61 protein-coding genes, 1 pseudogene and 1 other annotated feature (2 of these 63 only partly in view) are annotated in these 57128 nt (G+C 53.8%); of the genes and pseudogenes, 7 read left to right on the forward strand and 55 right to left on the reverse strand.

Annotated features, from left to right (window positions below; all coding sequences use genetic code 11):
* From NST29_RS12155 to ileS, 7 genes and pseudogenes are all read right to left on the reverse strand, one after another.
* On the reverse strand, positions 1-799 hold the 5' portion of the coding sequence (locus NST29_RS12155) for an ATP-binding cassette domain-containing protein (RefSeq protein ID WP_033022257.1). 68 nt of this gene lie to the left of the window's left edge; 799 of the gene's 867 nt are visible here — the first part of the coding sequence; it begins with the start codon at positions 797-799; its stop codon lies off the left edge, out of view.
* Positions 783-2801, reverse strand: coding sequence for an ABC transporter permease (locus tag NST29_RS12160; RefSeq protein ID WP_033022255.1), 2019 nt, complete (start codon positions 2799-2801; stop codon positions 783-785). Before NST29_RS12160 ends, NST29_RS12155 begins: the two co-directional genes overlap by 17 nt.
* A 338-nt stretch (positions 2802-3139) precedes the next feature.
* A complete protein-coding gene (locus tag NST29_RS12165) occupies positions 3140-3799 on the reverse strand; it encodes a hypothetical protein (RefSeq protein ID WP_033022252.1) in 660 nt (219 codons plus the stop codon).
* The gene (locus NST29_RS12170) at positions 3796-4665 is read right to left on the reverse strand and encodes an ABC transporter ATP-binding protein (RefSeq protein ID WP_033022250.1); all 870 of its coding nucleotides are present in this window, start codon (positions 4663-4665) and stop codon (positions 3796-3798) included. The genes NST29_RS12165 and NST29_RS12170 overlap by 4 nt, the downstream gene beginning before the upstream one ends.
* Positions 4662-6713: an ABC transporter permease gene (locus NST29_RS12175; protein WP_339232196.1), complete on the reverse strand. Its 2052-nt coding sequence runs from the start codon at positions 6711-6713 to the stop codon at positions 4662-4664. Before NST29_RS12175 ends, NST29_RS12170 begins: the two co-directional genes overlap by 4 nt.
* Before the next feature lie 389 nt (positions 6714-7102).
* Positions 7103-7994: pseudogene (locus tag NST29_RS12180) on the reverse strand (hypothetical protein); the annotation flags it as partial.
* A gap of 385 nt (positions 7995-8379) precedes the next feature.
* Positions 8380-11154, reverse strand: coding sequence for an isoleucine--tRNA ligase (ileS, locus tag NST29_RS12185; RefSeq protein ID WP_061912695.1), 2775 nt, complete (start codon positions 11152-11154; stop codon positions 8380-8382).
* A 48-nt stretch (positions 11155-11202) separates the two neighbouring features.
* Positions 11203-11422: a binding site (T-box leader), on the reverse strand.
* 162 nt (positions 11423-11584) lie between these two features.
* On the opposite strand from ileS, the gene NST29_RS12190 reads away from it, so the two are divergent.
* Positions 11585-11884: a hypothetical protein gene (locus tag NST29_RS12190; protein ID WP_339232198.1), complete on the forward strand. Its 300-nt coding sequence runs from the start codon at positions 11585-11587 to the stop codon at positions 11882-11884.
* Positions 11885-12234: 350 nt separating this feature from the next.
* Here NST29_RS12190 and NST29_RS12195 read toward each other — a convergent pair whose 3' ends face one another.
* The 10 genes from NST29_RS12195 to spoIIGA all read right to left on the reverse strand — a co-directional run bounded on the left by NST29_RS12195 (position 12235) and on the right by spoIIGA (position 19193).
* Positions 12235-12747, reverse strand: coding sequence for a DivIVA domain-containing protein (locus tag NST29_RS12195; protein WP_131385764.1), 513 nt, complete (start codon positions 12745-12747; stop codon positions 12235-12237).
* Between the two features lie 75 nt (positions 12748-12822).
* Entirely contained in the window at positions 12823-13596 is a 774-nt protein-coding gene (locus tag NST29_RS12200) for an RNA-binding protein (RefSeq protein ID WP_061912694.1), read from the reverse strand.
* A 140-nt stretch (positions 13597-13736) separates the two neighbouring features.
* Complete coding sequence (locus NST29_RS12205; protein WP_033022236.1) at positions 13737-14009, reverse strand: YggT family protein; 273 nt, start codon at positions 14007-14009, stop codon at positions 13737-13739.
* A 3-nt stretch (positions 14010-14012) separates the two neighbouring features.
* Positions 14013-14444 (reverse strand): cell division protein SepF, encoded by a 432-nt coding sequence (locus NST29_RS12210; protein ID WP_061912693.1) that lies wholly within the window; start codon positions 14442-14444, stop codon positions 14013-14015.
* A gap of 12 nt (positions 14445-14456) precedes the next feature.
* On the reverse strand, positions 14457-15131 hold the full coding sequence (locus tag NST29_RS12215; RefSeq protein WP_061912692.1) for a YggS family pyridoxal phosphate-dependent enzyme: 675 nt from the start codon (positions 15129-15131) through the stop codon (positions 14457-14459).
* 2 nt (positions 15132-15133) lie between these two features.
* Positions 15134-15988 (reverse strand): peptidoglycan editing factor PgeF, encoded by an 855-nt coding sequence (gene pgeF / locus NST29_RS12220; RefSeq protein ID WP_235598033.1) that lies wholly within the window; start codon positions 15986-15988, stop codon positions 15134-15136.
* Between the two features lie 214 nt (positions 15989-16202).
* Positions 16203-16451, reverse strand: a complete 249-nt coding sequence (locus tag NST29_RS12225; protein ID WP_033022226.1) for a YlmC/YmxH family sporulation protein — start codon at positions 16449-16451, stop codon at positions 16203-16205.
* 95 nt (positions 16452-16546) lie between these two features.
* Positions 16547-17326, reverse strand: coding sequence for an RNA polymerase sporulation sigma factor SigG (sigG, locus tag NST29_RS12230; RefSeq protein ID WP_033022326.1), 780 nt, complete (start codon positions 17324-17326; stop codon positions 16547-16549).
* A 119-nt stretch (positions 17327-17445) separates the two neighbouring features.
* Positions 17446-18165, reverse strand: coding sequence for an RNA polymerase sporulation sigma factor SigE (sigE, locus tag NST29_RS12235; protein WP_033022225.1), 720 nt, complete (start codon positions 18163-18165; stop codon positions 17446-17448).
* 113 nt (positions 18166-18278) lie between these two features.
* Entirely contained in the window at positions 18279-19193 is a 915-nt protein-coding gene (gene spoIIGA, locus NST29_RS12240; RefSeq protein ID WP_033022224.1) for a sigma-E processing peptidase SpoIIGA, read from the reverse strand.
* Between the two features lie 79 nt (positions 19194-19272).
* On the opposite strand from spoIIGA, the gene NST29_RS12245 reads away from it, so the two are divergent.
* On the forward strand, positions 19273-19533 hold the full coding sequence (locus tag NST29_RS12245; protein ID WP_033022222.1) for a hypothetical protein: 261 nt from the start codon (positions 19273-19275) through the stop codon (positions 19531-19533).
* Positions 19534-19731: 198 nt separating this feature from the next.
* Here the strand turns inward: NST29_RS12245 and ftsZ are convergent, their stop codons facing one another.
* The 24 genes from ftsZ to NST29_RS12365 all read right to left on the reverse strand — a co-directional run bounded on the left by ftsZ (position 19732) and on the right by NST29_RS12365 (position 44298).
* Positions 19732-20859: a cell division protein FtsZ gene (ftsZ, locus tag NST29_RS12250; RefSeq protein WP_033022220.1), complete on the reverse strand. Its 1128-nt coding sequence runs from the start codon at positions 20857-20859 to the stop codon at positions 19732-19734.
* Positions 20860-20885: 26 nt separating this feature from the next.
* Complete coding sequence (gene ftsA / locus NST29_RS12255) at positions 20886-22154, reverse strand: cell division protein FtsA (protein ID WP_033022325.1); 1269 nt, start codon at positions 22152-22154, stop codon at positions 20886-20888.
* Between the two features lie 46 nt (positions 22155-22200).
* Positions 22201-22344, reverse strand: a complete 144-nt coding sequence (locus NST29_RS12260) for a hypothetical protein (RefSeq protein ID WP_156102707.1) — start codon at positions 22342-22344, stop codon at positions 22201-22203.
* Complete coding sequence (locus NST29_RS12265) at positions 22331-22693, reverse strand: small basic family protein (RefSeq protein ID WP_033022217.1); 363 nt, start codon at positions 22691-22693, stop codon at positions 22331-22333. The genes NST29_RS12260 and NST29_RS12265 overlap by 14 nt, the downstream gene beginning before the upstream one ends.
* A 1-nt stretch (position 22694) precedes the next feature.
* Entirely contained in the window at positions 22695-23354 is a 660-nt protein-coding gene (locus NST29_RS12270; protein ID WP_051962810.1) for a DUF881 domain-containing protein, read from the reverse strand.
* A gap of 70 nt (positions 23355-23424) precedes the next feature.
* Positions 23425-24129, reverse strand: a complete 705-nt coding sequence (locus NST29_RS12275; protein WP_033843487.1) for a DUF881 domain-containing protein — start codon at positions 24127-24129, stop codon at positions 23425-23427.
* Positions 24110-24895: a cell division protein DivIB gene (divIB, locus tag NST29_RS12280; RefSeq protein ID WP_033843486.1), complete on the reverse strand. Its 786-nt coding sequence runs from the start codon at positions 24893-24895 to the stop codon at positions 24110-24112. Before divIB ends, NST29_RS12275 begins: the two co-directional genes overlap by 20 nt.
* A gap of 201 nt (positions 24896-25096) precedes the next feature.
* Positions 25097-26197: a stage V sporulation protein E gene (gene spoVE / locus NST29_RS12285; RefSeq protein WP_033843484.1), complete on the reverse strand. Its 1101-nt coding sequence runs from the start codon at positions 26195-26197 to the stop codon at positions 25097-25099.
* Positions 26198-26250: 53 nt separating this feature from the next.
* Positions 26251-27606 carry a UDP-N-acetylmuramoyl-L-alanine--D-glutamate ligase gene (gene murD / locus NST29_RS12290; RefSeq protein ID WP_339232202.1) on the reverse strand — a complete coding sequence of 452 codons (1356 nt, stop codon included), beginning with the start codon at positions 27604-27606 and terminating at the stop codon, positions 26251-26253.
* Positions 27607-28581 (reverse strand): phospho-N-acetylmuramoyl-pentapeptide-transferase, encoded by a 975-nt coding sequence (gene mraY / locus NST29_RS12295; protein WP_033022205.1) that lies wholly within the window; start codon positions 28579-28581, stop codon positions 27607-27609. It lies immediately after the preceding gene.
* On the reverse strand, positions 28566-29021 hold the full coding sequence (locus tag NST29_RS12300) for a hypothetical protein (RefSeq protein WP_033022203.1): 456 nt from the start codon (positions 29019-29021) through the stop codon (positions 28566-28568). Before NST29_RS12300 ends, mraY begins: the two co-directional genes overlap by 16 nt.
* Positions 29018-30487: a UDP-N-acetylmuramoyl-L-alanyl-D-glutamate--2,6-diaminopimelate ligase gene (locus NST29_RS12305; protein ID WP_033022322.1), complete on the reverse strand. Its 1470-nt coding sequence runs from the start codon at positions 30485-30487 to the stop codon at positions 29018-29020. The genes NST29_RS12300 and NST29_RS12305 overlap by 4 nt, the downstream gene beginning before the upstream one ends.
* A gap of 112 nt (positions 30488-30599) precedes the next feature.
* Complete coding sequence (locus tag NST29_RS12310) at positions 30600-32519, reverse strand: stage V sporulation protein D (protein WP_033022201.1); 1920 nt, start codon at positions 32517-32519, stop codon at positions 30600-30602.
* Positions 32520-32591: 72 nt separating this feature from the next.
* Positions 32592-34799 (reverse strand): penicillin-binding protein, encoded by a 2208-nt coding sequence (locus NST29_RS12315; protein ID WP_033022199.1) that lies wholly within the window; start codon positions 34797-34799, stop codon positions 32592-32594.
* 6 nt (positions 34800-34805) lie between these two features.
* Entirely contained in the window at positions 34806-35162 is a 357-nt protein-coding gene (gene ftsL, locus NST29_RS12320) for a cell division protein FtsL (protein WP_033022319.1), read from the reverse strand.
* Positions 35163-35298: 136 nt separating this feature from the next.
* The gene (rsmH, locus tag NST29_RS12325) at positions 35299-36231 is read right to left on the reverse strand and encodes a 16S rRNA (cytosine(1402)-N(4))-methyltransferase RsmH (protein ID WP_033022197.1); all 933 of its coding nucleotides are present in this window, start codon (positions 36229-36231) and stop codon (positions 35299-35301) included.
* A gap of 278 nt (positions 36232-36509) precedes the next feature.
* Complete coding sequence (gene bshC, locus NST29_RS12330; protein ID WP_033022195.1) at positions 36510-38138, reverse strand: bacillithiol biosynthesis cysteine-adding enzyme BshC; 1629 nt, start codon at positions 38136-38138, stop codon at positions 36510-36512.
* 583 nt (positions 38139-38721) lie between these two features.
* Entirely contained in the window at positions 38722-39108 is a 387-nt protein-coding gene (locus NST29_RS12335) for a DUF3397 domain-containing protein (protein ID WP_033022194.1), read from the reverse strand.
* Positions 39101-39994 (reverse strand): 2-dehydropantoate 2-reductase, encoded by an 894-nt coding sequence (locus NST29_RS12340; protein WP_033022193.1) that lies wholly within the window; start codon positions 39992-39994, stop codon positions 39101-39103. The genes NST29_RS12335 and NST29_RS12340 overlap by 8 nt, the downstream gene beginning before the upstream one ends.
* Before the next feature lie 100 nt (positions 39995-40094).
* Positions 40095-40670: an RsfA family transcriptional regulator gene (locus NST29_RS12345; RefSeq protein WP_033022192.1), complete on the reverse strand. Its 576-nt coding sequence runs from the start codon at positions 40668-40670 to the stop codon at positions 40095-40097.
* 73 nt (positions 40671-40743) lie between these two features.
* Complete coding sequence (locus NST29_RS12350; RefSeq protein WP_339232997.1) at positions 40744-41499, reverse strand: enoyl-CoA hydratase/isomerase family protein; 756 nt, start codon at positions 41497-41499, stop codon at positions 40744-40746.
* A 211-nt stretch (positions 41500-41710) separates the two neighbouring features.
* On the reverse strand, positions 41711-43279 hold the full coding sequence (locus NST29_RS12355) for an IS1182 family transposase (protein ID WP_033018017.1): 1569 nt from the start codon (positions 43277-43279) through the stop codon (positions 41711-41713).
* Positions 43280-43436: 157 nt separating this feature from the next.
* Positions 43437-43610 (reverse strand): 50S ribosomal protein L32, encoded by a 174-nt coding sequence (gene rpmF / locus NST29_RS12360; protein WP_011230605.1) that lies wholly within the window; start codon positions 43608-43610, stop codon positions 43437-43439.
* 145 nt (positions 43611-43755) lie between these two features.
* Positions 43756-44298: a YceD family protein gene (locus tag NST29_RS12365; protein WP_033022186.1), complete on the reverse strand. Its 543-nt coding sequence runs from the start codon at positions 44296-44298 to the stop codon at positions 43756-43758.
* 585 nt (positions 44299-44883) lie between these two features.
* Between NST29_RS12365 and NST29_RS12370 the strand changes: the two genes are divergently transcribed.
* Positions 44884-46104, forward strand: coding sequence for a nucleotidyltransferase (locus NST29_RS12370; RefSeq protein ID WP_033022185.1), 1221 nt, complete (start codon positions 44884-44886; stop codon positions 46102-46104).
* Here NST29_RS12370 and NST29_RS12375 read toward each other — a convergent pair.
* Positions 46077-47096, reverse strand: a complete 1020-nt coding sequence (locus tag NST29_RS12375; RefSeq protein ID WP_033022183.1) for a SepM family pheromone-processing serine protease — start codon at positions 47094-47096, stop codon at positions 46077-46079. The two genes, NST29_RS12370 and NST29_RS12375, sit on opposite strands and share 28 nt — an antisense overlap.
* A complete protein-coding gene (locus tag NST29_RS12380) occupies positions 47093-47881 on the reverse strand; it encodes a patatin-like phospholipase family protein (RefSeq protein ID WP_033022181.1) in 789 nt (262 codons plus the stop codon). The genes NST29_RS12375 and NST29_RS12380 overlap by 4 nt, the downstream gene beginning before the upstream one ends.
* A 133-nt stretch (positions 47882-48014) precedes the next feature.
* Here NST29_RS12380 and ylbJ point away from each other — a divergent pair, with 133 nt between their 5' ends.
* Positions 48015-49247 (forward strand): sporulation integral membrane protein YlbJ, encoded by a 1233-nt coding sequence (ylbJ, locus tag NST29_RS12385; protein WP_033022176.1) that lies wholly within the window; start codon positions 48015-48017, stop codon positions 49245-49247.
* A 275-nt stretch (positions 49248-49522) separates the two neighbouring features.
* Here ylbJ and coaD read toward each other — a convergent pair whose 3' ends face one another.
* The 3 genes from coaD to NST29_RS12400 are packed head-to-tail and all read right to left on the reverse strand — an operon-like array spanning position 49523 to position 50779.
* The gene (gene coaD, locus NST29_RS12390) at positions 49523-50023 is read right to left on the reverse strand and encodes a pantetheine-phosphate adenylyltransferase (RefSeq protein ID WP_033022175.1); all 501 of its coding nucleotides are present in this window, start codon (positions 50021-50023) and stop codon (positions 49523-49525) included.
* Positions 49989-50585 (reverse strand): 16S rRNA (guanine(966)-N(2))-methyltransferase RsmD, encoded by a 597-nt coding sequence (gene rsmD, locus NST29_RS12395; protein ID WP_033022174.1) that lies wholly within the window; start codon positions 50583-50585, stop codon positions 49989-49991. Before rsmD ends, coaD begins: the two co-directional genes overlap by 35 nt.
* Positions 50586-50590: 5 nt before the next feature.
* Positions 50591-50779, reverse strand: coding sequence for a hypothetical protein (locus NST29_RS12400; protein WP_033022173.1), 189 nt, complete (start codon positions 50777-50779; stop codon positions 50591-50593).
* Between the two features lie 184 nt (positions 50780-50963).
* On the opposite strand from NST29_RS12400, the gene NST29_RS12405 reads away from it, so the two are divergent.
* A complete protein-coding gene (locus NST29_RS12405) occupies positions 50964-51353 on the forward strand; it encodes a hypothetical protein (RefSeq protein ID WP_033022170.1) in 390 nt (129 codons plus the stop codon).
* A gap of 396 nt (positions 51354-51749) precedes the next feature.
* On the opposite strand, the gene NST29_RS12410 is transcribed toward NST29_RS12405, so the two are convergent.
* The 7 genes from NST29_RS12410 to NST29_RS12440 all read right to left on the reverse strand — a co-directional run bounded on the left by NST29_RS12410 (position 51750) and on the right by NST29_RS12440 (position 55539).
* A complete protein-coding gene (locus tag NST29_RS12410; RefSeq protein ID WP_033022165.1) occupies positions 51750-52019 on the reverse strand; it encodes a YlbG family protein in 270 nt (89 codons plus the stop codon).
* 18 nt (positions 52020-52037) lie between these two features.
* Positions 52038-52484 carry a YlbF family regulator gene (locus NST29_RS12415; protein WP_033022313.1) on the reverse strand — a complete coding sequence of 149 codons (447 nt, stop codon included), beginning with the start codon at positions 52482-52484 and terminating at the stop codon, positions 52038-52040.
* A 323-nt stretch (positions 52485-52807) separates the two neighbouring features.
* Complete coding sequence (locus NST29_RS12420) at positions 52808-53161, reverse strand: hypothetical protein (protein WP_235207633.1); 354 nt, start codon at positions 53159-53161, stop codon at positions 52808-52810.
* A gap of 109 nt (positions 53162-53270) precedes the next feature.
* Positions 53271-53504, reverse strand: coding sequence for a YlbE-like family protein (locus NST29_RS12425; RefSeq protein ID WP_033022311.1), 234 nt, complete (start codon positions 53502-53504; stop codon positions 53271-53273).
* Positions 53505-53516: 12 nt separating this feature from the next.
* The gene (locus NST29_RS12430; protein WP_033022163.1) at positions 53517-53900 is read right to left on the reverse strand and encodes a YlbD family protein; all 384 of its coding nucleotides are present in this window, start codon (positions 53898-53900) and stop codon (positions 53517-53519) included.
* 80 nt (positions 53901-53980) lie between these two features.
* Entirely contained in the window at positions 53981-54988 is a 1008-nt protein-coding gene (locus tag NST29_RS12435) for a CAP domain-containing protein (protein WP_033022161.1), read from the reverse strand.
* A 125-nt stretch (positions 54989-55113) separates the two neighbouring features.
* Positions 55114-55539, reverse strand: a complete 426-nt coding sequence (locus NST29_RS12440; protein ID WP_033022159.1) for a CBS domain-containing protein — start codon at positions 55537-55539, stop codon at positions 55114-55116.
* Between the two features lie 272 nt (positions 55540-55811).
* Here NST29_RS12440 and NST29_RS12445 point away from each other — a divergent pair, with 272 nt between their 5' ends.
* Together NST29_RS12445 and NST29_RS12450 are read left to right on the forward strand one after the other, a co-directional pair.
* Entirely contained in the window at positions 55812-55934 is a 123-nt protein-coding gene (locus tag NST29_RS12445) for a hypothetical protein (protein WP_268746099.1), read from the forward strand.
* A 53-nt stretch (positions 55935-55987) separates the two neighbouring features.
* On the forward strand, positions 55988-56347 hold the full coding sequence (locus NST29_RS12450; RefSeq protein ID WP_033022157.1) for a YugN family protein: 360 nt from the start codon (positions 55988-55990) through the stop codon (positions 56345-56347).
* Between the two features lie 38 nt (positions 56348-56385).
* Here the strand turns inward: NST29_RS12450 and NST29_RS12455 are convergent, their stop codons facing one another.
* A complete protein-coding gene (locus NST29_RS12455) occupies positions 56386-56679 on the reverse strand; it encodes an Asp23/Gls24 family envelope stress response protein (RefSeq protein ID WP_033022155.1) in 294 nt (97 codons plus the stop codon).
* A gap of 73 nt (positions 56680-56752) precedes the next feature.
* On the reverse strand, positions 56753-57128 hold the 3' portion of the coding sequence (locus tag NST29_RS12460) for a DUF420 domain-containing protein (RefSeq protein ID WP_033022152.1). 80 nt of this gene lie beyond the right edge of the window; the window shows 376 of its 456 coding nt (coding positions 81-456); its start codon lies beyond the right edge, outside the window — the gene reads right to left on this strand; it ends in the stop codon at positions 56753-56755.

Raw genomic sequence — 57128 nt, forward strand, 5'->3', positions numbered from 1 at the left:
GACCGATCGGCTCTTCGGACAAGACGCGCACGACGACGTGGGAAGGCTCTTCGCTCATTTGCACGACTTCGTTGGTGGCCATGACCGAGTCAAGCTCCGCAAATGGCACGTCCAACTCATACGTATAAGGAGCGGCTTTTTGCTTGAGCTCGTCCGGGCTGCCTTCAAACAGCACCGTGCCGCGGTCCAAAACTCCGATTTTGGTGCACAGAAATTCAATGTCCTCGACAAGATGCGAAGAGATGACGATCGTATGGTCATGGCCCAGCCGCTTCAACAAATTGCGAAACCGCACGCGCTCGCGGATGTCAAGCCCGGCCGTCGGCTCGTCAAACAGCAGGATGGACGGTTCCCGAAGCAACAGCATGGCGATGCCCACTCGCCGCCGCATGCCGCCGGACAGCTCGCGCATTTTTTTGTTGATGTGCGAAGACAAGTTGACTTGTTCGATGACCTTCTCGATTTTAGGTCGGCAGGCGACGGGATGTTCACCTTGCAAGACAGCGAGATGCTCAAGCACTTCATACATCGTCAGCTCCGGGTACATCATAAACTCTTGCGGCAAATAGCCGATCTCGTTCACCCGCTTCACCCTCGTGCCGGTGCTGATCGGCTCGTCTCCGAGCGACACCCGTCCGGCATTGAACTCCAACAGGCCGGCCACAATGCGCATCAACGTCGTCTTGCCGGCGCCGTTTGGTCCCAGCAAGCCGTACACGCCGGAGAGGGTGAGGGAGACATCCGATAAAATCGCCTTTTTTTTCACGATTTTCGTCAATCCTTCAATGACGACCGCCAACGCCTTTCACCTCCTGCATTATCTCGATGACGCGATCCCATGTCCAAGCATCGTCCATGTTCTCATACCATGTCCGTAATAATTGCTGTTTTTGGTCTACGTCAAGCGACTGAAACTCGCTATACACTGATTCAATCTGCTTCTGCACGGATTGAGGTTGCGACTCGAACCACTCACTTTTGGAGCTCCAGTCGATCACCGGCAGGTCATTTTTTTGCATCAACCAGCGGGTGGCCAGCGAAATCCACTCGTTGTACATGATCCGCGATCCTTTCGGCGGTACGGAAAGCCGAAGTATTTTTTCGTAAAAATTTTGTTCCATAATATATTGATCGATCCCATATAAGTCATCTGTGTTATATACAAGATGATCGTGTGCGAGAAACGAGGACAGTCCGAAACTAGAGAAGACAATCTTGTTCGGCAACGATGAAACCGCCGTTGATGCGATTTGTTGTACATGACGGAATGTTTTTTCCATCTGGCGGATGACCGTCGGCGCCCGTTCCGCCATGTGCGGCCAATCGGCCGGGTAGATGATCTCATATCCTTGATCGACGAGTTGATGCCCTTGCCCTTTGATCAAGGTGACCGCTTGCGCCTTCCCTCGGTAAACCGTCCCCCGCTTTGGCACATTGCAAAACAGCACATCGCCGTCTACGTTTAAGGTAAACGTATATGTTTCGTCCGGAAAGAATTGATCGGTGAACGCCCCATCCCAAACTGTCATCCCCGCCATCCGATATTCATAAGTCCGATACATGTGCGAAGCCCTCCTTTTCGGATACCACGCTCGATCCGCCAACAGGACGATGCGGCCGTTGGTGTACGGGATGAGCGCCGTATCGACGATCTCATACGAAAACGTGAGCGTCGAGGTGCGTTTCGGCAGCCACACGGTCACGAGATCGCCGTTTCTTGTAAACTTGACGGGCTGATGGTCCGCTTCAATCGAGTGGAGCGGATACAAATGGTACAGTTGAAACGTGGGCCGGTTCGTTTCCAACTGGGACAAGGCCACGCGCACGACCGCACGCGATCCATGCAAGGAAAGGTCATACGACTGGATACGGTAGCGCAAATCGGCGTTCGTCTCTTGTTTCATCTGGCGGTATTCCTCGAGTTCGGTCGTCTGATCGGCCCGAGTGAACGCCTTGGTGTTCGTTTGCAAGGAATGGTAGGCAGTTAGGACGATCAGAAACGGGAAGACGAGAAATGCTTTCAAGACGGCGTTTCGCTCCTTTCTCGTCTGCGTAAAGCGGATCGACGACAACAACGCCAACCCGACAAGGGAAAGAAACCATGCGGCCCATTTCCATTCCCCGCCGCGGTCGACCTCAAACCCGATGTAGGAATCATATGCTCGTTGAATCGCGTGTTTTCCGATAAACAGCAACGACGCCCAGTCGCGGGCATGAACAGTTTTGGATAGATCGATGAACAGCTCCGTCGTCATCGGTCCGGTCAGGATCCACACAAGCAAAATAGCGAAAAAACTGACCTTTTTCGTTTCCAACAGCAGTGCGATGATGACGCCGTACAGGACGGTGAGCACGAGCGGTCCAAACTGATAGACGGCGAGAAACCGAAGCAACGACAAATACAGATCCGAAGGCTCCACCCCAACGAAGAGATACACGATTGAAAAAACGCCGCAGCTCATCATCAGCATGATCCCTTGGTACAGCGCATGAACCGCAAGCAAGGCGCTCATTTTCTCCAGCAAAATTCGGTAGCCATCGGCGAACCATGACGAAACGCCGTAACGAAGTTCGTTGGAATAGAGAAGGTAGAACCACACGATGTAAAAGAGCGAAACGATTTGAACAAGCATGAACACTTCATGAGGGATATCCCCATAACTCTCCATATTGTACGGATCGGTAAAAAATAGTGTAAACCGTACGGCCAGCAAAAGAAAAAACGAGAAACTAGCACCAATGTATAACTTGCTTTTCAACAATCGTTTCCAATAAAAAACAAACAGCCATTTCCATCTCATCGCCGATCAACCGCTTTCTTTCCAAGAAGTTGACAAAAGAAGAATGCGGTCAGGGACCGCTTTATTTTTTACGCGTATCCCTGACTCCTTTATCATCCGGATTCGGCATCGTTATTTGACCGTAATGGTCACGTATCCGCTTGAACCAACCGTTTGGCCCACAATTTGGCCATAATATTTATCGCCTTTTCGTTGTGTAAAATTGCGCGTTTCTTCTTGCCTAGGATTGAGCCAGTTGGTGGAGGCGACGACGCTATCGGGCCACCAATTAATCGATTTGTAAGCATAGCCTCTCGCTTTTAGGGGAGAAGAGGTTATTTGCGGCCAAACGTTAGCCTTTATTGGGGTTTCCGATCTCCCTTACTGATCCATACAATGGTGATGAATGCTGCTAGAAAGATGGACAGCGTTAGCATGATGAATTTGCTGATGAGCATCGGTTCCCAAACCGGTGGTTCGAACAAAAAGATATGCGGCCAAGGCATGAACGTTCCTAATGTGGCCACTTCAAGCACCGTATAAAGAAAAATGATTGTCAATGCGATATTCGTGTTTTTTGTAAGAACAAGGGAGGCAGTGCTGAAAAATAGGTAAAAGAAAGTCAATAGAATGAAATGAATGAGATTCAAAAAAGACAAAGAAGTAATGCCATATCTCCACATGAATGCCCCGCTTAGCATGGCGACCCCTAACAAATGGATGAAAGAATAACGTACGATATCAATCCCAAACCATTGCCTATAATAAGGGATAAGCGTCTCTTGCGCCCCGTCTTCATACAGTTCACCGAATCGATAAATCAAGTGCCAGCCGGAAAACGGGATGAACAGCCCTTGGATGATTATCACATTGTCGTAAATACTTGACGGTTTGCGGGCGACAAGCAAAATAAGCAACAGTGATAGGATGAACATCACTGGTGGAACAAAACAGGCTCCGCCCATTGTTTTTCGGTCAAACACAAAAGCGGCTCTTATCCATTCGATGTAAGCTCTCATCTTGATCCCCCTCTTCTGACAACAGCCAAATAGCCATCGATCAATCGTGGTTTGACCCGTCTCCCCCCTGTTTCCTCATTTTGCGAGAACACTCGTGCGTGAATACCATCTTCTTCTTCGAGAAGCTGTACCACTTCTCTCGCTGCGATCAAGTCATCCAATTCTTCGGGATGTATGCAATATTCCCACACGAAGCCTTCTGCGCAGGACTTCAGCTCAGACGGCGTGCCTTCAAACAACACTTGCCCTTGTTTTAAAATTCCGATTTTGGTGCATAAAAACTCAATATCTTCCACAATATGGGAAGAAATAACAATCGTATGTTCGGAACCAAGCTGTTTGAGCAGATGGCGAAACCGGATTCGTTCTTCAATATCTAAGCCGGCGGTCGGCTCATCAAACAGCAAGATGGATGGCTTTCGCGTCAATAAATGAGCAATTCCCACTCGTCGCCGCATTCCGCCGGACAGCTCAGACATCTTTTTTGTCTCGTGTCCGTTCAAGTTCACTTTTTGAATGGCTTCAGCAACGGCTGCGTGCCGTTTGTGTTTGTCCATCATTCCTTGCAATAAGGCGAGATGGTCAAGCGCTTCTTCGACCGTAATGTTAGGATAGACCATGAAATCTTGCGGCAAATAACCGATCCGTTCAGGGGCTTTCACATATTTTCCTTTGGTACAGCTTTGTCCATCAATCGCCACCTGTCCATCATTCATGGGTGTCAAGCCAGCCAAGATTTTCATCAATGTTGTCTTGCCAGCTCCGTTCGGTCCAACTAACCCGTAAATCCCTTCCATACAAAGCGATACATTGGATAAAATGATTTGTTTTTTGATTCGTTTTGTGACGCTGGATATATGGATCATGTCTGTCCCTCCCGAACCATGCGGATAAGTTGGATGGTTTTCTCCCAGCTATCGTCTGCTCCTTCCTTGATTTGTTTGTACCATAAAGCCAAAAATTTTTGTTTTTTTCTATCGGATAAGCGTTCATATTCCCCAAACAGCTGCCTGAGCTCTTCCTCCGTTTTCCCATCAGGAGAGTCCACTGACAAAGCTACATCAAACGTCAAATCTCCTCCGGAATAGGGAAGGGACAATTGTTGCTGGAACCATCTTGTCAGCAATGCTTGAAACACTTCTTTTTGTCTCGATGAATGCGTTTCCTTCCAAAGAAGTCCTTCCGTTAAAATTTCCGGCAAATACATCAATGTTCCTTCTTGGGAGCGAAGGGAATATGGCGTATCAATTTGAAGAAGCAAATGATCGCTGCTATATACGCTCCGTTGTTCACCATGGGGAGCGAGCAACACGATATTTGTCGGCAACTTTACCCCTTTTAAGCCGAATATCTGCACGGTGTCGTGGTGAATGCGTCTTACGTGTAGTTCGAAGACGGGCCAATCCCGCTCAAGGTTTGACCAATCGGCGGGGTACACGATCTGCCATGGCCCGATCTTTTCTTTCAAAAACATTCCCGCTACGGCTATAATGCCGCCGGACATAACTCCTTCGTACGTTCCATCGCTCCGGAGCGGCAAATTCGTATAAAACGGCACCGTTCCATGAAATGACAACGTATAGTGGATCGGATGGCTCGGTTGCATCGATACAGGCGCCGGACTGGAATGAACGTTCACAAAGGCAAACGGTGCATGGTCGGCTTTTGTCGGCAACCAGCTGAAATCGCTCGGCAAAAACAAATAGCGCGGTGAAACGGGAATTTGTGCCGAATCGTTCATTTGATACTCAAATGTCCATTCATCGGTCAAGCGATTTGATGATCGTTTGACCGTGATGACATCCCCTTGTTGAATAAACGGCAACTGTTTTCCGGTTTGATCAGTGATTTGTTTCAGAGAAAAATGATGGTAAAGCACAAACGACAGTGTGTTGCCCTGAATTTGTCGCAAGGTCGCTTTCACTTTGGCATGTACACTATTTTTGGCCTCCAGCTGAATGTCGTACCGTTCAATCGAATAGCGCAATGTGCTCGGTGAAATGGTTGGGTTATGAGTTCGATAGAAATCGTTTTCTTGATCCAAATCAGCATAACTAAACACCAGTTTGCTTCCTGTGCAAATATGCGGAAACACCCAAGCATCACCCGCCAAAAGCAAAGTAACGCCTATGATAATGGCCGCTTTCTCCTTTGTAGTGCGGGCTGTTTTCCAAAGAATGGCCCATACCGCCATCATCGAGGTTAGAATCCAAAACAATAGTTTCATATACGTCGGAAGGCTGACGTTGTATCCAATAACATCACGAAATACATCGTCCATATTCAACGGACCGATGTAGAACAAACTACGGACGTCGGAAAAGGGGAGGCGCTGGAAATAACGAGAAAACAATTGGGTATTCACCGGGCCGATTGCCAGCCAAATGATCACCATCCAAGCAAAGCTTAATCGGCTTTTCCCGAACAATAGAGCAGTGAAAATACCAAGAAAAAAGGCAAATACGAGTGGCAATAACCAATATGCGACGATATACGATATCGTTTCGGTATACAACGAAGAAAAGGGAAGGCTCCATGTCCGATAAAACTGCCATACGAGTACAACTTGCAGACTAGTGAAGAATGCAAGAAACAACAGGTGATTGGCCAACAAGGCTGCGATTTTCAACGCTGTGATACGCAATGAACCGGCAAATAAAAGATTGGCGCCAAATCGATATTCATCAGAGAACAACTTGTAAAAAAACACCATAAACAGCAGCATGGCCGCTTGAACGATTAGCGTCATTTCCCCGACAAAATTTCCATAATCCGTCTTACCAAACGAATCGTACTGGCGAATGAGAAAACGCATCATCAACATGATGAACCAAAAAGTGTATGTTCCCACATAGAGAATGCTTTTTCCCATATGTTTGGCATAAAACCATGATAGGCGAGCAAACAAAGTCATAAGCTGTCACTCCATTTTCGAGCATGGTCGTATCGATGAACGATAAAAGGGAGCAAGCGAATGTCGGCGAACCGTTTTGACCATTCGCTTGCTTGTTAAATGAAGAGTCTAATTTTAATTCACAGTTACTTTTGCTTCACCATAAATAGAGGTCGTGTTGGCTTGTGTATATGCTTCAGCATAGTAGAAAGCCCCATTTTCAGCTGTAAAAGATTTTTTACTGTTTGTGATGGATAGGCTATTGCCGAAGCAACTATTGAATCAGGCCACCAGTTGATTTGTTTTTTAGCATATCCTTGTACATAAAATGCAGGACCTGATGAAGAGACTGCTAATGTTCCAGAAGTCCCGGTAGCCTTCACTGGTGCTCCTTTGGCAGAACTATTCCCTAATTCCATATAATTTCTTCTTGTAGTGAGAAATGGTTTATAAACAAGGAAACGAGTATGTTGCACTTGAATTTGTTTGTAAGGACCATTGATCAAGGAGAGACAAGGGAGATGGCTCCCATGCCAACGGTACTTTTCCTTTCCGACAATCATGTTGACTCGTGTACATGTTTTCGTTTCCACATTGGAATGAAGCGTTCCGGATGAGTCGATATCGTAAAGCGTTGAATCCATGGACTGTGGATACCAGTTGGCTTCAAATGGCAACAACGTGACGCCCGATATCAACGGATAAAAGGTTGAGCCGAACGTATGCCGATAATAGATCGTCATGGATGGGGCGCCGTTGGTCTGCACCTGAACAACGTTTCCTTGTTGTTGAAAGGGGAAACGCTTCCCTCCGCCTTGGATGTGATCGATTTGAAATTGCTCGTTGATCGAAAAACGAACGGTGTGTTCTTTCGGATGCAGAGAGAGTGTGGCTTTGATCGGATACGTGGATTTCGGATTCACCTCGATCTCCTTGATTTTCCAATATCCATGCAACGGGATGTTCTTGGGCTGAGCCTGATGTTTAATTTGTTGATAGAGTTTGACGTCGTTTGCCAACAGTTTGGCAGAAGACGATCTTTTGCGGGGTTGGCATGATGTCATTCATCGCGATCCAGTGAATTGGAGTCGAGGTGAACAACGAAACATGCAAACGGAAGCTGAAGAGCAGCCAGACGGCCATTCCAATCGGAACCAAATATTTCGTATATAAGATCCATTCCGCTGGATTGATGGTATGGGGATTGAGGCAAACAAACATCAAAACCCCAGAAAATACGAATATGAAACTAGCTTCTGCTTTTAAGCGGGACGCCATTCTTGAAATGAACACCCATTTCATATGGAATGCCCTCTCTAATCATGAATTTGAAATGTTTGTAAAATTCAATGGCATTATAAAAAAAGAAGAAGAAAATGTCAACCTTTTACATGGGAATTCACAATATATTCACAAATAATAGGAAAATTGAGCTATAAACCTTATAATTTTAAGCAAACGTGTGGTCGAAGATGATGGAGTAAATGCGACGGAGGCTCATGCGACACGGAGTTTGACAGCATTGGTTCAACTACAGAATTGAATTTATACACTGCAACATTCTGCACTTTTTCTTGACAAAAACAACCCCCCTGATCCCTTTGCGTTTTTTACACCATCGTTTTGGTTTTTTTCCTCCACCAAAAGCAAGCGGCAAGGCCGCCCCAAGGCAACCTGCCGCTTTTCGCTACGCGGAATAATGTTCGTTCACAATGTGCGCACAACGCGGGCAAAGCGTTGGATGCGATGGATCGGCGCCGACTTCTTTCGTCACCGTCCAGCACCGCTCGCACGTCTCGCCTTCGGCCGGGCGAACGAGGACCGCCACATGGGTAAGCCGTTCGGCTTCGGCCGGTGCGGCGTCGTACGGCTCATCGGCGATCGAAAAGGCCGAGACGATGAGGAGCTGGCGCAAATCAGCGTCGAGCGACGCCAACAGCTTGCGCGCCTCGTCTTTCGGATAGATCGTGACGCTGGCGGTCAGCGATTTGCCGATCACTTTTTCATTGCGGGCGTTCTCGAGCGCTTTGAAAATATCATCGCGCACATCCATAAACGCATCCCATTTCGCCAACAGCGCTTCTTCGCCATCGATGGCGATCGGCTCCGGCATGTCGGTGAGCTGGACGCTTTCGACGTTTTCTCTCCGGTTCGGGATATGCTCCCACACTTCATCGGCCGTGTGCGGCAAAATCGGGGCGATGAGCTTCGCCAACGCGACAACCGTCTCGTACAGCACCGTCTGCACGGCGCGGCGGGCGCGCGAATCAGCCGCTTCAATGTACAAAATGTCTTTTGCCATATCCAAATAGAACGCGCTCAACTCAACCGTGCAAAAATGGTTCATCTCATGATAGACGGCGGCGAAATCGTAGCTGTCATACGCTTTTTTCACTTTGGCGATCAGCTTGTTCAGCTTTGCCAGCATATAGCGGTCGACTTCGCCAAGCTCCCCAACCGGAACGGCGTTTTGGTTCGGATCGAAGTCGAACAAATTGCCGAGCATAAACCGGAACGTGTTGCGGATTTTCCGGTACACTTCCGACACTTGTTTCAAAATATGATCAGAAATGCGCACGTCGGCCTGATAGTCAACGGAGGCAACCCAAAGACGCAAAATGTCGGCGCCAAATTGTTCCATCACTTTCGCCGGCACGACGACGTTGCCGAGCGATTTGCTCATTTTCCGCCCCTCGCCGTCTAAAACGAAGCCGTGGCTCAACACCTCTTTATACGGTGCTTTGCCGGTGACGGCGACCGCCGTCGACAACGACGAGTTAAACCAGCCGCGATATTGGTCAGACCCTTCCAAGTACAAATCAGCCGGACGCGCGAGATCATCGCGCTCGACGAGCACCGCTTGATGCGACGAGCCGGAGTCAAACCAGACGTCCATAATGTCCGTTTCTTTCGTAAAGATGCCGTTCGGGCTTGACGGATGGGTGAATCCTTCCGGCAATAAGTCTTTCGCCTCGCGCTCAAACCAAACGTTCGAACCGTATTGGCGGAACAAGTTCGACACATGCTCGATCGTCTCATCGGTGATAATCGGCTCGCCGTTTTCGCCGTAAAAGACCGGAATCGGCACACCCCAGGCGCGCTGGCGGGAAATGCACCAGTCGCCGCGGTCGCGCACCATGTTATGGATGCGGATTTCGCCCCATTCCGGCACCCATTTCGTTTCCTTAATGGCGTCAAGGAGCTGGCCGCGAATTTTATCAATCGAGGCAAACCATTGCGTCGTCGCCCGGAAGATCGTCGGCTGCTTCGTCCGCCAGTCGTGCGGATACGAGTGGGTGATGAAACCGAGCTTCAGGAGCGCTCCAACTTCTTCGAGCTTTTGCGTAATCGCTTTGTTCGCCTCATCGTAAAACATTCCTGCAAACCCGGGTGCTTCCTCGGTCATGTAGCCGCGTTCATCGACCGGGCAGAGAACCGGAAGCCCGTATTTTTGCCCGACGACAAAGTCGTCTTCCCCGTGGCCTGGCGCCGTATGGACGCAGCCGGTGCCGGCGTCGGTCGTGACGTGCTCGCCGCAGACGACCAACGAATCGCGCTCGTAGAACGGATGTTTCGCGACGACGTACTCAAGTTCTTTTCCTTTTACGGTTTTAACGACGGACCACGACGCCCAGCCGACTTCGTTCGCCACCGATTCGGCCAAGGCGGCGGCGACAACGTATTTCTGCCCGTTGGCGTCGATGACATGGTAGTCCAGGTCCGGGTGAACAGCAATCGCCAAGTTCGCCGGAATCGTCCACGGCGTCGTCGTCCAAATGACGATCCGCACGTCGCCGTCCAGCACACCTTTGCCGTCTTTGACCGGAAACGCGACATAAATTGACGGTGAGCGTTTGTCTTTGTATTCGATTTCCGCTTCGGCGAGCGCCGATTCGCTCGACGGCGACCAATAGACCGGCTTCAGTCCTTTGTAGATGAGCCCTTTTTTCGCCATTTCACCGAACACTTTCATTTGCTGGGCTTCGTATTCCGGCTTGAGGGTGATATACGGGTTGTCCCAATCGCCGCGCACCCCGAGCCGTTTAAACTGCCGGCGCTGGTTGTCGATTTGTTCATACGCGTACTGCTCACACCGCTTGCGAAACTCGGCGACGCTCATCGATTTGCGGTCGACGCCTTGTTTCGTAAGCGCCGTTTCAATCGGCAAGCCGTGCGTATCCCAGCCGGGCACGTACGGCGCACAAAAACCGTTCATCGATTTATAGCGGACAATGATATCTTTTAAAATTTTGTTTAGCGCATGCCCCATATGAATATCGCCGTTGGCGTACGGCGGGCCGTCGTGCAGGACAAACAGCGGCCGGCCTTTCGTCCGCTCCTGCACTTTCCGGTAAATGTCCATGTCCTCCCATTTTTTTTGCATTTCCGGTTCCCGCTTCGGCAAATTGCCGCGCATCGGAAACTCGGTTTTCGGCATGAGCAATGTGTCTTTGTAATCCATCGCTGCTCCTCCTTTGAACAATATAAAATAAAAAACCGTTCTCTCCCGGCAAGGGACGAGAACGGTCTCGCGGTACCACCCTTTTTGGCCATGCAAAGGCACAGGCCCACTTTTCATTCGTAACGGGAATGACGCGCCATGGCCTACTCGTTGTTTCGGCATGGAACTCCAGGGTGATGTTCACTCTTGCGCCGGTGCCGGGCTTCCACCATCCCCGGCTCGCTGCGACCGGTCGTGCAAGAGCTACTGTCCCTTTCATCGTTGATGGTTATTCGCAATTCATAACGGAAAAAAGCCGACCGCCTCCCACGGCGGCTGAGGCGGAGATTTTGCCAATCACTTAGAACGGAACCGTTCCATGGGCAATGGTTTGCCCTCCATCCGGAGATAAAAATCCCGTGTCCGTGCGGCATTTTCACGGAAAAGGTCCATGGACAGCGCGATCTGTCCTCCACCCGGGGATGAAAATCCGCGTCAGGCCTGCATTTTCACGGAAAAGTTCCATGGGCAGCGATCTGCCCTCCACCCGGGGATGAAAATCCGCGTCAGTTCAGCATTTTCACAGAAAAGGTCCATGGACAGCGCGATCTGTCCTCCACCCGGGGATGAAAATCCGCGTCAGGCCTGCATTTTCACGGAAAAGTTCCATGGGCAACGTTTTGCCCTCCACCCGGGGATGAAAATCTCGCGTCAGGCGGGCATTTTCACAGAAAAGATCCATGGGCAGTGATCTGCCCTCCACCCGGGGATGAAAATCCGCGTCAGTCCTGCATTTTCACAGAAAAGTTCCATGGGCAGTGATCTGCCCTCCACCCGGGGATGAAAATCCGCGTCAGGCCTGCATTTTCACAGAAAAGTTCCATGGGCAATGGTTTGCCCTCCACCCGGGGATGAAAATCTCGCGTCAGGCGGGCATTTTCACGGAAAAGATCCATGGGCAGTGATCTGCCCTCCACCCAGGGATGAAAATCCGCGTCAGGCCTGCATTTTCACAGAAACGTGAAGAGCTGTGCCTCAACGGCGATCAAACGAGCCGCGAGATTTTTTGCCAATTATTATAGCGGAAATGCCTTCCGTTCGTCAAGGCTGTGACAGCGGTTCTTTCGCCCCTTCTTCCCAATCCGGCGCTTCATACTCCATCAGCTCGTCCCAATCGCGGCTGTTGATCATATCGAGCTGGGCCTCGACCAACATGCGGAAACGGGCGCGGAACACTTTCGACTGCCGCTTCAGCTCCTCGATCTCGAGGGCGATTTTCCGCGATTTCGCCAATGCATCGCTGATGATGCGCTCGGCGTTTTTTTCCGCCTCTTTAATGATCAGCTTCGCCTCTTTTTGCGCGTTTCGCTTGACTTCCTCAGCCGCTTCTTGGGCGACGAGAATCGACTTGTTTAGCGTTTCCTCAATATTGGAAAAATAGTTCAGCTTCTCTGTCAGCTCCGCTACTTTATCTTCGAGCTGCTTTTTCTCGCGAATGAGCATTTCGTAATCTTTAATGATTTGATCCAAAAACTCGTTGACTTCATCCTCATCATATCCGCGAAATCCACGGCTGAATTCCTTGTTGTGAATATCCAATGGCGTTAACGGCACAGCGGCCACCTCCGTCTTCATCGTTCCTTTTCTTCTTTGTTCGACAAGGTTTGCCGATTTCCTGCTGCCATTTGATTATTTTTGCCAACCGATGCGCACGAGCCAGCGCTCTTTCTTTGTCGGCCCTTCCACAGCCATTAGCTTGCAGCGGCCAAACCCGCGCGCCGACAATACATCGCCTGGGCCGCAGAGAAAATCGGGCTTGTCCACCACTTTCCAGTTGACTTTGACAAGCCCGTTTTCCACCAGCGCCCGCGCTTTCTCGCGCGCGAGACGGAACGCCTGGGCAAGCAGCGCATCCAGTCGAAGCGAAGAGACGGTCACCGTCCCTTCTTGCCATCGTTCTTCAACCGGCAAGACAGCGGAAAGCGGCAGCGGCTCCAACGCCACCGGAGCTTTGCCGATCGCTTCGATGTGCAGACGGACGTAGTCGGCGACTTCGGCAGCGGCAAAAAATTGAATGTCCGAACCTTGAACAAGGACGTCGCCAAATTTGCCCCGCCGCAATCCGAGCGACATGAGCGCGCCGAGAACATCGCGATGCCCGAGGGAGACGAATTTCACCGGATAACGAACGGCAAAAAGCGCGATCTCATAATCGTTTTCCTCCGGGGCAAAATAGGGCGGATAAAGCAGCCCACGCTTGCGTTCGGCAAACGAAGCCCCGCCAAAAAACGAAACGCGCACGTCCCCGCCGCTGCCGATGAGGCTTTGCACGATCTGCTGCTCGCGCGGATCGAGAAAATCGGTGAGCTTCGGAGCGTATTGGCGGCTCACCATCTCCTTCCACTCGAGCACTTGATCGATGAACGGGCGCTCCTCTTGGCGAAAATGCTGATACCATTCCATCAAAATTCACCTTGCTTTCCTCAACGAAAGACAGACATATTGTCCGTTCCGCTTCCAACACCGGCGCAAGACCGGCCCGGGCAACGAGCGGGCGATGCCCTTCCCCGCCAACCCGATCGGTTCAGCCGCCAACGCCGCCCCTAAATTTGCGCTTGCAGAATGTCAAACAAGGCATAAAGCCCCCTCGTGGCGAACTCAAGGACAAGAAAGGCGATGATCGGTGAAATGTCGATGATGCCAAGCGGCGGAATGACGCGTCGAAACGGCTCTAAATACGGCTCGCAAATAGTAGCGAGCAGCTGACCGAACCGCGAGTCGCGCGCATTCGGAAACCACGACATCAAAATGTAAATGATCAAGGCGTACGAATACACTTGAATCAACGTCGTCAAAAATGTAAGCACATAATCCAAGCGCTACCACCTCTTCATCGGTCTGTCATCCTCGCTGTCAAGCGAAATCGAACCGCTGACATCGACATTTTCCGGCGTGCATAAAAAAATTTTCGCGCCGACTTGCTGAATGTCGCCGCCAATGGCGTACACGGTGCCGCTTAAAAAGTCGACGATCCGCTTCGCCTGTTCGTGCTGAATGCGCTGCAAATTCACGATGACGGCGCGCCGGCTTTTCAAATGGTCGGCAATCTCCTGCGCCTCGGCATACACGCGCGGCTCGACAAGCACGACTTTCGCCGATTTTTGCACGCTTTGCAAGCTGACAACGTTCGATTTGCTCGCCGTTTTCGGCGCCGGCGCTTCCTCTTCCGGCTGCGACGCTTCGTACTCTTCTTCATAGTCTTCGTAATCTTCTTCTAAAAAATAATCACGAAATTTTTTCATCAATCCCACCGAATCCACCTCCTACAGTGATCCAACTAGTGCGCTGCCGATGCGGATCCATGTCGCTCCTTCCTCAACCGCGATCACGTAATCGTTCGACATGCCCATCGACAGCTCGGTGCATGGCGCATGAGCCCAGCCGAACTCCTGAACGCGCTCCTTCAGCACCCGCAAACGGCGGAAGCAGGAGCGCAGCACCGCCTCGTCATCCGTGTGCGGCGCCATCGTCATCAATCCGACTACCTCGATGCGGGAAAACGAGCGAAGCTGCTCGATAAACGGGATCGTCTCCTCGGGAGCGAGTCCGTGTTTCGTCGCCTCGCCGGATACGTTCACCTGCACAAAACATTTCACCGGCCGCGCCGCCCGCTTCTCGATCTCTTTGGCGAGCGACAGGCGATCGAGCGAATGAATGTAATCGACTTTGTCGATGACCTCTTTCACCTTGCGCGATTGAAGCGTTCCGATAAAATGCCATGTCGCTCGATTGCCGAGCGCTTCGTATTTCTCGAGCAGCTGCTCGGAACGGTTTTCACCCAAGTCGCCGATGCCAGCATGGAGCACTTCTTGCGCCCTTGCCGCATCCACATATTTCGTGACGGCGATGATGCGTACGTCGGCCGGGTTGCGGCCAACGCGCGCGCAAGCCGCTTCCACTTGTCGGCGGATGAGAGCCAAGTTGTCGCGCACCGTCATGATCATTCCTCCCTTCGGCCGATGAACGCCACCATTCTTCCGGTCGTCCCGCGGTCGCGGCGGTGGGAAAAAAACAGCGTTTCCTCACAGCTTGTACAGCGCTCGGACACCCAAATTTGGCTGTTCGGAACACCGGCGGCGAGCAACTGAAGCCGATTGGCTTCCTTGAGATCGAGGGCATATTGCCCACGGCTTGTTTCCCGCCATGGCAGCGGGCAATCCTTCGGAAGAGTCGCGCGCAAACCGGCGATCACCCGATCATCGACCGTGTAGCAGCACGGACCGATAGCGGGGCCAATGGCGACATAGATGGCGTCTGGCTCCACCCGTTCTTGGTACCGCCAATGCTGCACCATCTTTGGGGCAATCCCGCGCGCCGTTCCCCGCCAGCCGGCATGAACAAGGCCGAACAGTCCCGCCGACGGCGCCGCCAAGTAAACGGGCACGCAATCAGCGAAACAAAGAGCCAACAACACCCCCGACTCCGCTGTGTACAACCCGTCAACGCCCGGGATGGCGGTGCCCCAATCATCGGTCCCTTTTCCGCGGTCGTGTTTGGTCACTTTCTGAATCTCGGCACCGTGCACCTGCTCGCCACACACCCAATGCTCAAGCGGAAAAGCGAGCCATTCTCCGAGGCGGCGGCGATTGTTGACGACAGCCGCGCGCTCGTCGCCGACATGCAGCCCCATATTGAGCGAGGCAAACGCCCCTTTGCTTTCTCCTCCTTGTTTTGTCGTCATCCCAACGACCGCCCCAGCAAACGGGGGTGCCGTACAGCGGAGCCAGCCGTGGGAGTCGTGTTGAAACACATCCGGCATTCGCGTCAACTCCACGCCTGTTTGTCGTTTTTTCATCACTTTTTTTCCTATTTTATCATAGTTTGTTGACGGATGATAACCTTTATTTGTGATTTTGTCGAAATCTTGCCGGTGATGTCGCGAAACGTAGCGCTGCGGCAGCCGAGTGCCGATCCCTCCGCCCTATCAACATTGCACCCCAAAACGCCGGGCGAAGCGGGGACAACGGGCCGGCACGCGGACGCGTCCCCCATGCCTGCGGGCGTGTTGTTCATCCCCCATCGGCATCGTGAAGGCGAACTAAAATGACATCAGCACCAATTTTGACAATGTTTTGCCACGGAATGACGATCGCTTCCTCGCGCCCGAACAGCCCAAGCATTTTTCCGGCGCCTAGAATGATGAGCGAACGAATTTTGCCCGTATCTAAATCGATGTCAATATCGCCAATATTGCCAAGCTTTTTTCCGTTGGCCACATTGACGACATCTTTCGTCTGAAACTCGGAAATTCTCATCATCGATTCTTCCCCGCCTTTCCTCTTCCCTCTCTTTCATCTATATGACGGGCGCGGAACGGTTATGTACCAAAGAAAAAAGGCTGCCTAGGCAGCCGTTACACTTGAATGTTTTTGTTCATTTGCCGGATCGCCGCTTTTTCTAGCCTTGACACTTGCGCTTGGGAAATACCGATTTCCTCGGCTACTTCCATTTGCGTTTTTCCTTGGAAAAACCGTTTCCGAATGATCATTTTTTCCCGCTCATTCAGCCGCCGCAACCCTTCCTTGAGGGCGATCTCTTCAATCCATTGGCTGTCACGGTGGCGCTCGTCGCTCAGCTGATCCATCACGTAAATCGGGTCGCCGCCATCATTGTAAATCGGCTCAAACAATGAAACCGGATCTTGAATGGCATCAAGGGCGAAAACGACTTCTTCATGGGCAACGCCAAGCTCTTTCGCGATCTCTTCTGTCGAAGGCTCTTTCGCCGTCTCGCTCATGAGCCGCTCCCGCACTTGCAACGCTTTGTAGGCGATGTCGCGCAGCGAGCGGGAGACGCGGATCGGGTTGTTGTCGCGCAAATAGCGGCGAATCTCGCCAATAATCATGGGAACCGCATAGGTGGAAAATTTCACGTTTTGATTGAGGTCAAAATTATCGATCGATTTCATAAGTCCGATGCAGCCGACTTGGAATAAATCATCTACAAACTCGCCGCGGTTGTTGAAGCGCTGAATGACGCTCAACACGAGGCGTAAATTGCCGTTGACTAGTTTTTCCCTCGCTTCTAAATCCCCTTCGTGCATCCGCCGAAACAGTTCACGCATTTCCTCGTTTTTGAGGACGGGAAGCTTCGAAGTATCTACGCCGCAAATCTCGACTTTGTTCCTTGTCAAGTTGTTCCCTCCCATCAGGAGATGCTAAGTCGTCAGTTTTCAGTATCTCCTCGGGAGGGAAAAATATGCACAGCCTGTCCAACATGGAAAAAGCGGCGAAGCCTCGCCCCGCCGCCTGTCTACATCATTTTATTAAATTCTTTGCGCAACCGCTTAATGATCCGCTTCTCCAACCGCGATATGTACGATTGCGAGATGCCGAGCAAATCAGCGACATCTTTTTGCGTTTTTTCTTCACCGCCTGACAGGCCAAAACGCAGCTCCATAATTTGCTTCTCACGATCGCTCAGCTGGCGCAAGGCGTTGAGCAGCAGGCGCCGGTCGACGTCCGCTTCCAAGTCTTTCGTAATGACGTCGTCTTCTGTGCCAAGCACATCGGACAGCAGCAGTTCATTGCCGTCCCAATCGATATTCAACGGCTCATCAAACGATACTTCGGCCCGCACTTTATTGTTGCGGCGCAAATACATTAAAATTTCGTTTTCAATGCAGCGGGAGGCGTATGTGGCCAGCTTGATCTTTTTCTCCGGGTTGAACGTGTTGACCGCTTTGATGAGGCCGATCGTTCCGATGCTGATCAAATCTTCAATGTGAATGCCGGTGTTCTCAAACTTGCGCGCGATGTAAACGACGAGGCGCAAGTTGCGCTCAATAAGCAGCGATCTGGCCGTCTCATCGCCAGCGGCAAGCCGCGCGATCAGCTGCTCTTCCTCCTCTTTTGTCAGCGGCGGGGGAAGCGCCTCACTGCCGCCGATATAATAAATTTCATCCGCCTTCAGGCCGATTTTCGCCAGCAGCTTATACAGCCAGTACATGAAACGAAATTTCCATCTTTTCATGAAAATCCCCCTTCTAAACGCATCAAAAGCGAGTATGATATAGTAACGAGCTACGAAACCGACTGTTTTTTCCCATTAAGCACGGCCTACCGCTCCGGCAGGCCAAGAAGCGCCTACGAAGCCGTTACGTTCCTTCCCGTCTGCACCATTTTCGGATGGACGATGCAGTCATACTCCCCATCGGCTGACAACGGTTCCGTGCTGAGCGCGACGAGCCCGTGCGCCACCTCCAGCCACTCGTTTTCATACCGCAGCATTACGCCATCCGGCTTAATGGCCATCATCCATTGCGGGCCGCTGCCAACGGAGCGATACGGGATGAGGCGAAGACGGTCCATCCATCGTTCTGGAAGAGCGTCTAAGGACGCATGGCTGCCGAGGCAAACGAGCAAGTCTTCCGGCAGCACCCCTTTCGCTTTTTCCCGCTCCACCACCATCACCGGCGTTTTCGTCAGGGGATCGACGAGCTGATTTCCGCTGTCGATCAAGCCGCGGAGCGCGAGCGTTCGCCCGTCCCAGATGACGGTGACGTCGATGATATGCTCAAACCGAAGTTTTTTTTCGCGAATCGCTTCCACACGGCGGCGCGAAAACAGCCATAAAACTGGAAACCCGACGATCACAAACAGCCAGCTGATCGGGTCGCCCGCTCCGGGCTGGCGCATGAAAAGAAGCCCTTGCCGAACCGACCAATGCTGGGCGAAAAAGTAATGGACCGCCAGCATGCCGCCGCCGACAGCGAAGGTAGCAAAATAAAACGCTAGCATGTTTTCAAGCAAATAACGCGGCCGCTTAAAACCGAAAGCGGCGAGCACAATCAGCACCGACACGCCGATTTTGCTCAGCGGATGTTGGGCGATGGCGGCAGCAGGGGTGAATAACAGCACCACGAGCATGGAGCCGATGAGCGCTCCGGCCAACAATCGCCACCAGACGATCGGCCGCTTGAGCATAAGCGCCGTCAGCCACAGAAGCAGCGCGTCAAAGCAAACGTTTAGCAGCCAAATGACATCGAGATAGACGACCAAAACAAAAGCCCTCCCCCGCCCCCAGCGGCTTTGTCTGAAACAAGTATATAGCACCTGCCAGCAGGAAGTCTGTCAATCGGTGGCCGTGAAAAAAAGGATGTTTTGTCAAAGCGAAGGGAATCGCGGCAGATCAACGGCAAGCGCCAAGGAGCCGTTTCGTTTCGTGTCGCATCATGCCAAGGGGAACGAAAAGAGAAGCCGAAAAACCCAAGAGCGCGGCCGCCTGACCGTGTTTGCTAAAACAAGCGGCAGCCAAATGAAAAGAAGCGCCCGCCGCACGCCCCCTTGCGGTCCGTTCCCCACCGATGCCAAGAGGCGGCAAGCACACGTCAACACCTAAGCAAAAAAAACGAGGGTGTCCCGAAAGGATCGAGACACCCTCTTTCGTTGCTATATATACGGGCTGACTGCTTCTGCCGCACGATACGTTGCGCCAATCTTGAAGAGAGATAACCTTTTGGGTCAGCCTCTCTTTCATCGCTATAGGCGGTTGCTGTCGTCCGTTGCCGTCCGCAGCTGCTACTATCTGCGGCCGCTGCTAGCGGCGACGGTTGCGGTTTCGCAAGAAGGCGGGAATATCGAGCGGGTCTTCCGCTTGCCCCGAACGGAGCGCCGCGTAATCTTGCGCCGGTTCGTCGCGCTTTTCCCGTTTCGGTGCTGGCGCGGCCTTCGTTGCCGTGCCGATGCGCGGCGGACGCGACTGCGAAGCGACGTTTTCGTTGAATCCGGTCGCGATGACCGTCACGATGATTTCATCCTTTAAGTTCTCGTTAATCACGGAACCGAAGATCATGTTCACTTCCTGATCGGCCGCCGAAGCGACGATATCGGCCGCTTCCTGCACCTCATACAAACTCAAGTTCATCCCGCCGGTGATGTTCATGAGCACCCCTTGCGCGCCATCGATGGACGTTTCGAGCAACGGGCTGGAGATGGCCTTTTTCGCCGCCTCCGCCGCCCGGTTTTCCCCGCTGGCGATGCCAATCCCCATCAATGCCGAGCCTTTATTGGACATGATCGTTTTCACATCGGCGAAGTCAAGGTTGATGAGCCCCGGCACGGCGATCAAGTCGGATATGCCTTGCACCCCTTGGCGCAATACGTTGTCCGCTTCGCGGAACGCCTCGAGCATCGGCGTGTTTTTGTCCACAATTTCGAGCAGCCGATCGTTAGGGATGACGATGAGCGTGTCGACCGCTTCCTTCATGGCGGCGATGCCGCTGGCCGCTTGAGTTGCGCGTTTCCGCCCTTCAAAGGTGAACGGACGGGTCACGACACCGACCGTCAGCGCCCCTAATTCACGGGCGATTTGGGCGATGACCGGCGCTGCTCCCGTTCCCGTGCCGCCGCCCATGCCGGCGGTGACAAACACCATGTCGGCGCCGCGCAGCGCCTCTTCGATTTGCTCCTTGCTCTCCTCAGCCGCTTTTTTTCCCACTTCCGGGTTCGCCCCCGCACCTAAGCCGCGTGTCAGCTTTGCCCCGATTTGCAGCTTGATCGGCGCTTTTGACAAGTTGAGCGCCTGCGCATCGGTATTGACTGCGATAAATTCGACACCTTGCACCCCGTGCTCAATCATTCGATTCACGGCGTTGTTGCCGCCGCCCCCGACCCCAATCACCTTGATCGTTGCCAACTGATCAACCGTTGTCTCAAACTCCAACATTGCCGAATCCTCCTACATTTCAATCTCTATTCGAAGAAAGAACCGAAAAATCGTTTGACTTTCCTTCCGAAATGGTCCTCTTTCTTTTTGGGCTTCATCTGCTGTTTCGGCGCGGGGCGGTCCGCCGGCTCCGCGGCAGCAGCGGCCGGGACCGCTTTCCCTTGCAGCTGCGCCTGCCGATAGGCGAACTTGAGCAGCCCGACGCCAACCGTATATTGCGGGTCACGCACGCCGATATAGTCTGGCATGGCAACGCGAACGCTTGTCCCGAGCACCATATGGGCCAATTCAAGCAGCCCCGGCAGATTGGCCACGCCGCCGGTCAGCACATAGCCGCCGGGAAGATCGCGAAACCCGAGCCGGCGCACTTCCTGCTGGACCATTTGCAGCATTTCTTCCGCTCGCGCTTCAATAATGTCAGCAATCTCGAGCTGACTGAACTGTTGGTGCTGATCCGTGCCCATGATCGGGACGCTGAACACTTCCTCTTCAGAAGCGTAATCGTAGCACGCATGCCCGTGCTTCAGTTTGATTTTTTCCGCGTCATCCGTTGTCGTTCGCAACCCGATCGCCAAATCTTTCGTAATATGCTCGCCGCCGACCGGCAGCGAGGAAACGGCTTGAAGCGCCCCTTGTTCAAAGACGGCTACCGTTGTCGAGCCGCCCCCAAGATCGACCAACGCCGCTCCCAAATGCCGCTCGTCATCGGACAGCGCAAGCGAGCCGGCGGCTAGCGGCTGAAGGCAAATGTCGCTGATCTCCAAGCCGGCTCGCTCCACGCAGCGAAGAAGATTATGTAACACGGTCTTCGCGCCAGTGATCATAGTCCCTTCCATTTCCAGACGGACGCCGAGCATGCCGCGCGGGTCATGAATACCGTCCAGTCCATCGACGATAAACTGGCGCGGAACGACGCCAATAATCTCCCGATCGGGGGGAATCGAGACGACTTGAGCCGCATCGATGACGCGCGCGACATCTTCATCGCTGATTTCACGGTTTTCGCTTGCCACCGCCACGATGCCATGGCAATCATGAAGCTGAATATGGCTTCCTGCCACCCCGACGATAACGCGGCGAATCGACAATCCGACCATCCGTTCCGCTTGTTCGACCGCGCGCTTGATGGAATGCACCGTTTTATCTATATCAACAATCGCACCTTTTTTCAGCCCTTCTGATTTGACATTGCCAATTCCCATAATATTGATGGAGCTTCCTAGCATTTCTCCGATGATGACTTTGACGCTCGATGTTCCCACATCTAAGCTCACGACGATCTCATTGCTGCTCATCTTTTGGCATCTGCCTACTAAAAACGCGCCGGTGCCGGCCGGCGTTTCAGTAAGCAGCGACACCTCCTTTTTCGGCTGAAATTTCCCCACTCTTTTCATCTATGAACGGTTGTTTCGTTTGCTCGTTTTCTTTCATAAATAATTCAACACGCGAAAAGACTTTCCCTGTCGTTCGCTTAACTTTTTTCACGATTTTGCCGCCGCTTCGCCCACTCGGCAAGCCAAAGGCGGCGGATGATGGCCATGTTCTGAAAAAGGCGAACGCCGAAAGCAAACACGGCTGCTAAGTACAAGTCTACACCAAGATGCACCCCAAGAAAAGTTAAAGTTGCAGCAAGAACAATGTTGAAAAAAAATCCCGTTATAAATACCATTTCGTCATACGTTTGCTGCAAATGGGCGCGCCACCCTCCTATTAATGTATCAAAGGCAGCCAAAATGGCAATCGATAAATAACTGGAATAGGCATCGGGAACTTCCCAGCCGGCAAGAACGCCGATGGCAAACCCAAGCAGCAAGCCAAGAAGCGGCAGCCACATCCTATTTCCCCTCCTTGCCGGCGTTGACCGTTTCCATATACTTGACATTTGGCCGCGCGGAAGCAGGCGGAAGGACAACGGTTGGTTGAGGGGGAGAGATCGCCAAGTCCAGATTTTCAACGGCAAAGTCATCGCGAATCGGGGAAACAGACAATCCGCTGTACAGCTTATCGACATCATCGGCCATCACTTTGACGGTGGTGGGCAGCCCCACGGGGCGGAGCCCGACTTTGGTGATGCCGTTGACGTCGCGAATCGCCGTCCCATTCGTCAGCCGCTCCCCACCGATTTCGATTTCTTTCGCTCCGTACTTATTCAACTCGTTGACCAGCCGTTGCAGCAGCTCCGGCGACACGGTTGCCGCGACCGGCCCAACATAGCCGGCAAGCGGCGCGATCGTCAGCACAACACCGGGGCCTTTTGCTTCCGTCAGCCCGGCCGCTTCGCGAAGTTCGGCGACGGTCGTCTCGAGCGCCTCTGCCCCGCCTGTCGCTTCTTTTTGTCGATAGTAGCGCAGCCGCTCCTCATACTTTTCAAGCTCGTCAAGCAGCTGCTGTTCTAGTTTCTGCTCTTTCGTCAAATCAGCGCGCAGCTGCCAAATGTCGCGCGTGTCGCGTCCTTCTGCAGGCAGCGTCGTGCGCAGCCCCACCGCGATCATCATGCCAAACACGGCGGCGACTCCGGCAAAATACAGCTGTCTTTTTGGGTGCAATGCGCTTCACCACCCTTCCTTATGGCTTGGGCGCAAAAATCGGATCAAGAACGATCGCCTCTTGCTTTTCCACCTTCACATCGACATGGTCTTCAACGAGCTGATCGACAACGCCGCCAGGGAGTCCGAGCGCGGAGGCGAGCACATCCGGATTGCCGATCGCCGAAATGACAAACGGGGCCGCATGCGGCGTCCCATCCACTTCAATGACGGGGCCGTTGCAAACGATGTACGAACGATGGGAAATGCGCTGCCCGTTAATGGCAACGGCTTCAGCGCCGGAGATGAGCAGCTCATGAACAACGCTCCAGACGTGCTGTTCGTGAACGATGTAATCGGTAGCGCTCGCTTCAGAGGGGATATAAGAGGAATCGGAAAGCGTGACTGCAACGCCTTTCCCTTTCACCCTCGCTTTTCCGATATACATGCGCAGCTGTTTCGCTTCCTCTGCCAACCCGGCTTCGCTTTCCTGCTTCTCGGAAAGCTTTTTCTCCCATGCGGCCAGCTCCTCTTGTTTTTGAACAAGCTGTTGCTTGAGCGATCGGTTTTCCTTTTGCAAAGAAAGAAGCGCCGAACGATATTCATACTCTTTGTTCCACTCGCCGTCCTTCCATCCGCGGTGGGACGCTTCTTTGCTGGCGTGCTGATACGAAAACCCGAGCATGGCACCGAAAATAAAGCAAATGATCGTCAGAAGGATGCGGCTACGAGCTTGGCGCTTCATCGTCATCCTCCTTTTTCGGCGGATCGTAAGGAACAAAGTAGCTGCCGACTTCCAAATGAATAACTCCTTTGACATTTCGGTCCAGCGCGGCGACAATCGCCGGATAATGCGCCAGCTTGTCGGCAAAGCGCCGAATCGTCGCGCTCACCTCATAGCCATCGTTCATATAGACGATGACGCGGTCTTCATACTCCTTCGTCGGCTTGTAATGAATTTCCGACATGGCGCCAAGCACGGCGGCCGGCAGTTCGGCAAGTTGTCCCGTCATCTCGGCAATGGCGTCGCCGTTTTTCCAGCCGACCAAAACAGGCGCATCGGTCGGCGCCGTTTTGACGCCTTCCTTCTTCAGCAGCCGCCCGTTTTCGAGCAGGGGAAAAAACGTTTGCTGATCGTATACATAGGCGATCCGCCGCCATTCGCGGACATGAATGACAAGCGTATGCGGCAGCCGCTTTTTGACCGTTACCTCTTTCACTTCCGGATGGCGGGCGATGTTCGCTTCCACCTGTTGTTCCTTCACTTTCCAAAAGCTTGTCCGCTTCGTCACACCGCTTAGGCTGATGATGCGCTCATCTGACAAATGGCGGTTGCCGCTCACTTCAATGTGCCTGACCGCGCTAAACGGCGATTGAAAATAAAGAACGCACAAGATGGCCAGAAAAAAGAAGAACAAATACGCAATCAGCCGGCGGTTCGCTTTTTGACGACGCCGCTTTTTCAACTTTGGCACGCGATCCTCTAGGACGACGACCTTTCCTTTTTCCATCGCATTCCCCGCTTTCTTTCTCCAACGCCCTGCTTTCCGCCGTTGGTCTGTTGGCCCACCCCATGAGGCCGATGCCGTTTTTTTGCATTTGTTTTCATTATATCACAAACAAAAAGCGAGCGAGAGCCTGTTTTTGCCGCATTTGCCGGCACTGTTCGACGCGCGGACGAACAAAAAAGGCGGCGGATCTTCGCCGCCTGCCTAATAGCGGGCATGCCGGCTGATGTTCAGCAGCACGCCGATGGCCATAAGCATGAGCGTCAGCGATGATCCGCCGTAGCTCAAAAACGGAAGGGTGATGCCAGTGACGGGCATTAATCCGGTCACAACGCCAATGTTGATCATCACTTGAATGGCGATCATCGAAATGATGCCAAGCGCCAAAAAGCTGCCGTACAAATCGGGCGCGCCAAGAGCGATGCGCACCCCGCGCCAGAGGAGAAGGGCAAAAAGCAATAGGACGAGCGAGCCGCCGATAAAACCGAGCTCCTCCGCCAAAATGGCGAAAATAAAATCCGTTTGCGGCTCCGGCAAGTAAAAAAACTTTTGCCGGCTTTGCCCGAGCCCGAGGCCAAACAAACCGCCCGGCCCGATGGCATACAGCGACTGAATGATCTGAAACCCGCTTCCGAGCGGGTCCTCCCACGGGTTTAAAAAGGACGTAATTCGTTTGATCCGGTACGGCGCGGATAAAACAAGGGCGGCAAACCCGGCGAGCCCCAAGATGCCAAGCCCGGCAAAATGGCTGAGGCGGGCGCCGGCGACGAAAATCATCGTCACACAAGTGCCGACCATGACCGTTCCCGTCCCTAAGTCCGGCTGCAGCATAATCATGCCGAACGCGGCAAACACGAGCAACAGCGCCGGCAGCAGTCCCTGTTTGAACGAAGGAATCTTTTTTTGGTTTTCCGATAAATATTTGGCCAAAAAGGCGATCATGGCGAGCTTCGTAAACTCAGACGGCTGAATGGAAAACGCCCCGACGCCGATCCAGCTGCGCGATCCGTTCCGCACCATGCCGATGCCGGGAATGAGCACCAAAACGAGCAGCACAAAACAAACGCCAAGCAGCACTTTCGACCAGTCGCGCCATACCCAATAATCGATGTTCATGACAAAAAACATCGCGATGACGCCAATACCTGCGAACAACAGCTGGCGCTTGGCAAAGAAAAACGAATCATTGAACTTGTATTCCGCCCAAATGGCGCTCGCGCTGTACACCATGATCAGCCCGATGGCCAGAAGCGAAAACGTTAAAAGAATGAGCAAAATATCCGGCGCAGACCTTTTCCGCGGCAATGCCCAACACCTCTATTTTTGTAAACTAGAGGGAAAGGGCTGTCCCTTTCCCTCTATTTCAACTTATGCACGGCGTTGATAAAAATGTCCCCTCTCTCCTCGAAAGTTTTGTATTGATCCCAGCTGGCGCAGGCCGGAGAGAGCAAAATGACGTCGCCCGGTTCGGAAAGCTCGAAAGCAATCGGGACGGCTTTTTCCACATTATCGACATATCGGATCGTTTCTATTCCCGCTTGTTGGGCGATGCGACCGATTTTGGCCGCCGTCTGGCCGAACAATACAACGGCCTTCACCCGTTGCAAATACGGAAGAAGATCATCAAACTCATTGCCGCGGTCAAGCCCGCCAGCGAGCAAAATGACCGGCTCGCCAGCGAACGCCGAGAGCGCCTTTTGCGTCGCCAAGATATTCGTCGCTTTCGAGTCATTGAAAAATCGCCGGCCGTCAATTTCCGCCACATACTGAAGCCGATGTTTCACGCCGGAAAACGTCGCCAGCACCCGGCGGATCGCCTCATGGCTGGCGCCGGCCAACTTGGCGGCCGCCACCGCCGCGGTGATATTCTCCAAATTGTGCTGACCTGGAAGGACGATGTCGGCGATTGGAATGACGGGCTCGCCATTCCAATAGACGGCGCCGTCTTGAACGTACGCTCCTTCGCCGAGAGGTTTCGTCGCCGAAAACAGCACTTTTTGCGCTCGAATCGACGAAGCGGCGGCCATCACAATCGGATCATCGGCATTGACGACGGCGTAATCGCGCTTCGTCTGGTTGCGGAAAATGTTGGCCTTCGCCGCCACGTACGCCTCTTTCGTTCCATGATAATCCAAATGCGCGTCAAAAATGTTGAGCAATACCGCAATGGCCGGCCGGAACTGATCAATGCCGGCGAGCTGAAACGAAGACAGCTCGGTGACGAGCCATTGTCCCGGCTTTGCCTCTCTCGCCACTTCACAGGCGACAAGGCCGATGTTGCCAGCAAGCAGCGGATCTTTTCCGTCCGCTTTTAACATTTCATAAATGAGCGTCGTCGTCGTCGTTTTTCCATTCGAGCCGGTGATGCCGATCAACGGCCCTTCGGAAATGTGGTAGGCAAGCTCCACTTCGGTGACAACCGGCAGCCCTTTTTCCAACGCCCGTTTCACCATCGGGTTCGTGTACGGAATGCCCGGGTTTTTCACGACAAGATCAAACGGCTCATCGAGCAGCTCGAGCGGGTGTCCGCCGCAAACGACGCGGACGCCAAGCTCTTTCAACTTTTGAGCCTCGGCATTTTCGGAAAGCGACTTTTGGTCATTGACAACCACATCGGCGCCCAGCTCCACAAGCAGCCGCGCCGCCGCCACTCCGCTTTTCGCTAATCCAATGACCAGCACACGACGATGTTGATAAGACAGAGTCGGTTTCAATTACATCCACACCTCGATATAAATTCCTAACATGGCGAATAACAGCCCGACCGTCCAAAATGTGACGACAATGCGCCATTCCGACCAACCGACAAGCTCATAATGGTGATGAAGCGGGCTCATGCGGAACACGCGCTTGCCGGTCATTTTGAACGAAGCGACTTGAATGATGACCGACAGCGTCTCAATGACAAACACCCCGCCGATGACGACAAGCAATAGCTCCAGTTTCGTCAAAGCGGCAACGGCCGCAATCGCGCCGCCAAGCGCCAGCGAACCGGTATCGCCCATGAACACTTTCGCGGGATGGGCATTAAACACCAAAAAGCCGAGCACCGCCCCGACAACGGCCACGCAAAAGACAGCGATGTCGTACTGCCCCTGATTCCAAGCCAGCACCGCGTAAGCTCCGAAAGCGATCGCCGCCGTCCCTGCGAGCAGTCCGTCAAGCCCGTCCGTCAAATTGACGGCGTTGGAGCTGCCGACAAGCATGAACAACAGCAGCACCCCATAAGCCACACCTAGCTCGACCGACCGATCGGTGCCAGGAATATGTAGCGCGGTGGAAAATCCGCTTTGACGGTAAACGGCAAAAAAGACCGCCGCAATGACGAGCTGGCCGATAAATTTTTGCCGGCTCGTCAAGCCAAGGTTCCGCTTCATCACCACTTTGATCAAATCATCGAGCAAACCGAGCGCCCCATAGCCGATGGTGACGAACAACAATAAGTACGTCCCTGTGGATACGGAGGTGAAATGGGGCGCCACCCATACGGTCGTCACCGCAATCGCCGCCAAAATCATGATTCCCCCCATCGTTGGGGTACCTGATTTTTTTTGATGCGACTTCGGCCCTTCTTCGCGAATGCTTTGTCCAAACTTCAACCGGCGCAAAAACGGGATTACGAGCGGCGACAAAATGACGGTGACGAAAAAGGAAACCGCCATGGCCATGATGATCATTGGCTCTCGCATACGTCTTCACATCCTTTAGCCGGCCGCACGTTCAGCCACCGCTTCTGCAAGTCGGCGAGCCGGCGGCGAACGTCCTCATCCACTGAGGCGCCATCGGGAAGGGTGAAGAAAAACTCCGCTTCCCCGGCGGCGCCGGACTGCTCCACATAGCGCGCAAACAGGGCGGCCGCCGCTTCCAGCGGCGATGGGACGAAAAAGAGCGGAAACTGGTTCGGAATGTAGCGCGGCAGCGGGTCGCCAAGCCGCCAAAACGCGCCGATCGCGCCATGTTCAATCGCCAGTTTCAACGTTTCCGCCCCGTTTTCGAGCGGCACAAACAATCCTTTTTTCACTCGTCTTGTCGGATCGACAAATACGGCATGGAAGCGAATCGTTTCATCGGCAATTCCGCGTGCCTCCGTTGCCACCGATTTCACCATCGTATACGCGATCATCGTCATCCTCTCTCCTTCAGCGCCATTCGGGCGACGGCGCGATCGTCAAACTCAATCACGTCATCGCCGATGATTTGGTACGTTTCATGCCCTTTGCCGGCGATCAGGACAACGTCCCCTTCCTGGGCGTTGTGCACCGCATAGCGAATCGCCTCTTTCCGGTCGGAGATCGTCACATACGCTCCCATGCTAGGCTCGACTCCCGCTTCCATGTCGCGCAAAATTTGCTTCGGGTCTTCCGAACGCGGATTGTCGGAAGTGAAAATGGCTAGATCGGCGAATTGCACCGCCGCCCGCGCCATCAGCGGCCGCTTCGACCGGTCACGATCACCGCCGCAGCCGATGACGACATAGACGTTCCGCTTCGCAAACTGGCGCACCGTTTTCAAGGCGTTTTCTAGACTGTCCGGCGTATGGGCGTAATCGACGATGACCGTAAAGGGTTGCCCTTCATCAACCGTTTCAAAGCGTCCCGGTACCGGCTCGACAGCAGCGAGCGCAGCGGCGATCGCTTCCAGCGGAAAACCGGAAGCGAGGCAAGCGGAAGCGGCGGCAAGAATATTATATACATTGAACGCCCCGACGAGCTTCGTTTCGACCGCGGCCGCCCCATGCGGCGTGCAAAGCCGAAACACCATTCCGCTTGGGGTCATGCGAATGTCTTCCGCCGTCACATCGCTTTTTTCGTTTATCCCGTAAGTGATGATCGGCGCTGCCGTCATATGTTTATAATATTGCGAAACCGGATCGTCATGATTCAAAACGGCAAATTTGGGGCGCTGTTCGTCATAGCGGTTGCCGAGCTGGGCAAACAACAGCCCTTTGGCATTTCGATACTCTTCCATCGTCCCATGATAATCGAGATGGTCTTGCGTCAAATTCGTAAAGACGGCCACATCATAGTCGCAGCCGTGCACCCGTCCTTGGTGCAGCGCGTGCGACGATACTTCCATCGCGGCGAACTCGACCCCTTCATCCACCATTTGTTTGAACGTGCGCTGCAGCATAAGCGACTCCGGCGTCGTATTCACCGACGGATAAGAGCGGTCGCCGATTTTGATCTGCACCGTGCCGATCAGCCCCGTCTTTTTGCCGTTGTATCTGGCAATCTGTTCAATGATCGAAGTCGTCGTCGTTTTGCCGTTTGTGCCCGTCACGCCCACCAAATGAAGGCGATGGGTCGGCTGTCCATAAAACGCATCCGCCAATATGGCCATCGCCCGCCGGCTATCCGGCACGACCACGACCGGAACGTCAACCGGAAGCGGCCGCTCAGCGACCATAGCCGCCGCGCCGCGCGCCGCCGCCTCAGCGGCAAAATCGTGGCCGTCAACCGTAAATCCCTTCAGGCAAAAAAAGAGAGAGCCAGGCTGGACGCGGCGCGAATCCATTTCGAGCGCAACGATATCCGGGTTTCCCCCGCAATGCGTCCAAAAACTAGGCAAACGGGACAATAATGTCAGCAGCTTCATGTTGGTCCATTCCTTTCCCATCGAAATCGTCTGCCGAACGATGCGGACAGCGGAAAAAGGGGCACAGCCAACCCGACGTGTCATCGCATCGGCCGCCCCTTGCCCGATCCCTTTACCGTTCTTTTGCGAAATAAATGCGGATGGTCGAGCCTTCTTTTACTCTCGCTCCCGGCTCTGGAGATTGTTCGACCACGACATCCCCTTCGCCACTAACATCTAATTTTAAGTCAAAAAGCTGTTCTTGCAAATCTTTTTTTGTCAACCCGATCAAGTTCGGCACTTCAATCACTTTCGGCTCGTTCCAATCACGCTCTTTTTCCAATTGATCCGGACGCGGCTTCACTCCGATCGTGCGCAAGCTATCTTCCATGATTTTCCCTACGATCGGCGCCGCCACCGTGCCGCCAAACTGAACGGTCCCTTTCGGATTGTCAACCGCCACGTAGACGACGAGCTGCGGATCGTCCGCCGGAGCAAAGCCGATGAACGATACGATATGATTGTTTTGCAAATAGCGGCCGCCTTGCGCCTTCTGCGCCGTTCCGGTTTTCCCGCCGACGCGGTAGCCTTCGACATACGCCTTTTTCCCTGTTCCTTGCGCGACGACGCTCTCAAGCGCGTACCGGACTTGTTTGGATGTTTCCTCGGAAATGACGCGCCGTTTTGCCTTCGGGGTATTGCGGCGCACGATTTCCCCCGTCTCCGGGTCAACCCATTGCTTGGCGACGTATGGCGTGTACAAAATGCCGCCGTTGATCGCCGCCGATACAGCGGCCACCTGCTGAATCGGCGTCACCGACACCCCTTGGCCGAACGCCGTCGTCGCCAGCTCCACCGGCCCGACTCGTTTTAAATCAAATAAAATGCCCGTTCCTTCCCCTTGCAAATCAATGCCGGTTTTCTCGCCAAACCCGAATTGCTTAATATACTTAAACAACGTCTCTTTCCCTAACCGTTCCCCCAACTCGACAAATCCTGGGTTGCACGAATTTTGCACGACTTCCAAAAACGTCTGCTCTCCGTGGCCGCCTTTTTTCCAACAACGGAGCGTAGCGCCGGCGACTTTCGCATACCCCGGATCAAAGAAATGGTCTTTCAGCAAGTTCACTTTGTGCTCTTCCAGCGCCGCGGCCAGCGTAATGATTTTGAACGTGGATCCCGGTTCATATGTACTCCAAATCGGCAAGTTGCGGTTGTAAATTTCCGGCGGAACGTTGCGGTAGTTGGACGGGTCGAAAGTCGGGCGGCTCGCCATCGCCAAAACTTCGCCGGTGTTCGGGTTCATGGCAATAGCAATGATGCCATCGGGATTGTATTTCGCCTCCGCAATGTCGAGCTCCCGTTCGACGATCGTCTGAATGCGCGAATCGATCGTCAACACCAAATTCAAGCCGTCGGTCGGCGGCGTATAATCATCCGCCATGTCGGGCATGCGCCGGCCTTTGGCATCGGAGTAAAACTGCACCGATCCACGCTCGCCGCTCAGCTCCTTATCATAATACAGCTCAAGCCCGGTGAGCCCTTGATTGTCGATGCCGGTGAAGCCGAGCACATGTGACAAATAGCTGCCAAACGGGTAATAGCGCTTCGTGTCTTCGGCAATATACACGCCGTCGAGATCGAGAGCGCGCACATCCGCCGCCTTTTCATTGGAAATTTTCCGCCCTTCTTTGAGACGGACGATCGATGTTGGTTGCGTGATTTGTTTATAGATCGATTCGACGGAGCCCCCCAATGCCTGCGCCAATTTTTCCGCTGCCTGCGCTGGGTTTTTCACTTGTCGGGGAATGACGTACACCGTCGGCGCGCTCATGTTGGTCGCCAACGGGACGCCATTGCGATCCAAAATTTCGCCGCGCTTCGGCTCAAACGGAATGTTCCTGCCCCACAGCCCTTTCGCCCGTTCCGCTAACAGATCGCCGAGCCAAAATTGGACGTAGCCAAGACGAAGATCGATAATCGCAAAAATCAAAATTCCGGTCAAAAAGACGATCGTCAACCGCTTGCGCACGGTCACGTACGATACGCGCATATGGCGGAACCTCCTTTATCGTGGGCTCGTTCCACTATATGCTTGTACGCCCCGTTGTAGAACGGCAAAAAATCATTCATGCGGGCCGTCGTCTTTTCGTTCCGCTGCCTCCTTCGCCTTTCTCGCCGCCGCTTCCTCCCACTGGCGCGGCGGAGCGAGCTCGACGATCAAGTAATCTCCTTTGCGCACTTCCGCCCCCGGGCGAATACTTTGGCTGATGACGTAGCCGCTTCCTTTGGTGCTCGGCCGCAATCCGAGAACGCGGGCCACTTTCATGGCGTCGCGAAGCGAAAAGCCGCGCAAATCCGGCATCGCGGCGGTCCCATCCGTCTTGAGCACAACTCGCTCGCCCACGAGCACGTCCTCGCCGGCTTGTGGCAGCTGGTCTTCAACGGAGCGGCCGCGACCGATCACGACCGGGACATAGCCGCTTTCTTTCACCTGTTTGGCGGCCAGTTCCGCCGGCTGGCCGATGAAGGAATCGAGCGGCCGCTGCGCCGCCTTTTCTTCGGTGCGCTTCTCTTCGACCGGTTGAATGTGCAAATATTGCAGGCTGCTTTTCATCACCGTTGTAAAAATTTGCGACACCGGCGCCGCCCCGGTTTCGGTCACATCGAGGTGCGGCTGTTGAACGGCGACATACATGAGCAGCTTCGGGTCATCGGCCGGCGCCATGCCTAAAAAGGAAAAAATGTAGTTTTCCCGTCCGGTCAAATAGCCGCCGGCGGCGGACGGAATTTGCGCCGTCCCGGTTTTGCCGGCGACGCGGTAGCCTTCGATTTGATAAGGACGGCCGGTGCCGTGTTCCGACGTGACGACCGTCTCTAAAATGTCCCGCACTTTTCGCGCCGTTTCCGCCGTGATCGGTTCGCCGACCACCGTCGGCTCATGATCAAGGAGGACTTTGCCGCTGTCCGGATCGACGACTTTTTCAATGACGTACGGCTTCATCATTTTCCCGTCGTTCGCGATCGCTGTTGCCGCCTGGATTTGCTGAATCGGCGTCACCGATGTCCCTTGGCCGAATCCCGTCGTGATCCGTTCGATCGGATAGCGGTAGCGAATTTGTCCGACTGCCTCGTTCGGCAAGTCAATGCCGGTTTTCTGATCGAAATGGAAGCGGTGCAAGTATTGCAAAAACCGGTCTTCTCCCAGCTTCTCTTTCACCAAAATCGAGAAAGCGACGTTCGAGGAACGCTGCACTCCTTCATTGAACGTAATCGTTCCCCAACCGACATCGTTATGGTCACGAACGATATTCGGCCCGACTCGATAAGAACCTGAATGAAACGTTTCATTGCCGTTGTACACCCCTTCGTTAATCGCTGCGGCGAGCGTGAACACTTTCATCGTCGAGCCCGGTTCGTACGGATAGGAGATGGCGTCATTGAAAAAGTTGGTGATGTTGCGCTTGTTAGGATCAAAGCTCGGGCGAGTCGCCATAGCCAAAATTTTCCCCGTTTTCGGATCGGCGACAATGGCGATCATCTTTTTCGGCCTATATTGTTTTTCAACGCCGTTCATAGCGTCTTCCAAAAACGTTTGAATTTTTTCATCGATCGTTAAATACACATTCGCGCCGTTGTTCGGCTTGACGATATGCTCCTTTCCCCCCGGAAGGCGAAACCCGTTCGCATCGCCGTCGAAAGATACATAGCCGTCTTTTTCCCGCAAATAGCGGTCAAGCTGTTTTTCGATGCCCATTTGGCCGACCGTGTCGTTATGCTCGTTTTTTTGCGCGTAGCCGACCACATACGAAGCGAACGTGCCGTTCGGATAAAACCGGGTCGTATCGCGGATGAAAGCGATGCCCGGCAGGTCGAGCGCTTCAATTTTCCGCTTCAGCTCAAAGCTGATGTTGCGGCCATACGATCCGAACTCTACCTGCTTCGCCTTTTTCGTTAAAATGCGCTTCACCTTTTCGACGTCCATGCCGAGCAATGGAGCGAGCTTTTTCGCCGTTTTTTCCGGATCAACGACATGGCGCGGATGGTTCGGGTCGGTCGTCATGTTCGGATCCAACACCGCGACAAGCGTGTAGGAAGGCACGTCTTGGGCCAAAATGCCGCCGTTGTGGTCGAAAATCGTGCCGCGCTTCGCCTCAAGCGTCCGCGTTTGCTTGCGCTGCTGTTCGGCGATTTCCGCCACCGGGTGCCCTTCCGCTTTTCCGGTCCATCCGAGCTGGATAAAGCGGGCAAACAAGAGCGAGAAAGCCAAGCCGAACAGGCAAAACAACAGCCATGCCCCCCGATGGGTGTTGCGATGCTTCTTTGTTTCCATCGGCCATCATTCCTGCACAACTTTCACGCGGTTTTCGTCAAGCGACAAACCGAGCTCTTTCGCCTTTTGCAAAATGCGCTCGTACGCGCTCAGCCGCTGCACCTCGACGTACAAGTCGTTGTTCGCTTTTTTCTGCTCGCCAATCGTCGCTTCAAGCTGCTGGACATGCCGGTTCAGCTCATAAAGGCGCACTTGGTTGGCCACGATGTGAACAGCCACATAAACGACAAACAAGCAAAACGAAACAAACAACAGCTTTTCAGCAAGCGACAGGCGAAAGCGCCGCTTCCGCCGCGGCGCCCGGCTCGGCGACGCGGCCGGACGTCCTTGTTCACGCACGACTTTGACAGCTGCATCGTTCACCATTGTTCCCCTCCTGTTTCTCCACTCGTTTTGTTCGGTATGGCCAACCGCCATGCGGTCATGGCCGTTCGATGTGATGTCCCTTCTTTTGCCCTTGCCGGCCGTTGCCCTACTGGGCGCTGCGCCTTTGCATCGGTCATCGTTTTTCAGCGATGCGAAGCTTGGCCGAGCGGGCGCGATGGTTTTGCTCCAACTCGTTTTCCGAAGGAACGATCGGCTTTTTCGTAATGATTTTCAGCACGGGCCGCCCTTCCTCGGGAAGAACCGGAAGCCCCGGGGGAAGCGGCGGACGCTCGCTCGCCTTTTTGAACGTTTCTTTGCAAATGCGGTCTTCAAGGGAATGAAACGTAATGACGCTCACGCGGCCGCCCGGCGCTAGCAATTCAATCGCCTGCTCGAGCGCCTCGCGAAACGCTTCGAGTTCATCGTTGACCGCGATGCGAAGCGCCTGGAAAATGCGCTTGGCGGGATGCCCGCCGCTGCGGCGCGCCGGTGCTGGGATGGCCGCCTTGATCACCTCGACGAGTTCACCGGTTGTTTCAATCGGCTTTTGGCGGCGCACCTCTTCAATTTTGCGCGCCACTTGCTTTGAAAACTTTTCCTCGCCGTAGCGAAAAAAAATGCGCACGAGTTCCTCATATGGCCAACGATTGACAATTTCCGCCGCCGTCAGCGACTGCGTACGATCCATCCGCATATCCAGCGGCGCATCATGCTGATAGCTGAAGCCGCGCTCCGGTTCGTCGAGCTGCGGCGAAGAAACCCCTAAATCAAAAAGGACGCCGTCAACACAGTGAACGCCAAACGCTGAAAGCTCTTCCCGCAAAAATCGGAAATTGCGGTGCACGAACTGCACTCGCTCGCCGTAGCGGGCCAGCCGTTTCCGCGCATGAGCAATGGCGGCTTCGTCTTGGTCAAACGCAAACAGTTTGCCGCGTTCTGAAAGAAGAGAGAGCAAATATTCGCTATGGCCGCCGCCGCCCAACGTACAATCGACATAAACGCCGTCCGGGCGAACGTTCAGCCCATCCACCGCCTCTTTTAGCAACACTGTTGTATGTCGAAACACATGTCCACCACCTTTGCTGCTTGCCGGCTCCTTGGCGTCACCAAGGGCCGCTCCCTTATTATATCGCAAACAGAAGCAAAATTTTAGCTTTTTTTGTAAAAAACCGTCCCTTTTTGTTTCTTTTTGTCGGATGGGGAAACGAGCAGTGCGCTATCCGTTCTGACAGACTTTACTTTTATTTCCAAAACACAAACGTTGTTTTTTTACAATTCCTTTTACAAAAAAAAAATCCTGCTTGAAACAGGATTTTTCTTTTCGACTTTTTCTTTGAAAAAGCCTTATATATATACAATTTTATGCATTCCGTTTTCCGGAGCAGGAATGGACAAAAGTTTTTCTACAAAATCAAATCCGTAACGGTTCACATAGTAAAACACGTTCCAAATCCGCTCCTGCGGCGCGCCGTGCGGCCGAAGCGCGGTTTCCACGCGCCAAAATTTCCGCCATTGGGTTTCGTGTTTACGCAAAAGCGCCCGCTCTAGCGCCTGTTGAAGAAACTCGATTTGCGCCTGGATGATGGCAGCATTTTTCGCCATCAATCCCTCCAATCCGCGATCAATGGCCATCCCGAGCTCCCGCAACGGCCGATGCGCCGCCTCCACTTCCGCTTTCGCTTTGGCAAACGCGCTCGAAAGCGGGGCTTCCGCCGTTCGTTTCAACCACTGTTGCTTCACCACATCAAGCTGCCCGCGCAATACGTCAGCCGCTTCCAAGCCGAGATCGGCCAAGTCCGTTTGCAGCGAACGGCTGACGATCGTCGCTTGCAGCCGGGGCACAACCGGCGGCATTTCCATCCCGAACAGCGGAAACGCCTCCTTCAATTCCGCCCAATAAGCGATCTCGCCGGGCCCGGCGACAAACGCGAGCGTCGGCAACAAATATTCTTGCATTAGCGGGCGGGTGACGACGTTGTTGCTGAAACAGGCCGGCTTCGTTTCAGCGAGCACGAGCAGCTCTTCCTTCGTCCAGACGACATTCCCCGCTTTAGTGCGAAACCGTCCGGTTTGTTCATCGTAGTGCAACAGCGAGCGCTCATGGCCGTCGTAATAAAACAAATTGGCCGCATCAGGCCCTATTTCAATGAGCGGCGCATACCCGAGCGTGCGCAGCGCTTCTTGCTGAGCCAACACAGCGGACGTTACGTCCCGGTGACGGTTGATAAGCTCGGCGAAAAAACGGCGTTCGAGCGGACGCACGGCGGCATCGCCGGCGTTCAAAACGACCAGTCCCTCATCGGCGAACAAACGCAGCACGATGGCGGCAAAAAAGTCGACAAACGTAGCCGCCCCATCGAGACAGAAAAAAAGGAAGGAGAGCAGTTCATTCGTGACGTCTGTTTCCCCGTACGTTTTGACGACGCGCTCCACCCACTCTTCGGCCAGCCGCCGATCAAGCGGGAGATCGGCCGCCATCCGCCTATCATTGACCTTGTGCGGATAAACGGCTTTTTTCACTTCTCCCCCTTCCACCACGTAAACGTGATTGATCTCGGCGATATCGTGGTCTTCGCCGGCGATCCAAAACAGCGGGACGACCGGCACACCTAGTTTTTCCTCTTGCTCTTTGGCCAAACGGATGATCGTGATGATTTTATAAATCGTATAAAGCGGACCGGTCAACAGCCCGGCTTGCTGCCCGCCGACGACGACAACGCTCCGCTCGTCGCTCAATCGTTCAATGTTGCCCATCGTCTTGGCTCCCGCCCCAAGCCGGCGATGGTAGGCGCGCAAATAATCGGCGAGCGGGCGTCGAGCATACGTTTTTTCTTGCAAATAAGACAACCGCCGGCGGAACGCCTCATCGTCCACCCGCGCATAGGCGAATCCCCGCTCAGCTGGAAACGCACCTGTTATGTAATCAGCGGCCAACTTCGTCGCTGCCGGCAGCGAAATATCGCGAACTTCCATGGCCCAAAACTCCCTTTCTATGTATTCTTTCCTGAGTATAGCACGTTTGGCGCCAAGAGAAAAAAGCCATGCTCAGCCGTTCGGATATCGCGCATCTCCTGATCGATCGGGGGAAACAGCGACGTTCACCCGTTCCATCGCCAATCAGGGCAAACAGCGGTTTTTCACCAATCCACTAGAAGGCTGGTGATTTAAGGGAGCAAGCCGCTGATCAAGCCCGTTTCTCAAACAGATAAGCCTTGTCGCGTCAAGAGCGCCTTTCAAACGTTTCCCCATTGCTCAAGAGAAACGACCGTTTTTCACCGCCCTCCTAGAGGGGCGGTGATTTAGTACAAAATAGTGCTATTCCATCTGTTTCTCAGTTAGAAAAACTTAGCGAAATCAGCCTTCTTTTTTGGCGAGATGCCGCTGATTTGCTCGTGGCAGTCGTTTTTCACCGCCCTCCTAGAAGACGGAAAGAGACGTCTATATCCGCCTGCGTCGCCATTCTAGTTTTTCACCAACCCGCTGAACGACGGAAACCGCCTCTTCGCTAGCCGGCCACCGGAGATCCGGATCGAGCTGCGCGCCGCCCCTTCCTCTTTTAAAGGCTGGCCGCAATGCGCACGACAATGCCATAAACCATTAGCCCCGCGTAAAGAGAGGCAAAAATAAGAAAGCTCGCCCGCCAAAATAAGCGAAACACCGCGCGCAGGCGGAAGTCCCCTTGTTTCCGCCAATAGCCGAGCGCGATCAATCCATGCAAAACGAACAAAAAGAGAAGAAGGGGAACGAGGTACGACCGATGAAACACGACCGCCAGCAAAAAATAAACAGCGGCGATGAAAAACACCGTTGCCGCGTTGACGGCGGCGTAAAACGATGACCGCTTGCGCCGGCCAAACAGGCGCGCGCCAACGTAGACGAGCAAAAACAACAAAAGCGGCGCGGTAATAAACGTTGCCAACGCTGAAGCAAGCCACTCATCCATCCTCCTCCCTCCCTTCCTTCCCTTTGATGGCGCAAAACAAAAAGCGAATAAGCGGCAGCGCCACCCCGCGCGCTTCACCTTGTTGAAGCACATAGCCTAAAATGGCGTCAATTTCCGTTCGACGTCCATGCGCCAAATCCATATACATCGACGAATAGTTGTCCGCCGTTTTTCGGCAGATGTGAACGATGCGTTCCCACGCCCGCTGCTCATCGGCAAGCGCCAGCGCCTGCCGCACTTCATCAAACAGCTGCACCATCATTTCGCGATACGGAGCCACCTCCAGGAGCGCACCGTTGTTCACTTGCAAAAGCGCCGTGAGCGGGTTGATAACCGCATTGACGACAAGCTTGTCGACAAGCATGCGCTTCCAATCATCGGCCCACTCGATCGGAAAATGAGGATCATCGCTCTGAAGTTCGCGAACATCGCCAATCGAGCCGAAGCGGACTGCCAACGTCAACTTGCCGACGCCTGTATGTACGACTGTGCGATCATCCCGTTTCCACGCCCCGTGTTCAACGACGCCAGCCAGAATCGTTTGGCCGGCCAACAACGGAAGCGAATCAAGATGGCCCATGCCGTTTTGCACGAACACGAGGGTGCGCACGCGGCGAAACGCGTCGACTCGTGCCCAGATGGCATCAAGGTCATACTGTTTGACCGCTACGAACACGAGCGGCTCGTTCAGCTCCGCGTCGGCAAACGGCCGCGCCCTGACCGCCACCGTTGTCGTTTCCCCGTCTTTTTCGAGCGCCACTCCTTGCTCAGCCAACTGTTTGGCCTGCGCCAAGCGTCTTGTGTATATCGTCACTTCATGGTGGCGTCCAAGGTAAGCCGCGAGCAGCAGACCGACCGCTCCACCGCCGACAATCCCGATTTTCAAGCTTCCTCTCCCCCGCTTTCTTGGCATATGACGTTAGCCTTATTGTAGCAAACATCTGTTGGTTCCGTTAAGAAAAAAAAGCCGGCTAACAGCCAGCTTTTCAGCTTTCACCGGCGCCATCCGCCTCGTTCGGCCCCGGCTTCTCATGATCGGCCACCATTTGACGCGCCCGTTCCATAATCGCCAGCAACGTCTTATACTCTTCTTGAACAGCGGCCAACTGTTTTTCGAGCGCCTCTTTCTCCATTTGCAGCTTGGTTACCATTTGCTGGAGCTGCTCCATATCATTTTTCAGCGCCCGATTTTCGTCCGCTGCCCGCCGGGCCTCGCGCGCCTTTTGTTCCTCCGCCTGCAAAAACGCCAGCACGTCCGGCCATGACAAGTGCTGTTTCCCTTCCGCTTCCACCTTCGCCCATCCCCCGCTTTCCTTGATCGCCGCCACCTCTTTTTTTCGCCTTTTCCGCTCTTGCTTCGCTAGTTCAATATCCTCTTTATACTGCTTGCGGACGCACGAGTTCCACCGAAATCCGCACGCCGCCGCCGTCCGCGACAAACGTCGTCCCACTTCAGCAAACGCTTCCAGCTGGGTGTTGCCTTCGCGAATATACTGAAGAACGACCTTGGCCAACAGCTCATCTTCTTCCTTTGTCCATGCGTCTTGGCGGATGCCTGTCATCTCCTTCCCCCTCCCCCTGATCACCGCTTTGTCATTATATGTATGCGGCTGCTAGAAACGGTAGAAGGAAAAATTACTTCTTGTGCAAAAAAGCGCGCAGCGCCTGTTCATGTTCGCGAGATCCCCACAGTTCGGCACAGCGGTCGATCTCGGCGAAAAACTGCTCACGAAACCAAGCCGTTCGCCATTTTTCGTTAGCCGTCGCTTTGTACGCCTGTAAAACAGCAAGCGGCCGCTCCGTGTAGACCGCGAGCCGCTGACGCCATTGTTCGCGCCACGACTCGGCCGGCACAATGGCATCTGTCCAACCGCGCGCTTTCATCTCCTCAGCCGTCATCAGCTCCGCGCGCAGCAATACATCGAGCGCCTGTCCGTACGGAAGCTTGGCGAACAACATCGACGCCCCTCCCCAGCCGGTAGTGATGCCAAGCCGCCCTTGCACAAATCCAATCCGGCTCCCTTCCTTGACCAAACGGATATCGCAAGCGGTCGCCAGCTCGCAGCCGCCGCCGATCGCCGTTCCGTTGACGAGGGCGACCGTCGGTTTCGGAAACGTCAACAACTTGTACAGCAGCTCCCCCATGCGCGTAAGCATTTGTTTTGCTTCCGCGCCACGCAAATGCCCAAACTCGTGTAAATCGCCGCCGGAGCAAAACGCCTCGCCGCCGGCGCCCGTTATGGCGAACACTTTGACGTGTTCATCGGCCGCCGCCCGTTTCATCGCTTCTTCCAACGCCTCCATCACCGCAAAGTTGATGGCATTGCGCTTTTCCGGCCGGCAAATCGTAAACAGGCCAACGCCAGCCTCATATTCCATTTTCGCTTCCATCGGTGCTTCTCTCCTTTCGCTTGCATCCCTCGCTGCTTTTCTTCCTTTTCGCTTGATGAATTGGGCAGCCATCGACCGATTTCCTGCTTGGCGGAAATAAAAAAAGAGGCTGTCCCAAAAGGTCGGTAAAACGACCTTTTGAGGACAGCCTCCTGCTTTTGTTTTTACATTATTTGTCTATTTTTTACTTTCTCAAAGGATCTGCTTCTTCTTATCCCCGTATGTTCTCCCTTTTTCTTTTTATTGGGTGGACAGTGGCCGCCCACTTTCTCAAATTGTGGGCAGCACAAATAAGCCCCCATTCCACGGTAATTTTTGGGAGCCCCCTTAACAAAAAGCGCTGGAATTGCTGGTTATGCTTGATTTGCCCAAACACCGGCTCGTTTTCGATTTGCCGTCTTCGATATGTCGCCGCCCCTTCTTCCGTGGACAGCCGTTCCCGAATCTCCTGCCGTTGTTGTTGATTCTTCAAAGAAACGCGGATGGTTTTCGTGTCTTTGCCTTTGGCGCATGCCGTTTGAAACGGGCATCCGGCACATGCCGTACAACGATACGTCCGTTTGACGGTAACGTACCCATTGTCGGTCGTTTCCTTCCGTTCATACACAAACACCAACCGTTCCCCTTTGGCGCAAATCCACTCATCCAGCTCCTCATCATACGTCATGTTCTCGATTCGGCCGGTCTCTTTCGCCCACGCTTTCGTTTGTTCCCGGTCCAGCGTGTTGTACTTGATCAGGGCGACGATCTTCTTTTTCTCGCAGTACGTGTAGTTCTCCTCACTCCCATAGGCGGAATCCGCAATGGCCCGTTTGGGCATTGGGCGTCCATAGGCGGCCAATTGCTCCAAATGCGGAATGAAACATCCGGCATCCCCCGCCCGTTGATGCACGCTAAATCCAGTGATGAATTGGTTCTCTGTCCCAATCTGCACATTATATCCCGGTTTGAGCTGGCCGTTTTTCATATGGTCGTCTTTCATTCGCATGAATGTCGCATCCGGATCCGTTTTCGAAAAGCTGTTCCGTTCGCCCAACACTTCTTTGTATTCTTCATACTTCTTCTTACGGGGGAGAAGATCTTGCTCCAATTGCCGTTTTGCTTTCTTTAACGTGCGATTCTTCGGCTCTTTCTTTAGGCGTTCTTCCACTTGTTCGATGACGGCTTCGATCTTTTCGGACGTAATCGGTGAAGCTTCCAGTTTTTCTTGAAAATCCCCTTCTTGTTCCGCCTCTTCATCTTCTTTCGCCACCTGTTCGATCGAGGCAACGATTTGCCGGAATTTCTCCTCCAGCTTCTGATCGTACTTTTCCGTTGATTTGCGCCAAACGAACGTGTATTTGTTGGCATTGGCCTCGATTTTCGTTCCATCCAGAAAGTAATCCTCTAGTTTGACGAGCCCTTCTTGACGCAGAAGATCAACAATGGAGAAAAACGTTTCGTAAATGACGTCCTTCATCCGTTCCGAGCGAAATCGGTTGATCGTGCGGAAATCCGGTGTTTGATGGCCGGAGAGCCACATAAAGTAAATGTTTTCTTTCAACTGCTTGGCGATTTGGCGAGAGGAGTAGATCCGATTGGCGTAGGCATACAGGATGACTTTCAACATCATTTTCGGATGATAGGCTGGGCGGCCTCCACCAGGATAGAGGGAAACGAGCAGAGCCGGATCCATTTTTTCCACTGCCAGATCCACGATCCGGCAAAGATGATGTTCCGGAATGAAAATTTCAAGATCCATTGGCAAAATGAGTTGATCTCGGTTATAATAAATGTACATAAGAAAACCGTCCTTTCTTGGTAGGGTTATGGTGACTTTATTATACCAAAAGAGGAACGGTTTTCTTATTTTTTTTTGCGAAAAAAAGGAGGGTGTCCGAAAAGCGAACGCTATGCGAACACTTTTGGGACACCCTCTTGTCGTCAGATGTCGGCCATTATTTGTTAACGACATCTCTTCCTTTGTACGTTCCGCATGCTTTGCAGACGCGGTGCGCCAATTTCCACTCACCGCAGTTTGGGCATTGCACCATGCCCGGCACTTGCAGCTTGAAGTGTGTACGGCGCAGCCGTTTTCTCGTTTTCGATGTTCTTCGAAAAGGTACTGCCATCGTTCCCACCTCCTTGTCGAGCGCATTCAGCATATCGATGCCAGCGGGCGGCCGCCCTTTCCGGACACCGCCTGCCGGCAAACAAGGCAGCTGCCGGACCGAAGCGCTCGCTTCCGGCGCCTTCAGCCGGCAAGGCCGCTCCTAATCATTTCTCCCGTTTTTCCTCAAAAAATTTCGCCAGCCCCGCCAAGCGGGGATCCACTTTGTTCGCCTCGCGCTCTTGCACGACTTTCTCCCATTCGTCCTCTGTGAGGACATCCCAGCCCTCTCCGTGCTGCGGCGCTCCATCAGCCGCCGGGCTGTCGGCGATGAGCTGCAATGGGATTTCCAGTAAAATGAGTTCACGGATAATCGGATGTAAGTCCACCGTATCTCCGGTCAACACATGGGTATCGTCATCCGTTTCCGCCAAACCGGCACCCTCGGCAAAAAACGTCTCCGTCGTCTCAATGGAAAACGGATAATGGACATCAACAAGCGTCCGCGAGCACGGCAGCACCATCGTCCCGGACAGCGTCAAATGAAACGTAAACTTTGTCGAAGCAACATCCGCTTTCCCTTGGACGCGCACCGGCGAAATGTCGCGAATCAATGTGTCGATTTGTTTCAAATCAGACACATCGATCGTCTCATCAACCACCATTTCCTTATGTTGGAAACGGCGAAGTTGTTGGACCGTCCATTTCATCAACTATCACCTCAAGGCAACGAATAAAATTATACGTTTCGTTTCTATTTTTGTCAATGTTTTTTCTTTACAACCATCGGTGTTGAAAGCCGATGGCGAAGGCAACAGCGGACGCGAACTCTCTCCGCTCGACACCTCTTGACCATCCTGCCCTTTTCGTTCGTCAACGAACATCGGCGGCGGAACCGGGACGCTTCCCTCCTCTTTCTTGACGCCCGCCAATCAGAGGCGCATAGTTCCATCATTTCCAAACGGCGCCCTCCCCATGCGCCCTAAAAGCCCGGCGAAAAAACGGCTGTTTTTCCACGGAGGCAAAAGGACAAAACCGTTGAACCGATGCCCTTGCATGCTTCATACTAAATGCATGGAGCGCCTCTTGCGAAAGGGGAGGACGGGCGTTGGAAGTCGCTTGCATGCTTTATACTAAATGCATGGAACCCCATGATGCGGTCTGACCGGACACGTCCGGCCTCGCATTTGTTTTATGTTCGCGACAGAAAAAAGGGGACAAATGAATACAGATGGCTCGCATTTGTTTCATGTTCGCGAAAGAAACTATCGCCTTGACGAAAAGGAGCGAAAACCGTGAAAGCCGTTGGCGTGATTGTGGAATACAACCCCTTTCATAACGGTCATCTTCACCATTTGCAAGAAACGAGACGAAAAACGAACGCGGATTGCTTGATCGCGGTCATGAGCGGAAATTTCCTGCAGCGAGGCGAACCGGCCATCGTCTCCAAATGGGCGCGGACGAAAATGGCGCTCGCTTCCGGCATCGATATCGTCATTGAGCTGCCGTACGCCTTCGCTGTCCAAGCGGCGGAACGGTTCGCCTCAGGCGCCGTTCGACTGCTCGCCGCCATCGGCTGCCGGGAACTTTGCTTCGGCAGCGAATCCGGGGACATTGCCGCGTTTTTATCGGCGGCCGACACATGGAGCGAGCAGCAGGAGCCATTCGATTCCCTCGTCCGCGCCGAGCTGGCGCGCGGACAAAGCTTTCCGAGAGCCGCGGCCGCGGCGTGGCAAGCGCTTGGCGCCGCTCCGCTCGATTTATCGAAGCCGAACAACGTGCTTGGCTTTGCCTACGTGAAAGCCATCCGGCAACACGCATTGCCGATGACGCCTCACACGATCCCAAGGCGCGCGGCCGGCTACCATGATGAATCGGTTTCCCACCCGTCGATCGCCAGCGCCACTAGCGTGCGAAAAATTTTGCGGCAAACCGGGCAGCTCGAAGCGGTCGCTGCGTACGTACCGGCCGCCGCGCTCGACCAGCTTCGCCAATATCAAGAGACGTACGGCCGCTTGCATGATTGGGAAATGTACTTTCCGCTGTTAAAATACCGGCTGCTGACGGCCACAGAAGCCGACTTGCGCCGCATCGCCGGAGTCGAAGAAGGAATTGAACATCGGCTGAAACAGCGCATCGCCGCGGCGGAAACGTTTGCCGCTTTCATCGCTGCGGTGAAAACGAAGCGCTACACGTGGACAAGGTTGCAGCGTCTGTGCACCCATGTGCTGACCCACTTCACCAAAGAAGCGCAAAGCGAGGCGGCCGACCCGACGTACATTCGGCTGCTAGGCATGAGCGAAACCGGTCGCCGCTACTTGCAGCAGGTGAAAAAACAGCTGGCGCTGCCGCTCGTTGCCAAAGCCGCGAAGCTCAACGGCGATCCGCTTTACGAGCAGGAAAAACGAGCGGCGGCCGCGTACGCCGCCGCTTTTCCCGAGCCGCTTGCGAGCCGTGCTTTTCGGGAAGAATACGCCACAGCGCCCATTTATTTTTCCGGCATGGAGCGCAAATAACGAATCGCATCATCAAACGTATCGACCGGGACGATTTTCATTTTCGTCCCGATTTGCTTCGCCGTCCGCAGCGCCTCGCGGTAATTGGATGCCGGTGCCCCATGTTCGTTGGGCGCGAAAAACACTTCAGCCCCTTCGCGGTCAGCGGCCACCACTTTTTGCGAAACACCGCCGATCGGGCCGACGTTTCCGTTCAGATCGATCGTTCCGGTGCCGGCGATTTTATGACCTTTCGTGATGTCTTCGGAAACGAGCTGATTGTAAATTTCCAACGAAAACATGAGCCCGGCCGACGGGCCGCCGATTTGTTCCGAATCGATCTGAACGGGCGGATCGGTACGGATGTCATACTCGGTCACCGGCATCACCCCAAGGCCGGCTTGATCGGGATGATCTGGAAACGGCCGTAAAGCAATCTCGGCTTCCCGCCGCTTCCCGCCGCGGATGAACGCGACACGAACGCGGTCGCCCGCCTTCTTTCCGCGGAGATAGCTGACCATTTGCTCCGATGTGGCGAGCGGTTTTCCGTCCAAAGCAACGATGAGGTCGCCGGTTTTCAAGCGCCCGGCGGCCGGCATATCGGAAAGAACGCTCATGACATAAGCGCCGCGCGGTTGATACGACACCGGTTTCCCAGCCTGCCGATAGGCGACGATGATCGCCGCTTCTTTCGCCTGTTCCATGAGCTCAAGCTGGCGCAGCGTATAGTCTTTGTCGCTCTCCCCTTCCTGCTTGATTTCCTCCGCCGGATACAGCTCATAAAACGGGCGGATATGGGCGAGCAAATACGATGCCACATTCGCCCGCCCCATCCGCACCGTCGTCAACATCAACGTGCCGGCATCGCGGTCACCGTGCTCAACGTGCACGAGCGGCCGTAAACTTTGCGCGCTTCCCGGCATCGTCACATAGTACGGCAATTTGATAAAAATGAGGAGAAAAGTAAGGACGACGCCAAGAACAAAAGCAACGATATACGTTCGTCTTTTCATCGTGACGATGGCTCCTTCCACTGTTCCATCGCTCGGCGGATCGCAGCGATTTGCTTGCGCGCTTCCTCTTCTCCGCGGGCGATGATTTCTTTGATGTCCGTAAACGCTTGGGAACTGTACGATTCAACACGCGGACGAATCATCACGTCCGAGGCAAGCTGGCGATGGATGACGAGTTCCGCTTGTAAAATATCTAAACTTTGCCAAATCACATCCGCGATCGACGTGATTTCGGCGTTCGTGTTCAGCGGAGCGACATCAACGGCGATGACAAGGTCGGCGCCCATCGCGCGGACGACCGACACCGGCACGCGGTCGACAACGCCGCCATCGACCAGCAGCCGACCGTTCATTTCCGCCGGCACAAAAATGCCGGGGATCGAAATGCTCGCCCGCACCGCACGCGCCGCTTCCCCTTCCCGAAACACGACCTTTTCCCCCGTCCGCAAGTCGGTGGCGACCACCGCCACAGGCGGCGAGAGCTCCTCAAGCCGCTTCCCTTTCGTCAGCAACCGAATGAACTGCGTAATTCGTTCCCCGGCGATCAACCCCATTTTCGGCACTGTCCAATCAAGAAAATCGTTGCGCCGAAACGATTGGGCGAGCCGATAAAGGCGATGAAGGCCGTGGCCGCTCGCGTACAACACAGCGACAAGCGCCCCGATGCTGCTGCCGGCCAGATAGGAAATCGGAATTTGTTCATCTTCCAACACGTTCAAAACCCCAAGGTGCGCAAACCCGCGCGCTCCCCCTGACCCAAGCGCTACGCCTATTTTCGGCGGCATACCTCCTCCCCCCTTTGCTGCCGCAGCATTCTCCGCTCCCATCTTATGGTCTAAAACGTCCCCCTATGCTCGTATATTAGGGTATATGAGGTTGTACCGCGCCAAGCTGCACGGCAAAAAAGGGGGGAGACCATTGAAACGAAACTGGGGAACAAAAGGGAAAACGGCGCTGCTCGCTTCCGCTGCCACCTTGTTCGCGTTTGCGCTCATTAGCTACCCGAAACAGTCGCTTGAGGCGTCCATCCGCGGCCTCACGATGTGGTGGGAAGTCGTGTTTCCATCGCTTTTGCCGTTTTTTATCGTCTCAGAGCTGCTCATCAGCTTTGGCGTCGTCAACTTTCTCGGCGTCTTGCTGGAGCCGCTCATGCGCCCGCTGTTCCGCGTCCCGGGAGTCGGCGGATTCGCTTGGGCGATGGGCATGGCGTCCGGTTACCCATCGGGGGCCAAGCTGACGGCGCGGTTATACCAAGAAAAGCAGCTGTCCACCATTGAGGCGGAGCGGCTCTCTTCGTTTACCAATTCATCGAATCCGCTGTTCATTTTCGGCGCAGTGTCAGCCGGATTTTTCCACAACCCGCAGCTTGGCTTCGTGCTGGCCGCCTCGCATTACTTAGGAAACATCACCGTCGGGCTGATCATGCGTTTTCACGGCATCCGAAAGGAGCGGGGGCAGCCAAAAAGCAGACGCCGGCCGTTCTCGCTGCCGTATGCCTTGCGGACGCTGCACCGCACGCGGGTGAAAAACGAACAGCCGCTTGGCAAACTGCTTGGTGATGCGGTGCGCTCGTCTGTGCAAACGCTGTTGATGATCGGCGGTTTTATTATTCTCTTTTCCGTTGTCAATCAACTGTTGAACGTTATGCATTTCACCGAGCAGCTCGCTCCGCTCGTCCGCCGTCTGCTTCACCTCGTCCAGCTGCCGGAAAAGCTCGATATTCCGGTGTTTTCCGGCCTGTTTGAAATTACGCTCGGCAGCCAGATGATCAGCGAAACCGACGGGGCGACATTGTTGGAAAAAGCGGTGGCGGTCAGCTTCATTCTCGCGTTCGGCGGATTTTCCGTTCAAGCGCAGGTCGCGAGCATTTTAGCCGAAGCGAACATTCGCTTTCAGCCGTTTTTGGTCGCCCGCCTGCTGCACGGGTTCTTTGCTGCTATCTTTACATATGCGCTTTGGCAGCCGCTGTATGTCGAGACAGCGACTGGCGAGTCGGGCCACATTCCAGCGTTTTTCCATATGTTAGCCTCCGCTCGTCCAGAGGAACACTTAGGGCTGATGCCATACGGGCCGCTGATCACCATGCTGTTCCTTTGCCTGTATATATGGCTGACGGCCAAAGCGGCCAGCGAACGGCCCCGCCGTTCCTAAATCCGCGAGACGCCCGCGCTGCTCTTGACCGCCTCCCTCGCCCGCTGCCGGCCCGGCCGGGCGAGGGGCGGGGTTGTCCGTCATCGCTGTGGCCCGTCGGCAAGAAAACAGGCTGTGTTGATTGGGGGCGTGATCGCTGGCCGTCATCGCTATGGCCCGTCGGCAAGAAAACAAGCTGTGTTGATTTAGGACGTGATCGCTGGCCGTCATCGCTATAGCCCGTCGGCAAGAAAACAAGCTGTGTTGATTTAGGACGTGATCGCTGGCCGTCATCGCTATGGCCCGTCGGCAGCCAGCGAAGCAAATTTCTTTTTGAGCGCCTGCTCGACAACCGGCGGCACCAGTTCGGAAATATCGCCGTTGTATTTGGCCACTTCCTTGACGATGCTGGAACTTAAAAACGCGTACTGGCTGTTGGTCATCATAAAAAACGTTTCAATGTTTTCGTCAAGAACGCGGTTCATGGACGTGATCTGCATTTCGTACTCAAAATCAGATACCGCGCGCAAACCGCGCAAGATGGCATTCGCTTTTTTGCTGCGGGCGTAATCAATCAGCAAGCCATGAAACGATTCGACATGGACGTTTGGGAGCGACTGCGTCACCGCGCGCAACAGTTCGATCCGCTCCTCAACGGTAAACAGCGGCTTTTTCGCCGAGTTGTTCAGCACCGCGACGTACACTTGGTCAAACACTCTCGCCCCGCGTTTAATAATATCCAAATGTCCGTAAGTCACCGGATCAAAACTCCCTGGACAAACGGCAATGCTCGCCATCGGTTTCGTCTCCTTTCCACCTGTAAATCGTCACACCGGTGATGCCGTATGTTTCCTGCTTCCATTGCACCAAGCCGTCGGCTGTTTCCGGCAAGCGCGCTTTTGCCGAATGCTCAGCAACGACGACGCCGCCAGGCTCCAACAACCGGCAACCGGCAAGCGCGGACAGAAGCGCTGGCCACTGGTTCTCTTTATACGGCGGGTCGAGAAAAATGACGGAAAACCGGAGGCCGCGTTTCGCCACCGCCTTCAGCGCTCGCTCGGCATCGTTGCAGTAAATTTCCGCCTGCTTCTCAAGCCCGCAGGCCGCGACGTTTTTTCGCACCGTCTGCACCGCTTTCCGATCGTGATCAACGAAAATGACGCGATCGAGCCCGCGGCTGAGCGCCTCGATGCCCAAACCGCCGCTGCCAGCGAACAAATCGAGACCGATGCCGCCGGAAAAATACGGGCCGATGATGTTAAAGATGGCCTCTTTCACTTTATCTGTCGTCGGCCGTGTCGACATTCCTGGAACCGCTTGCAGTTTCCTTCCTTTGCACGTTCCGGAAATGACTCTCATCGCCTTCACCCATTCTTGGTCGTTTCCATCTCATCGCACGCAAAATCGATTCGTTGTAATCTTACCATAAAGTTGAGAAACGTCAAACTGAAGAATTTTTTCGCCCGCGAATGTATAGAAACGAGCGAACGGGCCATAATGAGTAATGGCAACATCATCGTTGCCAGTGACGGAGAAGACTTACGTTTCCCCATAAGTTCTTCCTCCGGTTTCTCCTCTCCCTTTTCTTTATTCTTTCCGTTTCTTGTTCCGCCCTGCGCGGAGGCAAGAAACTGGAAAGGACCTTGCGGAACGGTTCCGCAAGGTTTTTTTTATTGCAATCGCGGCCAAGAGCCGGTAAAGTTAAGAATGGACGATGGTTGCAAGGGGGAACAAGCAATGATCCAACGATTCATTGAACTTGGTGAAGGGTATTCCGATATATATGAACTGATCGAGCTGGCGCGCGCGAACCGTCATCGCGTCTCCGGCTTTTTCGCTTTCCATACGGTGAAACAAGGACGGGCCGTCGTTTCCTTGGCCGTTGTCCTGCATCCGACCGACCCCGGCGACTTCCAGCCGCTTTACATTTGCCGCGAAGGCATTCCCGACCCGGCTGTCAAGCCAAACAAACGGTATGAGCTGTTTGCCGAAACGGCCCAAGCGCTCGGTATGAACGTGATTCATCTCGACGTCAAGCCATCGACATGGTTTGCCGAACGCGATTTGTATTATCAACATTTGATCGGCATCATGCGCCTAAACCGCTTTATTCCCCCGCTTCAATAACGGGAACGAACGAGAGCGAAAACGAGCGGTTCCGCTTGCTCGATCAGTGAACGTGTGGCGAGCAGCACCGGTGCGACCAATTTTTTGATTGGAGAAATAGTGCTGGCAAACAGCCGGTTTCTTTCCATCGTCAGCGCTTGAGGGGAAACAAGCTTTCCGCCCCCGCCGCAGCGCGATCGGCCATGGCAAAAAAGAGGAGGGAGTTCCCCAAAAAAAGCCGGAACTCCCTCTTTTCGATACGTACTGGCATTCGACCGCCTGTAATCGAAGTGATTGAAAACCGGCGGCTTTTCCCGCTGTCGTCCTCATTTTGCAAGTCAGCGAACATTTCGACCGTTTTCGTCCTCATTCCGCCGCGATTTCCCCACCCGGGCGCGTTACGTGCCCTCTTTTCGTTCAGCCAAGCGGATAGGGGGAATCTTTCTCTTTCTCTCCTTTTGATTCGAATTCTAGCTTTAAAAACGGGCGGTACGATGGCTCCACCCGTTTGACAAACGGAAGCGCGGCGAGCTTTTTCATGACATAGTCCGCTTGCTCCATGTCGCAGTATAAGACGGCATACTTCAGCCGCTTGGAGATGTAATGAATGTTACCAAACTTGCGCAGCTGTTTTCCGTGTTTCAGCGAATGAAGCCAAACAATAATGCCTTGCCGTTGTGGAAACATAGTCCCTTCCCCTTTTTTCTATGTGCGGCAGCCGCAGCCTCCACCGCTTCGGCAGCCGCCGGAACAACCTGCCGACAAAAAGTACGGATTTCCGGTCGGCACTTTCACATGCTCCGATACCGCTTTGCCGATCAGCACGCTGATTTCATCAAGCAGCTGTTGCAGCGCCTTCTCCGCCTGTTTAAAAGCGGCGACGGTTTCGTGCAAATCCAGCTCCCGTTTCGCTTCGCGCACTGCTTTCATGATTGGGCGATAATCAGGGTGGTATTTGCCGAAGCGCTGCACGTCCTCATACTGCTCTTTGAGCTGAACAAATCGGGAAATCAGCTCTTGGGCGCGGCGGTCCTGCTTCAACCGCCAAAATGCGCGGCGGTATTCCTCGGCCAGTTCGGACTCGACAATCATTTTCGCTAACCCTTCTGCTTTATCTAGAATCTCGATGCGCTCGAGAGTCGCAATTCTCACCAACATGGCACCTCCATACGTTCATCATACCATGAATAAAACGAAAAGGAAAAGGAAAGAGAAGGAGGGAAAACGAAAAAGGGCGTCCCGCGCTGTGGAACGCCCTTTTCACTAGGAGGCTGGTGATTTCGTGCAAAATGCTGCTGATTCCATCCATTTCCCAATGAGAGAAACTTTGCAGAACCAGCTTTCTTTTTTGAATGAACATGACACCGATTGGTGTGCGACAACGGTTTTTCACCGGCCTTCTAGGTGATCATGCGCGCATGGCAGAAGCGGCTCAGCCGGCGCTCGACCGTAACAGCCGGTTTCTTCAATCCTTACTACGGAATCGAAACGTCAAATTCGTGCCCCACGCCGGCCGTTCTCCCATCGTTATAGACAAACTCCAGACGAATATGATGGGTTCCGCTCGGCAAGCCGCGTACAACAAAGGCGGCTGTATACACTTGGGTTACTTTTTGCCCATTGACATACACATCGACATGCCCGCCGCCGCTCCCTTGGCGAAACGGAAAGCGGGGAGCGAAACATTCGATGAACACGTCGCTTCCTTTCACCTCATGGTTGACGTGCAGCGGCGCATCCGCCCGTTCGGCATGAGCAGGCACCAGCGCCCAGAAGGCGAAGACAACGAACAGCATGGCTCCAGCCAACGATTTGAGCCGTTTCGGCAAAGATATCACTCCCTTTCTGACTCATAGTCTTTGCCGCCGACGGCCCAATTAGTCGCGTATGGCATCCAACCTGTTTCTCATTATGTTGGCTGTGAGTCGGAAGAAGCCATTAGTCGCGCATAGCTTTAAACACTTGCCACATCAGCGAAGCCATTTGCAGCGACTGGGAAAATTTTTTCACCTTGTCCGGGATCGTCAATTCATAATGACGCAACGCCGCCAGCTGGAACGCGGCCAGCTCATGCGGACGGCGGGCAAGAATCCGGTACCAGCGCGGCTGTTCACGCAAAAATGCTCGCAACATCGGCTGTCCTTGCACATATTGCCATACGTCTTTTCTCATCGCCACCATCCTTCAATCCTTCCGAAAGGAAAACGGATGTTCATCTTTGTTTGGGCGCTGCTGGCTGGCCCCTTGGAATTCGGAAAGAATGCTTTGAATGGCCCCAATCGCCTGCTGGACGTTCGCCAAATGTTTCTGCACTTCAGCGGCGTCCATCTGTCCAAGCATGGCAGCCAGCTTGTCGAGCCACTTGCTCGCCCCTTTTTCCCCTTCGTGCCGTTTGCCGTCCCTTTCCCGGTAAGGCTCCCATATCTCATCGTCCTCGCCGAACAAGTACCAGTCCTCATACACTTGCTTCCACGTTTTTTTGCCGCTGCGCACCTCTTGGATGAGTTTCGGATGTTTTTTTACAAACTGCTTAAACTGTTCAACGGATGGGTGCAAAGGCTTGGCCATGGTCGCTCTCATCCCTTTCCTCCACTCTTGCCTATCTGCCATATCATATCGTGCCTCACAGGCGAGGGTGCGCCCAATTTTCAACGCGGCGTAAAGAAATTTTGCGTGTAATAATCGCCGTAAACGCCGACGCCGAGATGCGTAAACTCCCGATTCATCATTATTTCCCGATGTTTTTCGCTATTCAACCAACCGATGGCCACCTCAACGCCGTCCACTTGGTGAGCGGCGATGTTTTCTCCAGCCACCCGAAACGGAATGTGAAGCGCCTGCAACCGCTCCGATAAATCACCGTACCGCGGCGATTTATGGGAAAAAAACTGATGATCATGCATATCGCGGCTGTGCTTCGCTGCGGCCGCCGCCGCGTCGTCATCCCAAGCGAGAACAGACAGCTGATGGCGGCGGCGAAAGAGATTCGTCCAGTCAAAAATTTGCTTCGCATTGCCGGCATCAACCATCCGCTGCTGTTCTTCCGAAAGGGTAGGAACATCAGGTAGATGCCCGCGATAAACGAGCTCGTACGGCCGCAACTTGACAAACGTTTCCGCGTCCATTAAACGCACGGCCGCCACTTGGTCAGTGAAGCGGTCTACGTACAGCTGGGCATAGACGGCACCGACTTTCACCACCGGCCTTGTCGAATAATCTTGCTCCGACAGTTCGAATCGATACGTTCCGCTCGGGAGCTGAATTTTAATATTGGATAGAACCGGCATCGTTTGAAAAATCGTCTGCAGGCGCTGGCCGACCGCAAACGGCTCAACGTTCACTCGTTCCCCACCGGCCAAGATGGTGACGACTTTTCCGCGAGCAACACCGACCTGTACATAGGAGTCGAGATGACGCCTGTACACCCACCATTCATATCCATAGGCGGATGGATCGACGCGATCAGGCCGACCGAGCTGTTGGTTCACCGCCTGTACTGGCTGGCCGATCAATGTCACTAAGCCGGCTGTCGCCTTCGGTTCTTTCAACATATGCCCATTGATTTCCGGCTGCCCCGGGGGGCTTGGGGGCGGCGGACTCGGCGTGAAAAAGTACAATCCGATGAACAAGAGCAAAAAAAGGAACATCCATTTCACCCAGCAACTCCCGCTTTCTGCACAGTTTTCTTACTGTCATTATAGCGGTTTTGCGAAAGCAAAAAAAAGAGGGCGGCCCAAAACGCCCCTTTCTTTGCGAAAAAAGCGGCACAAGCTCCGGCGTCCTACGGATGGCGGGCCGGTTCGGAAATGTCGCTTAACGCGCGGCCAGCCCGTTCATCGGAATAACGATTCACCGCCAAATCGCCGAGGGAAACCATCCCGACCAACCGGCCATTCTCAACGACCGGGAGGCGGCGAATTTGATGGTGCGCCATCAGATCGGCCGCCGCCTGCACGGAATCATCGGGAGAAACCGCCGTAATATCGCGGCTCATCACTTCCGTCACCGCTGTCGAGCCCGGATGCTTTTCCGCGATGCCGCGCACGACGAGGTCGCGGTCCGTAATCATTCCGACAAGCCGCCCCTCATCAACGATCGGAATGGCCCCGATATCGAAATCGCGCATCTTTACCGCCGCTTCATACATATTGTCAAGCGGGGTGCAATACTGCACATCCGTCGACATAATATCCCGCACCGTTTGCATGATTTTCCTCCTTTCTGTGAAAATGCCGCACTGACGCGGATGTTCATCCTCGGGTAGAGGGCAAAACGTTGCCCATGGATCTTTTCCGTAAAAACGCCGCACTAGCGCGTAATTTTTATCCACGGGTCGAGGGCAGGGTTCGCTGCCCATGGAACTTCTCTGCGAAAATCCCGTCAGCAAACGGTCACTTTCATCCCCGAGTCGATGTTACATCGCTCCCCATGAAAATTCCGAACTGAGCCGGATGTTCATCCCCAGTGGAGGGCAAACCATTGCCCATGGAACTTTTCCGTTCTATATTGTGCGCTTCGGCGCGGGAAAAAATGCAAGACGAAACGGCAACGGCGGCAAACAATTCGTTGAAAAACAAACCGTTTTCGTACTATTATAAATGAGAGGATCATTTCTTTTTGGCGCTTTCCATACTGCGTTGTTAGGAGGAAGAAGCATGAAATTTGAAAATAGCGGACTGGAAAATCAGACGGTTGAACTGTCCCGCCTTGATGACATTATGGAGCGCCTCGGCTTTGTGCGCGCGGGGCAATGGGACTACGAGCGGGTTACATACGACCGCAAATACGTTGTGAAAGAAGGGACGTACTATTTGCGCGTCCAAGGGTACGCCATCGAAGGCGACGTTGATTCGCGTTATGCGCTCATCAAATTGCTCACACCGATTTTAGGCAAACATTACTATCCGCACGGCGTCGAGTATGGCGAAGATGAACATTTTCCGTCTTCCCTCGTCAACCAGTGTCAAAAGGCATTGGCCCAAGTCAAAAGCGAAATCGAGAAGATCAAAGAGTAAGGAAAAAACGCATGAGACGTTTGCGCTCATGCGTTTTTTCACGGCATGGCGAGCCGTTTGACCACCACATCAACCGCCTCCGCTACATACGGGGTCATCGCCGCGATTTCCTCGGCAATTTGTCGCTGCAACTGGCGGCAAACGGCCATCACCGGCGCTCCGTAGTGCAAAGACAGCTTCACAAGCACGCGGCACCGTCCATCTTGTCCTGCTATGACAAGCGCTTCACAGTCGTCAAGAACGACATCGCGTTGCTCCTGCACACACATCATCACAATCATCAGCAACGTCGCCTCCACGGCGCTCCGCCTCCGGTATCGGAACGTATTCACCGCTCTCCCCCCGCTCTGCATTCTCTGTTTATGTTATGCTATGCAGCGCGGCCGGCCGGCGTCATTCGGCCGGCTAAAAACCTAAAATCGCCTTGAGGAGCGACGTCGTCTGTCCGCCCGGGTAAAGCACGTAAAGAAGCCAATAAACGACGACCCCGGTCGAGGCGCTGCCGAACCAAATGATGCTCGTAACCGGCCCTAAGCGGCGGTGGCGACCCCGTTGATCCTTCAGCCCTGTCCAAATGGTCACAAGGCCAAACACCGCCCCTACGGTCGCTAAAACGATGTGAAAAACGAGAAATACCGTGTAATACACTTTCACCGTTTCCGGTCCGCCAAAACTCGTATTGCCAATAAACAACGTCCGCGACATGTAGATCGTGAAAAACAGGAGGGCGAACACCGCCGCGGTCAGCATCACTTTTTTATGCGCCTCGACCCGCCGGCGG

Source organism: Geobacillus sp. FSL W8-0026 (assembly GCF_037966255.1).
GTDB classification, from domain to species: domain Bacteria; phylum Bacillota; class Bacilli; order Bacillales; family Anoxybacillaceae; genus Geobacillus; species Geobacillus icigianus.

Coding starts and splice junctions, on each gene's coding strand:
- NST29_RS12160 (WP_033022255.1), bottom strand. CDS start 2,801: ATGAGATGGAAATGGCTGTTTGTTTTTTATTGGAAACGATTGTTGAAA.
- NST29_RS12165 (WP_033022252.1), bottom strand. CDS start 3,799: ATGAGAGCTTACATCGAATGGATAAGAGCCGCTTTTGTGTTTGACCGA.
- NST29_RS12170 (WP_033022250.1), bottom strand. CDS start 4,665: ATGATCCATATATCCAGCGTCACAAAACGAATCAAAAAACAAATCATT.
- NST29_RS12175 (WP_339232196.1), bottom strand. CDS start 6,713: ATGACTTTGTTTGCTCGCCTATCATGGTTTTATGCCAAACATATGGGA.
- ileS (WP_061912695.1), bottom strand. CDS start 11,154: ATGGATTACAAAGACACATTGCTCATGCCGAAAACCGAGTTTCCGATG.
- NST29_RS12190 (WP_339232198.1), top strand. CDS start 11,585: ATGGACAGCGCGATCTGTCCTCCACCCGGGGATGAAAATCCGCGTCAG.
- NST29_RS12200 (WP_061912694.1), bottom strand. CDS start 13,596: ATGGAATGGTATCAGCATTTTCGCCAAGAGGAGCGCCCGTTCATCGAT.
- NST29_RS12215 (WP_061912692.1), bottom strand. CDS start 15,131: ATGACGGTGCGCGACAACTTGGCTCTCATCCGCCGACAAGTGGAAGCG.
- pgeF (WP_235598033.1), bottom strand. CDS start 15,988: ATGAAAAAACGACAAACAGGCGTGGAGTTGACGCGAATGCCGGATGTG.
- NST29_RS12225 (WP_033022226.1), bottom strand. CDS start 16,451: ATGATGAGAATTTCCGAGTTTCAGACGAAAGATGTCGTCAATGTGGCC.
- sigE (WP_033022225.1), bottom strand. CDS start 18,165: ATGAAAAGATGGAAATTTCGTTTCATGTACTGGCTGTATAAGCTGCTG.
- ftsZ (WP_033022220.1), bottom strand. CDS start 20,859: ATGTTGGAGTTTGAGACAACGGTTGATCAGTTGGCAACGATCAAGGTG.
- ftsA (WP_033022325.1), bottom strand. CDS start 22,154: ATGAGCAGCAATGAGATCGTCGTGAGCTTAGATGTGGGAACATCGAGC.
- NST29_RS12265 (WP_033022217.1), bottom strand. CDS start 22,693: ATGTGGCTGCCGCTTCTTGGCTTGCTGCTTGGGTTTGCCATCGGCGTT.
- NST29_RS12270 (WP_051962810.1), bottom strand. CDS start 23,354: ATGATGATCGCGGTGGGGCTGCGCACGACGCTGCCTGCAGAAGGACGC.
- NST29_RS12275 (WP_033843487.1), bottom strand. CDS start 24,129: ATGAAGCGCCAAGCTCGTAGCCGCATCCTTCTGACGATCATTTGCTTT.
- divIB (WP_033843486.1), bottom strand. CDS start 24,895: ATGGAAAAAGGAAAGGTCGTCGTCCTAGAGGATCGCGTGCCAAAGTTG.
- mraY (WP_033022205.1), bottom strand. CDS start 28,581: ATGCGAGAGCCAATGATCATCATGGCCATGGCGGTTTCCTTTTTCGTC.
- NST29_RS12300 (WP_033022203.1), bottom strand. CDS start 29,021: ATGACGATGATCGCGTATACGATGGTGAAATCGGTGGCAACGGAGGCA.
- NST29_RS12305 (WP_033022322.1), bottom strand. CDS start 30,487: ATGAAGCTGCTGACATTATTGTCCCGTTTGCCTAGTTTTTGGACGCAT.
- NST29_RS12310 (WP_033022201.1), bottom strand. CDS start 32,519: ATGCGCGTATCGTACGTGACCGTGCGCAAGCGGTTGACGATCGTCTTT.
- NST29_RS12315 (WP_033022199.1), bottom strand. CDS start 34,799: ATGGAAACAAAGAAGCATCGCAACACCCATCGGGGGGCATGGCTGTTG.
- bshC (WP_033022195.1), bottom strand. CDS start 38,138: ATGGAAGTTCGCGATATTTCGCTGCCGGCAGCGACGAAGTTGGCCGCT.
- NST29_RS12335 (WP_033022194.1), bottom strand. CDS start 39,108: ATGGATGAGTGGCTTGCTTCAGCGTTGGCAACGTTTATTACCGCGCCG.
- NST29_RS12345 (WP_033022192.1), bottom strand. CDS start 40,670: ATGACAGGCATCCGCCAAGACGCATGGACAAAGGAAGAAGATGAGCTG.
- NST29_RS12350 (WP_339232997.1), bottom strand. CDS start 41,499: ATGGAAGCGAAAATGGAATATGAGGCTGGCGTTGGCCTGTTTACGATT.
- NST29_RS12355 (WP_033018017.1), bottom strand. CDS start 43,279: ATGTACATTTATTATAACCGAGATCAACTCATTTTGCCAATGGATCTT.
- rpmF (WP_011230605.1), bottom strand. CDS start 43,610: ATGGCAGTACCTTTTCGAAGAACATCGAAAACGAGAAAACGGCTGCGC.
- NST29_RS12365 (WP_033022186.1), bottom strand. CDS start 44,298: ATGAAATGGACGGTCCAACAACTTCGCCGTTTCCAACATAAGGAAATG.
- NST29_RS12375 (WP_033022183.1), bottom strand. CDS start 47,096: ATGAAAAGACGAACGTATATCGTTGCTTTTGTTCTTGGCGTCGTCCTT.
- NST29_RS12380 (WP_033022181.1), bottom strand. CDS start 47,881: ATGCCGCCGAAAATAGGCGTAGCGCTTGGGTCAGGGGGAGCGCGCGGG.
- coaD (WP_033022175.1), bottom strand. CDS start 50,023: ATGGCGAGCATTGCCGTTTGTCCAGGGAGTTTTGATCCGGTGACTTAC.
- rsmD (WP_033022174.1), bottom strand. CDS start 50,585: ATGAGAGTCATTTCCGGAACGTGCAAAGGAAGGAAACTGCAAGCGGTT.
- NST29_RS12400 (WP_033022173.1), bottom strand. CDS start 50,779: ATGGGGAAACGTAAGTCTTCTCCGTCACTGGCAACGATGATGTTGCCA.
- NST29_RS12405 (WP_033022170.1), top strand. CDS start 50,964: ATGATCCAACGATTCATTGAACTTGGTGAAGGGTATTCCGATATATAT.
- NST29_RS12410 (WP_033022165.1), bottom strand. CDS start 52,019: ATGTTTCCACAACGGCAAGGCATTATTGTTTGGCTTCATTCGCTGAAA.
- NST29_RS12425 (WP_033022311.1), bottom strand. CDS start 53,504: ATGAGAAAAGACGTATGGCAATATGTGCAAGGACAGCCGATGTTGCGA.
- NST29_RS12430 (WP_033022163.1), bottom strand. CDS start 53,900: ATGGCCAAGCCTTTGCACCCATCCGTTGAACAGTTTAAGCAGTTTGTA.
- NST29_RS12440 (WP_033022159.1), bottom strand. CDS start 55,539: ATGCAAACGGTGCGGGATATTATGTCGACGGATGTGCAGTATTGCACC.
- NST29_RS12450 (WP_033022157.1), top strand. CDS start 55,988: ATGAAATTTGAAAATAGCGGACTGGAAAATCAGACGGTTGAACTGTCC.